Here is a 53,752-nt window from a genome sequence, read left to right as displayed (position 1 = left end):
TCGGCGGCCGAGTCGGCGGCGGAGGGCCCGCCCCTGCGTGCACGCCAGGCGTTACGCAGCATTTCGTGCCACCGCGGACGCTTGCGCGGCGGGACATGGTCCACACCGCCCAGCGACCACGGATTGCACCGCAGGATGCGCCAGGCGGTGAGTGCCGTGCCCTTGATCGCACCGTGCCGGTCGATGGCCTGGTAGCCGTAGTGGGAGCAGGACGGGTAGTACTTGCAGACCGGCCCCAACAGCGGACTGATCGTCCACTGGTACAGCTTGATCAGTGCCAGCAGCGGGTACTTCATCGTGCGCCCCCTCCCAGGAGCCGCTGGAGGGCGGCATCCAGGTCTCGGGCCAGCTGTTCATGATCGGCGTCGCCCGCCTCGGGCAGCGCTCGTACGACTACCAGGCTACCGGGGGGAAACAGAGCGACTCTCTCGCGCATCAGATGGCGAAGCCTGCGCTTCACCTTGTTGCGCACGACCGCGCCACCCACGGCCTTGCTCACGACGAAACCCGCACGCGTCGGGGGAGCGCTCTCCCCAGGCGCGTGCGGGTCCGTGGCACCGCTACGAAGATGGACGACGAGGGACGGGCGCCCGGCCCGGCGCCCTCGTCGTACCGCGGTCGCGAAGTCCTCGCGCCGCCTCAGCCGGTTCTCGGTGGGCAGCACGACGGCATGACCTGACCGGGATCAGGCGGACAGGCTGGCGCGACCCTTGCTGCGGCGGTTCGCCAGAATCGCGCGGCCGGCACGGGTACGCATCCGCAGACGGAAGCCGTGGGTCTTGGCGCGGCGACGGTTGTTCGGCTGGAAGGTGCGCTTGCTCACTCGGGGGCTCCAGAAATCAATCGGTGGTGGCGGGTGCCGTCCTGGCTGTCACCGTGCGCCCACGAGTAGCTCGCAGTTACGCCCGTGTGCACCGCTTCCCGATCACCTGACGCGATCTGTGCCCATCGGAGGCAGGCGGCAGCAGCCATCGACAACTCGACCTGGTTACGGTACGCGCGGCTACGCCATCCGGTCAAACCAGTGGTCACCGGGAGACACTATCCACAGGCTGGGGACAACAACTTGAACCGCACCCGTCGCCCTGACTACCGTGGCTGAACTCCGATTCGTTCCCTTGACCCCTGTGTTTCGGCTCCACCCCATTTGAATCCCGACTCGTCCCACAACCACACGTTCGTGGGACCCGTGAGAGAGCGTGCCCTGTGGCTGACGTACCTGCCGATCTTGCCGCAGTGTGGCCACGCGTACTCGAGCAACTCCTCGGTGAGGGCCGCGTCCAGGGTGTGGAGGCGAAGGACGAGCACTGGATCCGTCGCTGCCAGCCCCTCGCGCTGGTCGCCGACACCGCCCTGCTCGCCGTACCGAACGAATTTGCGAAGGGCGTACTGGAGGGCAGGCTGGCCCCGGCCGTCAGCGAGACGCTGAGCCGCGAGTGCGGCCGCCCGATCCGTATCGCGATCACCGTCGACGACTCCGCGGGCGAGCCCCCCTCGCCGCCCGCACTCCCGGCCCCCCGGTCCCAGCCGCGCTACGAGGAGCCCGAGCTCCCCTCCGGCCAGTACGAGGAGCCGTACGACAACAAGTACGGCAAGCAGTACGACAACCAGTACGAGAGCTACGGCCGCCACCGCGCCGACGACTCCCCCTCGGGCCGCGGCGAGCAGCGCCCCGGGCTCCAGGGCGACCACGCGCCCCGCCCGGACCAGCTCCCGACCCCCCGCCCCGCGTACCCCTCGGAGTACCAGCGCCCCGAACCCGGCGCCTGGCCCCGGCCCGCGCAGGACGAGTACAGCTGGCAGCAGCAGCGGCTCGGCTTCCCGGAGCGCGACCCCTACGCGTCGCCGTCGCAGGAGCCGTACCAGCAGGAGCCGTATCCACAGGAGCCGTACCAGAAAGAGCCGTACCAGAAGGAGTCGTACGCGCAGGACTCCTACGGCGCCCCCTCCCAGGACTACCGTCCCCAGCCGATGGAGCGTCCGTCCTACGACGGCCCGCGCCCCGACTACGACCAGCGGCCGGACTACGACAAGCCCCGCCCCGACTACGACAAGCCGCGCTCGGACTACGACCAGCGAGACGCGCGCCGGGATCTTTCCGAGCCGCCGTCCGCCTCCGGGCATGTGCACCGCGGGGGGCCGGTCGGCTCCAGCCTGCCCACCACCGGCGCCCCCGGTCCGCTCGCCGCGCAGCCCGCGCCGGCGACCGGACCCGGTGAGCCCACCGCGCGGCTGAACCCGAAGTACCTCTTCGACACATTCGTCATCGGCGCCTCCAACCGCTTCGCCCACGCGGCCGCCGTCGCCGTCGCCGAGGCGCCGGCCAAGGCGTACAACCCCCTCTTCATCTACGGGGAGTCCGGCCTCGGCAAGACGCACCTGTTGCACGCGATCGGCCACTACGCGCGCAGCCTGTACCCCGGCACGCGTGTGCGCTACGTGAGCTCGGAGGAGTTCACCAACGAGTTCATCAACTCCATCCGTGACGGCAAGGGCGACAGCTTCCGCAAGCGCTACCGCGAGATGGACATCCTGCTCGTCGACGACATCCAGTTCCTCGCGGACAAGGAGTCGACGCAGGAGGAGTTCTTCCACACCTTCAACACGCTCCACAACGCCAACAAGCAGATCGTGCTCTCCAGCGACCGGCCGCCCAAGCAGCTGGTCACGCTGGAGGACCGGCTGCGGAACCGTTTCGAGTGGGGCCTGATCACCGACGTCCAGCCGCCCGAGCTGGAGACCCGGATCGCGATCCTGCGCAAGAAGGCGGTCCAGGAGCAGCTCAACGCCCCGCCGGAGGTCCTGGAGTTCATCGCCTCCCGCATCTCGCGCAACATCCGCGAGCTGGAGGGCGCGCTGATCCGCGTGACGGCGTTCGCGTCGCTCAACCGGCAGCCGGTGGACCTGGGCCTGACCGAGATCGTGCTGAAGGATCTGATCCCCGGCGGCGAGGACTCGGCCCCGGAGATCACCTCCACGGCGATCATGAGCGCTACGGCCGACTACTTCGGCCTGACCGTCGAGGACCTGTGCGGCACCTCACGCGGCCGCGCGCTCGTCACGGCCCGCCAGATCGCCATGTACCTGTGCCGCGAGCTCACCGACCTCTCGCTGCCCAAGATCGGCGCTCTCTTCGGCGGCCGCGACCACACGACCGTGATGCACGCGGACCGCAAGATCCGCAATCTGATGGCCGAGCGGCGCTCCATCTACAACCAGGTGACCGAGCTGACGAACCGGATCAAGAACGGCTGACAGCAGCAGAGTCACGGCGGTTTCGACGCCGAAGGGCGCCCTGGGGACGAGGTCCCGGGGGCGCCCTTCGGCATTCCCCGGGTCACGACGCCGTAGCCCTGTGTTCGATTGCCCGTCGGGTTACGGCCTCTCTCCACAGATCCGGTGACTTTTTCCCGTCCACATCCTGGGGACCGCCAAGTTGTCCAGATCCCGGTCCACAGGCGCCCTGTTGAAAGACCATCAGCCCAGGTCACCCCCCTGTGGATTCGTGGACGAACGATCTCCACAGACTGTGGACAGCCGGAAGATCCACAGGCTGTGCATCGAGTTGTCCACCGGCAACCCACAGGCCGGGGCCGGTTGTCCCCAGAGATCACCAGCTTCTCCACATGGCTGTCCACTGTTCGGCAACGCGACGCGCCTGATCACCGGGTCGAGTGAAAGGCGTCACACGAAGGTGCCGGGTTGGGCTGTGGGAAACGTGGGTAAAGCTGGGGACGGCGTTGGGGAGAAGTCGCCTCCGGCTGTGCACGGAGTGTGCAGAACTTTCTGTTCTCCACAGAGACGCCTGGTTGTCCACCGGTGTCGCCCACAGGGTCCGTGGACAAAATTTCCCCTCTGAGCTGGGAAAACGGGGTTATCCACGGTATCCACAGCCCCTACTACTACTGACAACTAGAGAGAGCTGGGAATCCGTTTCGAAGGAGGCCCTGTGCACAACTCGCTGCCCGGTGCCCGGCTGCCCCTCGTCACGACTTGACCCCGAGAGGCACCTACTGTCAGTGGGGTGCGTCAGACTGTTCCCCGGTGTCCTTCCCGTCACAGGGGCCGACGACACCGAGACAGACGACGAAGCCAGGCAGGCCTAGCAGCGCCGGCAACAGCAGGAGGCGGCAACAGTGAAGATCCGGGTGGAACGCGACGTACTCGCGGAGGCAGTGGCCTGGGCGGCGCGCAGCCTCCCGGCCCGTCCGCCGGCGCCGGTCCTCGCCGGCCTTCTCCTGAAGGCCGAGGAAGGCCAGCTGAGCCTGTCCAGCTTCGACTACGAGGTCTCCGCGCGGGTCTCGGTGGAGGCGGAGGTCGAGGAGGAGGGCACGGTGCTGGTCTCCGGCCGCCTGCTCGCCGACATCTGCCGCGCCCTGCCCAACCGCCCGGTGGAGATTTCCACAGACGGTGTACGGGCGACCGTGGTGTGCGGCTCCTCGCGCTTCACACTCCACACCCTGCCTGTGGAGGAGTACCCGGCGCTGCCGCAGATGCCGAGTGCGACCGGCACCGTCCCCGGTGAGGTCTTCGCCTCCGCCGCCGCCCAGGTCGCCATCGCCGCCGGCCGTGACGACACGCTGCCCGTGCTGACCGGTGTGCGCATCGAGATCGAGGGCGACACCGTCACCCTGGCGTCCACCGACCGCTACCGCTTCGCGGTCCGTGAGTTCCTGTGGAAGCCGGAGAACCCCGAGGCGTCCGCGGTGGCCCTGGTGCCCGCCAAGACGCTCCTGGACACCGCCAAGGCCCTCACGAGCGGCGACAGCGTCATCCTGGCGCTGTCCGGTTCGGGCGCGGGCGAGGGCCTGATCGGTTTCGAGGGCGCGGGCCGCCGTACGACGACCCGTCTGCTCGAAGGCGACCTGCCGAAGTACCGCACGCTGTTCCCGACGGAGTTCAACTCCGTCGCGGTGATCGAGACCGCCCCCTTCGTGGAGGCCGTCAAGCGTGTGGCCCTGGTCGCCGAGCGCAACACCCCGGTGCGGCTGAGCTTCGAGCAGGGCGTGCTGATCCTGGAGGCCGGCTCCAGCGACGACGCACAGGCTGTGGAAAGGGTCGACGCCCAGCTGGAGGGCGACGACATCTCGATCGCCTTCAACCCGACCTTCCTGCTGGACGGCCTGAGCGCCATCGACTCCCCGGTGGCCCAGCTGTCCTTCACGACGTCCACCAAGCCCGCGCTGCTCAGCGGCAAGCCGGCCCTGGACGCCGAGGCGGACGAGGCCTACAAGTACCTGATCATGCCGGTGCGGCTGAGCGGCTGACCCGTCGGAGAACCCGCAGGTCGGGGCATACGTTTGAGCGCGTATGCCCACAGGTGTGCGTGAGCGTCCGGGTTTAGGCTCGTACGTGGGTACGAAGGTGCCCCACACGTCACAGCTACCTAAGGAACCACTGATGGAGCTCGGTCTCATCGGCCTCGGCAAGATGGGCGGCAACATGCGCGAGCGGATACGCCGCGCGGGCCACACCGTGATCGGATACGACCGCAACCCGGACCTCGCCGATGTCCACAGCCTGAAGGAGCTTGTGGACGCGTTGCAGGGCCCGCGGGTCGTGTGGGTGATGGTCCCGGCCGGTGCGCCGACGCAGGCGACCATCGACGAGCTGGCCGAGCTCCTTCAGCCCGGTGACGTCGTGGTGGACGGCGGCAACTCCCGCTGGACGGACGACGAGAAGCACGCCGAGGAGCTGGCGGCCAGGGGCATCGGCTTCGTCGACTGCGGTGTCTCCGGCGGGGTGTGGGGCCTGGAGAACGGCTATGCGCTGATGTACGGCGGCGACGCCGAGCACGTCGCCCAGGTGCAGCCGGTCTTCGACGCCCTCAAGCCCAAGGGCGACGCCGGGGCGGTGCACGCCGGCAAGGTGGGCGCGGGCCACTTCGCGAAGATGGTCCACAACGGCATCGAGTACGCGATGATGCAGGCCTACGCCGAGGGCTGGGAGCTCCTGGAGAAGGTGGACTCCGTGACCGACGTCCGGGAGGTCTTCCGCTCCTGGCAGGAGGGCACGGTCATCCGTTCCTGGCTCCTCGACCTCGCGGTCGACGCCCTCGACGAGGACGAGCACCTGGACAAGCTGCGCGGTTTCGCACAGGACTCCGGCGAGGGCCGGTGGACCGTGGAGGCCGCCATCGACCACGCGGTGCCGCTGCCGGCGATCACCGCGTCCCTGTTCGCGCGGTTCGCGTCCCGCCAGGACGACTCGCCGCAGATGAAGATGATCTCGGCGCTGCGCAACCAGTTCGGCGGCCACGCGGTCGAGACGAAGTAATCCACAGGGCTGTACGCACAGTCCACAAGCTGGGGGAGGTCGGCGCCCGACCATGCACGTCACGCATCTGTCGCTGGCCGACTTCCGCTCGTACGCCCGGGTCGAGGTTCCGCTCGACCCGGGCGTCACCGCGTTCGTGGGCCCCAACGGACAGGGCAAGACGAACCTGGTCGAGGCGATCGGCTATCTCGCCACCCTCGGCAGCCACCGCGTCGCCTCCGACGCCCCTCTGGTGCGCATGGGCGCCGACCGCGCGATCGTCCGGGCGCAGGTCAGACAGGGCGAGCGGCAGCAGCTGGTCGAGCTGGAGCTGAACCCCGGCAAGGCGAACCGGGCGCGCATCAACAGGTCCTCGCAGGTCAGGCCGCGTGATGTGCTGGGGATCGTGCGGACCGTGCTGTTCGCGCCGGAGGATCTCGCGCTGGTGAAGGGCGACCCCGGTGAGCGGCGCCGCTTCCTCGACGAGCTGATCACCGCGCGCTCCCCGCGCATGGCCGGCGTGCGCTCCGACTACGAGCGCGTCCTCAAGCAGCGCAACACCCTGCTGAAGTCGGCCGCCCTCGCGCGCCGGCACGGCGGCCGCTCGATGGACCTGTCCACCCTCGACGTATGGGACCAGCACCTCGCGCGCGCGGGTGCCGAACTCCTCGCCCAGCGGCTCGATCTGATCGCCGCGCTCCAGCCGCTGGCCGACAAGGCGTACGAGCAGCTGGCCCCCGGCGGTGGGCCGGTCGCGCTGGAGTACAAGCCGTCCGCGCCCGGTGAGGCACACACGCGTGAGGATCTCTACGAGCAGCTGATGGGGGCGCTCGCGGAGGCGCGCAAGCAGGAGATCGAGCGGGGCGTGACCCTCGTGGGGCCGCATCGGGACGATCTGCTGCTCAAGCTCGGTCAGCTGCCCGCCAAGGGGTACGCCTCGCACGGCGAGTCCTGGTCGTACGCGCTGGCGCTGCGTCTCGCGTCGTACGACCTCCTCAGGGCCGAGGGGAACGAACCGGTGCTGATCCTCGACGACGTGTTCGCCGAGCTGGACACCCGGCGCCGGGAGCGGCTGGCCGAACTGGTCGCGCCCGGTGAGCAGGTGCTGGTGACGGCCGCGGTCGACGACGACGTGCCGCATGTGCTGGCGGGGACGCGGTACTCCGTGGCGGACGGGACGGTGGAGCGCGTATGAGCGACGAACGGCCTGCCACCGAGAACGCTGGAGGCGCTGGGAACGCCGGATCCGCCCAGGGCGCCGAGAGCCCCAAGCCGGCCGAGCCCTCCGGCGTCGACCTCGCGCGCGTGGCGCTTCGGGCCGCGCGGGAACAGGCACGCGCGCGTGGGGACGCGGCGCAGCAGAAGCGGCAGGCCCGGCGCGGGGGCGGGCTGCGCTCCGGCGCGCACGCCGACGGGCGCGACCCGATGGCCTTCGGTGCCGCCATCAACCGTCTGATCACCGAGCGGGGCTGGGAGGCTCCCGCCGCGGTGGGCGGTGTGATGGGTCGCTGGCCGCAGATCGTCGGCGAGAAGCTCGCCGACCACTGCACGCCCCAGCGGTACGACGAGGACGAGCGCGTGCTGGTCGTGCAGTGCGATTCGCCGGTGTGGGCGACCGAGGTGCGGCGACTCGCCCCGAGCCTGGTCGCGCGGCTCAACGAGGACCTGGGGCACGGCACGGTGCGGCTGATCAAGGTGCTCGGTCCCGGTGGCCCCGCGCGCAGCTACGGCCCTCTGCGGGCTCCTGGCAGCAGCAGGCCCGGCGATCCCTACAGGTGACTTACGTCACGTATCCCCGGCGTGATCGGTGCCGTCGTAGCACCGCACGCGGATGCGAATTCCGACCTGACTCCCAAGTAGCAAAGGGTTGACAGCCGAAAGCGCTGAGTGCCGCTGTGAGCCTCTTGGAGCCCCGCTCCGTATATGGGGACCCGGAAGACGCCGGTTGAGGGCGGCACATGAGGACTCAGGTACCGGCAAACCCCCATCACTGTCGGCGCTACCGGTAGACTGGAAGCCAATCCCGCCCCAAACGTGGGGACCGCCCGGGAAACGCTGAGCAACGCTGATCAAGGCTTACCAACGCAACATGCCGCAGCCGCTCCGGCAACCCGCCGACGAGCCCGGCTCGTGCTGTGCCAGAAAGGGCGCTTCGTGGCCGATTCCGGCAACCCCAACGAGAACATCCCGTCCACCGACGCCGAGGCGACCTCGTCGAACGGCGAGGTAACCGCCTCGTACGACGCCAGCGCCATCACCGTCCTCGAGGGTCTGGACGCGGTCCGCAAGCGACCCGGTATGTACATCGGCTCGACCGGCGAGCGCGGCCTGCACCACCTGGTGCAGGAGGTCGTCGACAACTCCGTCGACGAGGCGCTGGCGGGCCACGCGGACACCATCGACGTCACGATCCTCCCCGACGGCGGGGTCCGGGTCGTCGACAACGGCCGTGGCATCCCGGTCGGCATCGTCCCCTCCGAGGGCAAGCCGGCCGTCGAGGTCGTGCTCACCGTGCTGCACGCGGGCGGCAAGTTCGGCGGCGGCGGCTACGCGGTCTCCGGCGGTCTGCACGGCGTGGGCGTCTCCGTGGTGAACGCCCTGTCGACCAAGGTGGCCGTCGAGGTCAAGACCGACGGCTACCGCTGGACGCAGGACTACAAGCTCGGCGTCCCGACGGCCCCGCTGGCCAAGCACGAGGCCACCGACGAGCACGGCACCTCGGTGACGTTCTGGGCCGACCCGGACATCTTCGAGACGACCGACTACTCCTTCGAGACGCTCTCGCGGCGCTTCCAGGAGATGGCGTTCCTCAACAAGGGTTTGAGGATCAAACTCACTGACGAGCGGGAGTCGGCCAAGGCGACGTCCGGCGCGGACGAGGCGGGCGCGGACGAGAGCGCCGAGGTCAAGTCGGTCGACTACCACTACGAGGGCGGCATCGTCGACTTCGTGAAGTACCTCAACTCCCGCAAGGGAGACGTGGTGCACCCGACCATCGTCGACCTCGAGGCCGAGGACAAGGACAAGAACCTGTCCGTCGAGCTCGCGATGCAGTGGAACAGCAGTTACACCGAGGGCGTCTACTCCTTCGCCAACATCATCCACACGCACGAGGGCGGCACCCACGAAGAGGGCTTCCGCGCGGCGCTCACCTCGCTGATCAACAAGTACGCGCGCGACAAGAAGCTGCTGCGCGACAAGGACGACAACCTCACGGGTGACGACATCCGCGAGGGTCTGACCGCGATCATCTCGGTGAAGCTGAGCGAGCCGCAGTTCGAGGGCCAGACCAAGACCAAGCTGGGCAACACCGAGGTGAAGACCTTCGTCCAGAAGGTCGTCTACGAACACCTCACCGACTGGCTGGACCGCAACCCGGTCGAGGCCGCGGACATCATCCGCAAGTCCATCCAGGCGGCCACCGCGCGCGTGGCGGCCCGCAAGGCCCGCGACCTGACGCGCCGCAAGGGCCTGCTGGAGACCGCGTCCCTGCCGGGCAAGCTCTCCGACTGCCAGTCGAACGACCCCACCAAGTGCGAGATCTTCATCGTCGAGGGTGACTCCGCCGGCGGCTCCGCCAAGTCCGGCCGGAACCCTGAGTACCAGGCGATCCTCCCGATCCGCGGCAAGATCCTCAACGTCGAGAAGGCCCGGATCGACAAGATCCTCCAGAACCAGGAGATCCAGGCGCTGATCTCGGCCTTCGGCACCGGGGTGCACGAGGACTTCGACATCGAGAAGCTGCGCTATCACAAGATCATCCTGATGGCGGACGCCGACGTCGACGGCCAGCACATCTCCACCCTGCTGCTGACCTTCCTGTTCCGCTTCATGCGGCCGCTGGTCGAGGCCGGGCACGTGTACCTCTCCCGTCCCCCGCTCTACAAGATCAAGTGGGGCCGGGACGACACCGAGTACGCGTACTCCGACCGCGAGCGCGACGCCCTGATCGAGCTGGGCCGCCAGCGCGGCAAGCGCATCCGCGAGGACTCCATCCAGCGCTTCAAGGGCCTCGGCGAGATGAACGCCGAGGAGCTGCGCGTGACGACCATGGACCAGGAGCACCGCGTCCTCGGCCAGGTCACCCTCGACGACGCCGCCCAGGCGGACGACCTGTTCTCCGTCCTGATGGGCGAGGACGTCGAGGCGCGTCGGCAGTTCATCCAGCGCAATGCCAAGGACGTCCGCTTTCTCGACATCTGAGTCGGTCTCAGCTGACCGCACCAGGAAGGATCTTCACCCGCAATGGCCGACGAGAACACTCCTGTCACCCCTGAAGAGGGCGGCGTCATCGCCCAGCGTGTCGAGCCCGTCGGGCTCGAGACGGAGATGCAGCGCTCGTACCTCGACTACGCGATGTCCGTCATCGTGTCCCGTGCGCTGCCCGACGTCCGGGACGGACTCAAGCCCGTCCACCGCCGCGTCCTGTACGCCATGTACGACGGCGGCTACCGCCCCGAGCGCGGCTTCTACAAGTGCGCGCGCGTGGTCGGCGACGTCATGGGCAACTACCACCCGCACGGCGACTCCTCGATCTACGACGCCCTGGTGCGCCTCGCCCAGCCGTGGTCGATGCGGATGCCGCTGGTGGACTCCAACGGCAACTTCGGCTCCCCGGGCAACGACCCGGCGGCGGCGATGCGCTACACCGAGTGCAAGATGGCGCCGCTGTCCATGGAGATGGTCCGTGACATCGACGAGGAGACCGTCGACTTCACGGACAACTACGACGGCCGCTCCCAGGAGCCGACCGTCCTGCCGGCCCGCTTCCCGAACCTGCTGATCAACGGCTCGGCCGGGATCGCGGTCGGCATGGCGACCAACATCCCGCCGCACAACCTGCGCGAGGTCGCGGCCGGCGCCCAGTGGTACCTGGAGAACCCGGAGGCCTCCCACGAGGAGCTCCTGGACGCCCTCATCGAGCGCATCAAGGGCCCCGACTTCCCGACCGGCGCCCTGGTCGTCGGCCGCAAGGGCATCGAGGAGGCGTACCGCACCGGTCGAGGCTCGATCACCATGCGCGCGGTCGTCGAGGTCGAGGAGATCCAGAATCGCCAGTGCCTGGTGGTCACGGAACTGCCGTACCAGACCAACCCCGACAACCTCGCGCAGAAGATCGCCGACCTGGTCAAGGACGGCAAGGTCGGCGGCATCGCGGACGTCCGGGACGAGACGTCGTCGCGCACGGGCCAGCGCCTCGTGATCGTGCTGAAGCGGGACGCGGTCGCCAAGGTCGTGCTGAACAACCTCTACAAGCACACCGACCTCCAGACGAACTTCGGCGCCAACATGCTGGCGCTCGTCGACGGCGTGCCGAGGACCCTCTCCCTGGACGCGTTCATCCGGCACTGGGTGGCGCACCAGATCGAGGTCATCGTCCGCCGTACGCGCTTCCGGCTGCGCAAGGCCGAGGAGCGGGCGCACATCCTGCGCGGCCTGCTGAAGGCCCTGGACGCCATCGACGAGGTCATCGCCCTGATCCGGGCCAGCGACACCGTCGAGATCGCGCGTACGGGCTTGATGGACCTGCTGCAGATCGACGAGATCCAGGCCAACGCCATCCTCGAGATGCAGCTGCGCCGACTCGCCGCCCTGGAGCGCCAGAAGATCATCCAGGAGCACGACGAACTCCAGGCGAAGATCACCGAGTACAACGAGATCCTGGCCTCGCCGGTCCGCCAGCGCGGCATCGTCAGCGCCGAACTCGCCGCGATCGTCGAGAAGTACGGCGACGACCGCAAGACCATGCTGGTGCCCTACGACGGTGACATGTCCATCGAGGACCTCATCGCCGAGGAGGACATCGTCGTCACGGTCTCGCGGGGCGGTTACGTCAAGCGCACCAAGACCGTCGACTACCGCGCCCAGAAGCGCGGCGGCAAGGGCGTGCGCGGGACGAAGCTCAAGGAAGACGACATCGTCGACCACTTCTTCGTCTCCACCACGCACCACTGGCTGCTGTTCTTCACCAACAAGGGCCGCGTGTACCGGGCGAAGGCCTACGAACTGCCGGACGCCGGCCGGGACGCGCGCGGACAGCACGTCGCCAACCTGCTGGCCTTCCAGCCGGACGAGGCGATCGCCGAGATCCTCGCGATCCGCGACTACGACGCGGCGCCCTACCTGGTGCTCGCCACGAAGGCGGGTCTGGTCAAGAAGACGTCACTGAAGGATTACGACTCTCCGCGTTCCGGCGGCGTCATCGCCATCAACCTGCGGGAGCGCGAGGACGGTTCGGACGACGAACTGATCGGAGCCGAACTCGTGTCGGCGGACGACGATCTGCTTCTGATCAGCAAGAAGGCACAGTCGATCAGGTTCACGGCCTCGGACGACACACTGCGTCCCATGGGCCGCGCCACCTCGGGTGTCAAGGGCATGAGCTTCCGCGAGGGAGACGAGCTGCTCTCGATGAATGTTGTTCGACCCGGTACGTTCGTGTTCACTGCTACGGACGGCGGGTATGCGAAGCGGACCGCTGTCGACGAGTACCGCGTCCAGGGTCGCGGCGGCCTCGGCATCAAGGCTGCCAAGATCGTGGAGGACCGCGGATCGCTCGTCGGAGCGCTGGTGGTCGAGGAGACCGACGAGATCCTCGCCATCACGCTCTCCGGCGGTGTGATTCGTACGCGAGTCAACGAGGTCAGGGAGACGGGCCGTGACACCATGGGCGTCCAACTGATCAACCTGGGCAAGCGCGATGCCGTGGTCGGCATCGCTCGTAACGCCGAGGCGGGACGTGAGGCGGAGGAGGTCGACGGCGATGTGGCCGACGACGAGACCGTCGAGGGTGCCGCCGAGACCATCGGCACGGACGAGGGTGAGTCGCCCTCGGCCGAGTAGCACGAGGAGTGAGTCATCGTGAGCGGAGCCACGGGCGCCGGATCGACCGGAACCTCTAGGGGGTCCTCCCCCGGCACGGAGGCGGACGGCGGCGGCCGTGGCTCTGCCGCGCGTGCGGCGGACGCACGGGGCGCGGAGGCGCACGGCACAGACGCGCGTGGCACCGCCCCGCGTCCGACAGAACCGCACACGGTGGATACGCACACGACTCAACTCAAGGCGATCAAGCCGCCCGCGACCCCGTCGCGCTCGCCCGAGACTCATGGATCCCAGGGGGGACCTGTGACGGACACCCAGCCGCCGGCCCAGCCGGCGGCGCCCGCCGCACCGCCCAGGGCGGCGGCCCAGCCGCAGCCCCAGCCCGCGGCACAGCCTTCACCTTCTCCGCTGCCGGGGGAACGGCAGCCGCAGCAGCAGCCCGGCCCGTACCACCCGCCGCAGGCCTACCCGACACAGGCCGGCCCGGCCGGTGCCGTACGGCGCCCGCGGACCGGGGCGCGCACCATGCCCCGTACACGCAAAGCACGTCTGCGGGTGGCCAAGGCCGACCCGTGGTCCGTCATGAAAGTCAGCTTCCTGCTCTCCATCGCACTCGGCATCTGCACGATCGTGGCGGCCGCCGTGCTCTGGATGGTCATGGACGCGATGGGCGTCTTCTCGACGGTCGGCGGGACGATCTCCGAGGCGACCGGTTCGAACGAGTCGAACGGCTTCGACCTCCAGGCATTTCTCTCCCTGCCGAACGTCCTGATGTTCACGTCGATCATCGCGGTCATCGACGTCGTCCTCGCGACGGCTCTCGCGACCCTCGGCGCGTTCATCTACAACCTCTCCGCGGGCTTCGTCGGCGGCGTCGAGCTGACGCTGGCCGAGGACGAGTAACCCGGCTTCAAATCTGTGGGGGCGGTCCTGAAGGAACCGATTTTGGGACTGCCCACGTCGTGCGCTAATCTTCAGGAGTCAGCGCGCGGGACACAGCCCGCAGAGCGCGGCGGGGCTATAGCTCAGTTGGTTAGAGCGCATCCCTGATAAGGATGAGGCCACAGGTTCAAATCCTGTTAGCCCCACAGCGGCAAAGCGCCAGGTAAGAAGCCCGGTAGGTCCCCAGGATCTACCGGGCTTCTACATTTCCCGATCTTGATATCCCGCTACTACCCCGTAACTTCCCTGCGGGCTCGACAGCGTGCCACCCAAAGGGCCAGCCGCAAGCGGGAATTGTGAGACACCTCACGGGGTGCCAGTGCCAGATTCGAAAACGGGGCGATCGGTCTGGTGTCTGTCTGGATCTACACCAAGACCAATAGGGGCAAATGAGCCCAACTAGCCTGCAATTGCCGAGGAAAACCCGTGTAGAACAGGCGCTACAGCCTGTAGATCGGCCGCGTCAGTGGGTAAGGTGCACAGTGGGGAGGCGGACGTGACCATTCCGTCCTGCCTGACGCATAACCCCGGGCCAGGCCCGGCCGGAATGCTCGGGAGGCTTCCGGCCGGCGACGCCCCCCTGTCGCTTCGGCTGCGACAGGGGGGCGTCTGGGAACAGTAAACCGCCCCGCCCTCCATACGGAGAACGGGGCGGCCGTGCTCAGCCACAAAGGCGAGCACTGGCGGGTGACGGACGCATATCACGCCACCCACCCCAGCGACGCGCCACAAGGGCGACCGCCGGTCCAGTACGGGACTACTCGGTCCACCGGGTGCCGCTGACCGCGGCGAGGCTCGGCCGGCCGTTGTAGTAGTCCACGTGGTCACGGTCGGAGTGCGGCGGCCTGGTGCAGGACGCGCTGCCATCAGGGTGGACGAGGCCGCAGTAGCCGGCGGCGCGCGCCCCGGCGCGGATGCGGGTCGCCTGGCTCTGCGACTCGGCGGGCCGGGCCGTCACCGCGTGGCCATCCGCTCGTAGTGTCCGCACAGGGTCTTGAGCGACCAAGCCAGGCGGACAGCGACGGCACCGCGGACACGATCGTTGTCGCCATTCCCCAGGGACAGCCGATTCCGTGCCTCGACGATGGCGGCCAGTGCGGCGGTGCGGTCGGCGGACCTCTGCGGGAGCACGTAGGCGCGGGCTCGGACGGCGGGGATGAGCGTCTCGATGTGCTCGCGGAAGGTCTCCTGGAGCCGCTCCAGCTCGGCGGCCTTGTAGAGCTTCTCGGGCTCATTCTCGGCGAGGAGGAGCCGTGTACTCGCGCGCATCTCCTGGGTGTTGGGAGGCAGGTAAGCCGCCTCTGCCGTACTGAGGTCCGAAGCTGTAGCGTGCGGCATGTCGACTCCTCGTAGTCGGCCATGCCCCGGGAGGCTCCGCCGCCTCGCCGGGGTTTCGTCGTATCCACCGACGCTAGGAGCGCAATGTGCACCACAGCCAGTAATGTGCAGATCTTTGCAGGAAGGGTTTTCTGTCAGCTGTTTTGACCAGTTCGACCCCTTGACCAGCGAGCCTCTCCGGAGCGACGGTGACGCAAAGAACTGCACATCGCGAGGACGGAGACGGACGTGCCGCTACGGTTTATCGGGATCGACCCGGACACGAAGACCGCGGACTCACCCACCGTGTGGGTCGACCAGGAGAAGAAGGAACTCGTCTTCCAGGGCTGGAAGCCGGGCCCCGAACTGGAGGCGGAGTGCGCGCGGTTCGAGGTACCGGGGCATGCGGTCGGGATCCCGGACGACGAGGCCGTCATCCGGATCCCCGCCAGGATGGCGCAGATGATCAGGGAGGCGTGCGATGCCGTCGAGCGAACCGACGACCGCTGACCTCCTGGCCGCCTGCACCCGCAGCGCGGTCCACCTCGAGATGCGGGACCAATACGGAGTCGCCGCCGAAGCCGACGACTTCCGGGCCTGGCTGGAGACCGGACAGCTCGACCTCGACCCCACCTCACCGGACTGGGCCCCCTGGGTCGACCTCGTCTCCCAGGCCCGGCAGCGCGGTGTCGCCGTGCGGCGGGCCCGCATCATCTCCGAGCCCGTCTCCGACTACATCCGCTACGAGCACGCCTCCACAGTCGTCAACGTGCTGGCGGGCGAGGACGTCCGCTGGCTGCCCCGCCGCCGCGCCTCGGACATCGCCCTGCCCGGCAACGACTTCTGGCTCTTCGACGACCAGGTGATCCGCTGGGGCTACTTCTCCGGCAACGGCGCCATGGTCGGCCACCAGGTCGACGACAACCCGGCCGCGGTGAAGCTGTGCTCCGAGGCGTTCGACGCCGTGTGGGCCCGCGCCATCCCTCACGCTCAATACGAGATCCACTGACCAGAAAGCACCGGCCGCCAGCTCATGCCCGCCTCGCCGTCCTCCTCCGCTCAGGCCGCGCGTGAAGCCGTCGCCCACCGGCTACGCGACCTCCGCAGGGAAGCCGGCCTGACGGTCGTGCAGCTGGCCGCCGCGTGCGGCTGGCACTACTCCAAGACCTCCCGCATCGAGAACGCCCTGACCGGGCCATCGGCCAACGACATCCGCGCCTGGTGCCACGCCACCCACGCCGACGACCAGGCGCAGGATCTCGTCGTGCAGTCCATCAGCGCAGAGTCGATGTACCGGCAGTGGCGAGACCAGGTCCGCGCCGGCCTGCGCCACATCCAGGAAAGCCGGGTTCAGGCCTTCCGCGAGACGGAGTCCCACCGCATGTACTCCGCCGGGCTCGTCCCCGGCCTGCTTCAGACCGAGGGCTACGCCCTCGCCGTCCTCCAGATCGCCGCCAGCGTTCACGGCCTGGATGTCGACGACAGCGCCGCAGCTGCCCGGGCCCGCGTCGAGCGGTCCCGCATCGTCCACGAGCAGGGCCACCGCTTCGTCGTGGTTATCGAAGAGACCGTGCTCCATTGCCAGATCGCCGACCCAGACGCTATGGCCGCGCAGCTCGGCTACCTCCTTACCGCCGGCGCCCTGCCCGCGGTGTCCCTCGGCATCATCCCCATGAGCGCCCGGCGCACGCACTGGCCGGAGGAGACCTTCCACGTCTTCGACGACCGCCTCGTCTCCGTCGAGCTGGTGTCCGCCGAGGTGAACGTGACCCAACCCAGCGAGATCACCCAGTACCTGGAGACGTTCGACCGTCTGCGAGCCATGGCCGTGTACGGCGCCGACGCCCGGGCGCTGATCCTTCGGGCGATCGAAGCCTTGGCCTGACCCCGGACGTGACGAAAGCCCCCTCCCGCCCGAAGGCGGAAGGGGGCCAGATCATCGTGCGAGAAGGGCGATCACGCCTGTAGCAGCACCTGCAACGCCCGCCAGCGCCCCGATCGTTGGTAGCGGCCACCGGGCACGTTCCAGGGTCCTGATACGCGTCTCGTGGTCGGACACATCCTTCCCGAGCTCCGTGAGTCCCTGGGCGATGCCGTCCAACTTCGTCTCGACCCGGGTCACACCATCACTCAGGCCTCTCAGCTCGGTGTACATCTGCGCTGAGCTGATGTAGACGCCCGGGTCCGGGACAGGACCAGTCACCGGTCAGGCGCCCGTCCGGTTCGGGACCGCGTAGACGATCCCCCATGCCCCGAGCACGGCGAGCACGATGGTCACGCCCTCCCCGGTAGTGAGGACACCGTCCTGGACGGCCGTCACCGCAGCGGTGGCGCCAGCGGCCACGCCACCGACGATGCTCTTGGCGATGCTGGAGATTCTCATGGTGTGCCTGCCTTTCAGGAAAGGAGGAGCCGCCAGGTGAGCGGCCCCGGGTAGCCGTCCGCGTCCCCGGCGAGGGAGGCCACGGAGCGCTGGAAGTCGGCGACGTTCCGCCGGGTGTTCTCGCTGAACAGCGGGCCTGGCGCGTACACCCGGCCTGCGTGGTGGCGGGTGAAGCCGCGCCGGACCAGGCCCCCATCCAGGGTCGTGACCGCGGGGTTGGACTTGCCGAGGACAAAGGCGGACCGACCCGGGTACGGCGGCACGCTCGACGTCGGCTTGCCGGGCAGCGTGCCGAGCAGCTGCTGAAGGCTCACGGGCCCGGGCACCCCGTCCGCGTCCTCGTGCGGCGCCGTGCCCCTGTAGCCGAGCGACAGCTGGAAGGCCTGCATCGCCCTGGTGTCGGAGTCCGTCCACTCCGGCCCAGGACCGACCGCGTAGAACCGCCCGTAGCCCTTCGCGACCAAGGCCTTGCCGACGGTCGTGACGTGCGCACCAGACGCCCCGTAGCCGTACCGCAGCCCGTTGATCGTGACCTGGTAGCGCGCCAGCCCCGTCCCGCCCGTGGTCTCGCCGCCCGTCCCGCCCTGCGAGCTCTCGCCGTCCGGCCGGTGCGCGCCGGCCCGCACCCAGGCATACAGCGGATCGCCCGGGCAGGAAGTCGCGTAGCCGTCGCGGTGTCCGGCGACCTCGGTTCCGGCGCTTCCGCCGTTGCGGAGCCATTGGATCGCGTCCACCAGGCCGTCGAGCATGGCGTCCGTCGGCTGCACCAGGCCGGAGTTCCCGAGCATCGCGCACACCGCGTAGTGCCGCAGGTTGAGCGTCGCGGTGCCGTTGGCGCCGGTCCGACGGTGAAGCCCGCGGCCCTCGTACACGTAGCCGTGCGGGCAGACGAGCGCGTTGTACGCGATGTCGCTGTAGTCCTCGCGGGTGTTCGCGAGGTGCGAGACCTGGATGTCTTGCATCCTCCCAGCACAGGCGCTGTGCGCATCCGCGGCCGCGCGGCTCTTGGCGACGTAGCTGCCCTCGTAGTGGACCTTCACGCCCAGTGTCGATCCGATGTAGGCCAGTGCGTACTTCGACGGCCTCGCGCCCCACTGAGCGCGCGTGACCAGCCTCATCACGACCGCCCCGGCCAGGTCCACACCGCGGGTGTCCCCTCGATGCCGTCGAAGGTGTCGCGGTAGACGACGGACGTACGCCAGACCACGGCGTCGCCGTCGAGCAGCACGCGGACATTGACTGTGGTCGCCGACCAGACCCGGGTGACGACGGCGGGAGCCTCCGTAGAGCCGTTGTTCCCAGCCGCGTCGACCGGGACCAGGACAACGTCGCCGACCACCGGGCTCCTCGGCGCGGGCGGAGCTCCCTCGAGGGCCGCTGTGCTCGCGGCCAGAACCGCCCAGTTCTTCGCCTTCCACAGGTCGTCGAGGGCCTTCGTCACCTCCGGCCCGGTCAGCGTCTCCGCGAGCTGGTGCGCCAGGTCGTGGAACGGCCGGCTTACCGCCTGGAGGTGTTCAGGCAGGTGGTCGAAGCGGAAGTTCCGCAGCATCGCGGCCGTCGCGGGATGGATCTCTACAGCCATGAGCGCCTCCAGGGCGTGAAGAAGCCCCGCACCGCACGGCGCAGGGCTGAAGAGGGGTCAGAAAGTCCCGATGTTGGGATAGTCCGAAGCGGGTCCGACGTCCTCAATGACGAGCAGTGCCGGAGTGCCGGAGGTGGCAGCGAACGTGAACGTCGCGCTGCTGCTGGAGTCCCAGGCCGCAGTGAGGATGACCGTGTCCGTGATGGTGGCGGCCGGGGTGGCGAGCACGGATTCGTCGACGGCGATGTTGCGGTTGGCGGTGCCCCGGTTGGCGACGAGAACGGAGCGGATGTCGCGGATCGAGCCGTTGTTGCTGCCCCGACGCAGTCGCAGATAGACCAGGTCGACGAGCGACGCGGTGTTGTGCTGGACCAGGCCGAAGAACCAGAACCTGTACGCCCTGCCCGCGGTGAGCGTGGCGCTGGACGTGGTGACGATGGTGACCTCGGTCGAGCTACCGATCGTCGGAGAGTTGCTGGTCAAGCTCCCGGAAGCGACTACGTACGGCGACCGGTAGGTGAGCAGATTGCTGGTGATTCTGCTGCCCGGAGGCACAACATCAGGCACAGGTCGGCCTCCTTACAGGGCGACGATGGCGGGATGGGCAAGCCGGACATCCTCACCGGCAACCTGTGCTTTCACGATGCCGTTGCGGGACCGATCGACGGACAGGGCCTGAGGATTGATCAGGTTGAGGTTGTCGTAGCGGAGCTGCGGGTTCGTGTTCGTATTGCCGGCCACGGAGACCGAGCGCATACCGATGGACCCGGCCGCGGTGAGGGAGCTATCGGTGACCTGGAGGTGCCAGGCGGGTGGCTCCAGAGCTGACGCCAGCCACGCCTTGGCACGCAACGTGGTGCCGGTGCCTTGGAACCGCACGCGGACGAAGGTCCCGGCGACGTGGGTGAGGCCGGTCGTGTACGTCCCCAGGACGGTCTCCGAAGACGCCACCCTCTTGCGGATCGTTAGCACGACGCCGTTCGAGGTGTTGAAGTCCAGCTGCGCCATGTACAGGTTGGCGTCGCTGGTCCAGCGGGTCACCACGGAGCCGTACAGCGAGGCGCCAGTGGCCAGGGCACTGGTGGTGATGTCGCAGTACACGTCCCAGTCCGGGTGGACCACGGCGACCGTCGACGTCCTCGGCGAGCTCGTCGCGGGCAGCGTGTGCGACCCGTACCCGGAGGTGACATCGAAGTCCGCCGCCGTGCCGGTGTTCGTCCAGGCTTGCCCCGACTCGGCGTTGCCCCAGGAGTCGGTCAGAGTCCGGCCGAACGCATCGTGCAACCAACCCGCCTTGGCCTGGGTAATGCGGACCGCCCACGCGAACCACGTCTGTCCTGCCCCTGGTGTGCCCGCATGACGCGCGCGCACATTCGCCCGGGACGCCGTCGCCGGTGCCACGAACGTCTGCTCTAGGTACGTCCACCGTCCGGCCGGGACAGCGAATCCTGCGCTGAACCCGGTGCTGATGTAAGTGCCAGCCGACGTCGCCCAGTCCACAGCGGGCTGGAGGTTGGACCAGCCGCCCGGGCTGTAGGCCCACATGCTCACGACGTAGGAGGCGCCAGGGATGATGCTGCCGACCGGGGTGAGTGCGCAGATGGCGCCGCCCTCGGAGGAACTGCCGTTGGGGGTGATGAAGATCGAGCCGGCGGCCTGCGGGTGGAGGACCGCGGTGCTCCGGCTGATGCTGCCGTTCTGAGCCGACCAGCTGGTGATGTTGGTGTCGAAAAAGGGGTTGGCATTGACGAGTTTGCCGCCCGCAGCGACACGTACCTCCTCCCCGCCCACCTGCCAGTCGTACGGTGTCTCGGACGAAGCGGTGTTCCAGGGCACGCTCGCGGTGGAGAGGACGTCCAGCGTCGTCTGAGTGCTGGTTGCTGCCGAGGCGAGCTCGCTGCCGTCGGTGTCCACCCAGGCGAGCGGGATGTCCGCCACCTCGGCGACCGTCCACGGGCGCCCCGGAGTGCAGTTGAAGACGATGTCCCAGCTGTGCTCGTCGAACGTCTCCTCGTAGCCCTGCACGATCAGCTCGACGTCCCCCGGGGCAAGCCACGGCGGAGGGTTCGTGATGACCATCTTGTCCCCGACATCCACAGCCAGGATCTGGTCCACCACGGCAGCCGGCGCCTTGTGCACCATCACCCGGACCTGCGGATAGCGGCGGCCCTCGTAGGTGCCTAGCCACATCAGCCAGTTCGCGATCGGTTCGGCCTGGTCGTCCGAAGCCAGGTTCAGTGTCACCGACGCCGGGTACGGGCCCACCCCGTTCGGTGGGGCCTGGACGGACATCGCCCCTGCCTCGAGGAATGCCCGCGCTGACGAGCCGTTGGCCCGGGTCACGGTGACGTCGTTCTTCGTCGCGTCGTCGTCCCCGGTGGGCTCCAGCGGGGGCGCCAGGCCGGGGGCGGTGTAGTCGAGGACGAGGGCCGGGGTCTGGTTGTACATGCCGGCCCGGTCCCGGTACCGCAGCTTGGGCTGCTCTCGGTCTTCGTACAGGATCCCGCCGTCAGCGTCTGCGGCCTCCTCCAGCAGGCTGAGAATGGCGTCGGGCCGTTGCGGCCCCACCTCCTCCTGCTCGGACACCACACCGCAGACGGTGACTGGCAGGGACTCCTCCGTGGCGAGACGCTGCATGCGCGTGCCAGCGGTCTCGCCTGCGAACCCGAGGTCGGCGTTGTTGTAGATGGTGGTGTTGGCCGTGGTGAACACGCTGATGTGACCGAGGAGGAGGCCGTCCAGTTCGCTTGCCCAGCCGGTGTCGGGAGACTGGACTCCGGTGATCCTGCCGACGGTGCCGCTGTAGCTGCCGGTGACCTGACCGCCCACGCCGCCGATGGGGACCCATCGGATCGTGTAGTTGACGGTGCCGCCGCTCTGCGTTGCGTACAGCTGCCAGCGGGTCCACGCGCCGAATACGCCGATTCCCAGGAGGTTGGTGATCTGGGAGGTGACGGTGTTGCCGTCGCCGTCGTAGCCGAAGATCTGTGCGCCGCCGGAGTCGAGCATCAGCCGCCACGACTGCACGGTGCCGGTGCTGGAGAAGTACAGGACGGTGCGCAGGGCGGAGGGCGCGTCCGTACGGAAGATGAACTCGCAGTGCCACGAGGTCGCCGCGACCGCTGGAGCGGGGACCGTCCCGAACATCGTGGCCAGGCTGCGGACGGAGGCCAGCGCAGACGAGCCCGCCAACGAGTCGTCGGAGGCCGGTGACATGCCTTTCATCCGCAGTGGTCGCACGCCTCGGATCGGGCTGTAGAACTGGGTGCCGGCAGAGCCGTCCTCCATCGGCCAGTAGGCGAGCGGGCTCCCGGAGGGGATGCGCCTGCGCAGAGTGCTGTCCAGCGGTGTGCTGGCTCGCCTGAGCCGGCGGAGGATGCCCGCGGTCTGGGCTTCCACCCATACGTGTTTGCCGGAGGGGTGCCAACGGACCGGCTGTGCGGCCAGCTCGTGGGACAGCCTGGTGCGGCGATTCGTGATGGAGGCGGCCCCGGCGACGGTCCACGTCCGGCCGGCGCCGTCCACGAAGCTGGTCGCGCCCTCGGCCTGGATGGTGAAATCCGGGTTCGCGACCACTGTGCCGCCGATCCCGTTGCGGATCTCCGCCTTGTGGATGCGTCCCACGGCATCGGTGAAGGTGAAGTCGCTCGCGTCGCCCACCGCGACGCGAGTGGACGTGTTCGCGATGGATGTGGTGCCCGCCTGCACGACCGGCGCGCCCAGCTGGGTCCAAGGGCCGGCCAGGGTCGGTGCGGTGAAGAAGGTGATCGTGCGGCCGGAGGCGCCGTTGTCTACATCCAGCGTGGCCCGGATCGCGAGGCGGCCGCCGGCGGGGATCGGCAGAGGAACCGTCGAGTTGGCCTGGAGGACGTTGGTGCCGTCCTGCGACCAGCGGAAGAACAGGAGGCTGTCCACTGTGCCGAGCAGCCACGACCGGCCGCCGGAGCTGTACTTCCCGAACAGGTCGAAGACGCCGAGGGTGTTCGCGTCGGGAGCCAGCCAGTTGAGCAGGGTGAGGTCGACGCGTACGTCGATGTCCCCGGTGACGTCGAGGACGGCTGTGTCGGGAGTCGACGCGTCCCCGCCGTTCTCGGGGATCTCCAGAGCCGGGGATCCAGCCCGCAGGGAAAGGCGGAAGGGAGTGTTGCGCCCGAACGAGCCGTAGTACGGCGACATCGGGTTGTCGTAGCTGAACTGCCCGTTGGTGTTGTTCAGCATCGGGCGGCACGTGGAGGGGTCCACGCGGTCGCCCTGGTCCTGGCGGCCGCGGGTGTGGGTGAGCGCCTGACGCTTGAGCATGTTGCCCGTGGCGTCCACCCACACACCGCCGATCTGGAGTTCACCCCGCAGATCGAGTTCCACCTGTCCACCTCCTCATCCGGTCTCAGCTACTGCCGTACGCGGCCTGGACACTGCCGCCTCCGGCGACCTTGACGTGATTACGGATCATGTAGGTCAAGACGGTCTCGAAGCGGCCCATGCCACCGTCCTCCACCTTGAGCACGAGCGGCCGGTCCGACTGCTCCGCGACGGTCGCCGCCCCCATCGGATTCGGTGCGCTGATGGCGTCCGAGGCGAAGGCAGGGACTTCCATGGCGGGCAGACTCGGCAGGAGCCGCAATTGCTCTTCCAGAGAAGGAAGCTGGTCGCGGATTCCGTCCTGGAAGCCCTGAATGAGGGCACGGCCGGAGTATGAGGTGTAGCCGCGGCCGGAGAACGGTCCTTCCTTGGCGGGGCTGAAGGGGAAGTAGTCGCGTGCTGCGGAGACGACGTTGCTGGCCGCGTTCCGGACGCTCCCGATCATGGACTTGATGCCGTCGATGAAGCCCTGGATCAGGCTGCGTCCGGAGGGCCTCAGGAAGCTGCCGAGGCTGCCGAGTGCGCTTCGGGCCCGCCCGGGCAGGCCCCTGACCCAGGAGACGGCTGTGCTGAGTCCGGACCGGATCGACGACACCATGGAGCTCAGGGCGTTGGAAGCTGCCCCCACGATCCTCGGACCCAGGTTGATGAGCGCCGTCGCGGCCCGTCCCGGGAGGCCTGCGAACACGGCGACGATCGCCTTGATCATGTCGGGGACGATGCTGTGCCCCACGAGCACGTCCGACAGCCACTCAAAGAGTCGGATGGTGTTGTCGACGAGCCACTTCACAGCGTCGATGCCGGGCTGGAACGCCTGCTGCATGCCAGCCAGGAACTTGATCACCAGACCGAGGGCGGGGATCACGGCCTTGGTCAGGACTTCGGTCGCCAACCGAACGAACAAGATCGTCAACTGGATCAGCGGCGGGATCAACGGGATCAGCGCAGGCAGCAGCTGCGTAGCCACGGTCTGACTGAGCATGACCAACGACGGCAGCAGCGGCGTCAGCGACGTGAGGATCTCAGCTGCTGAGCGGGCCAACTCCAACAGCAGCGGAGTCAGCTTCGGGATCTCCGGCAGCAGCAACAGAACCAAGTTGAGGAACTGCGTACCGGCCTGAGTAACCAGCTCGGTCAGAGCCTCGCTCAAGGCTGTGACCACCGGCTCCAGGGCGCCGCTGCCGAGCAGGTCCGCGACCTGCTGGACCACCGGAGTCAGGCCCACGAAGATGTCCGTCGCCCCCTTGAGCAGGGGCGTCAGCAGCGGCAGCAGGTCGGCGACGAGCTGGCCGATCACGGGCAGCAAGGGCGACGCGGCGACCACGAGCGCACCCACGGCATCGGCCGCCTGGACCAAGACCGGGGACAGCGCTTCGATGATCGGCTGGAGGGCCTCCCCGAGCGCCTGGATCAGGACCTCGGCGGGCGGCCCCAGCTCCGCCAGAACGGAGCCGATCACGCTCAGGGCCTCGCCGAGGAGCGGCGCCGCGGTCCGGGCGAGCGTCGCCATGGTCTCGAAGAGGGCTTGCAGCCCGGCCTGCACCGGCGGCGACGCGAACGCCTCCGCCAGTGCCCCGGTGATCTCCTTGAGGGTGTTGATGAAGCCCCCGCCGGAGACCTGAGCCGCCGAGAAGATCGAGCCGAGGATGCTCCCGACGTTCGCGCCGACGTCGACGAGGTCACCGATCAGGCTGACCGCCGTCTCGATGGCGTCCTCGAGCCGGCCGGACTCGAACGCGGCGCCGAGCCGGTCACCGATGTCTGCCGCAGCCGTTCCGGCCGCTGCCGTCAGACGGTCGAAGGAGGGCCCGGCCGCTGCCGCGAGCTGCCCGAAGGCAGTCACGACGATGCCCGGGATCCCCGACAGGTTGTGCAGACCGGCGTTCGCCGAGGCCATGGCCCGGCCGAGGGTCCCGGAGGTCGCCAGCTCCTTCGCCGACGCCAGCGCTCCCCGCGCCATCGCGTTGAGAGCGTCCGCCGAACCCACCAGTCCCGTCCGCAGGACGGGCAGCACGCTTCGGGCCGTTGTGGTCAGGTCCTGCGCCAGCCCCTGGAAAAGGTGCTGCTGCACGTCCAGGCGCAGCGCATCCCAGGCAGGCTTCAGCGCGATCACCGCGTACACGAACTCGCGGGCGGCCGGGGCCAGCTTGGCCATGGCCTCGGCGAACGGATCGATCCCGCCGCCTCCGCCACCCCCGCCCCCGGCCATCGCCTGGTTCAGGGCCTCCTGAGCCCGGCGGACCTGCTCGATCCCGTCCGCCGCGGTCTTCGCCTGCTCCCGGCGGGCGTCCGCCAGGTCCCGCTCACGGTCGCCGACCTCGCGCTGGGTGTCCGCGATCCGTGCGTGCGCATCCCGGACCGCGTCAGTGCCCTCGACGCCGGCCTTGTTGGCCTTCTCCGTGTCCTCGCGCAGCCGGTCCGTCTCGGTGCGCTGCTCCTTGAGGCGCTGGACGGCGCGGTCGTACGCCAGTTGCGCGCGCTCGATCTCCTCGGCAGTGCTGTCGCCCTTGCGGGCCTCATCGAGGGCCTTCTGGGCGTCCTCGACGTCGTTGATCGCGTCCTTCTGGTCCAGCTCGGCGGTCGCGAGCTGGTTGTTGAGGTCCTCCAGGTCCCGGGCACCCTGCTTGCGGGCGTCGTTGAGGGCGAGCTGAGCAGCCCGCGCCTCCTTCTGCGCGTCCGAGAGGCTCCGCTCGGCGTCCTTGACCCGGCGCGCGGCCTGCGCGTTGGCCTCAGCCGCCTGCTTGACCGCGTCCTTGAGGGCCTGCTGTGCCGCCGCGGCACCGTTCGCACCGGAAGCTGCCCCGCCGGCCGCCGCACCGGCGCCCTTGAAGGCGGCGCCGATCGCCGACCCGATACCGGAGGTGCCGATCTTGAAGGCGGCCGTGGCCTGAGCGAGCGCCAAGACCGCCGTCGCCCCGACCGCAGCCGCCGGCGCAATGTTCGCGAGGGCCGCCGCAGCCCCCGCAGCCGCGGGAACGATCGCGCCCACCCGCAGGGCCATGAGCCCGGCCTGGGCGACGACCGACCCCAGCGTCCCGGCCATGCTGCCGATCCGGCCGATGGACAGGCTGAGACGACGGCCCTCACGGTCGGCACGGCCGAACCCGAGCGCGGCCGCCTCACCCGCGCTCGCGAATCGGCCGTTGAGCCGCCGCAGCCGCCCCTCGGCGTCCCGCTGGAAGCCCCGCATGCGCAACTCGGCGTCGTCGAGGCCGCGGCGCATGCCGGAGTCGTCCGCGCGGATGTACCCGACGAGCTCGCCGATCGTGAGGGCCACGTGAAGCACCCCCCATCGCTGTTCAGTTGTCGTGGATCAGGAGTGCAGGGCGGCGCGGACCTGGTCGGAGTCGTCGATGATCGTGATCTCGTCGCCTGCGAGGCGGCGCCACATCGACTCCGGGGACAGGCCGGCGATCAGCGCGTAGAAGCGGCGCCGGGTCAGGCCCGCGATTTCTTCCGGGCTGAGGCGGTACTCGCGCGCGAAGTCGGCTTCGAGCGCCCACCACCAGCGGCGGATTGCGACCGACGTGCGGCTCGGTTCGGCGTCGGTGCTTTTCCCCCGCCCGCTCCCTCGCCCTTCTGAACGAGGTCGTACGCCTCGGCGAAGGTCAGTTTGCGTCCGCCAGCGTGCGCGAGGCCCCAGGTGAGGACGGTCTGGAACTCCTTGAGGCCCATGCCGTTCTCTCGCCACTGCTCCATGCAGTCGGTGCCGAACACGAGCTTCACGAGCTCCTCGACGTCCTCCTGCCGGGAGGAGTCCTGGAGTTCCTCGACGCGCCGCTCGACGATCAGCGGCATGTCGGTGGGCACCCGGACCTCGACACCGCGGATGACCTCGGTATCGCCCTTCGAGACCTCGGACCAGAAGTCGTCCCAGGACTGCCCGGCGGAGGCCTGGCGGGCCGTCACGGCTTGGCCGCCGTGGTCTCGGCACCGGACCGGGTGAAGGTGGCCTCCCAGCTCACCTTGTCGTTGTTGCCGCCACCCTGATCCCCGAGGCTGACCCGCGCGGTCCACACGGTCCACGTGGTGTCGTTCTTGTGCGAGAAGCGGATCCGGCCGAGGGACTCCTCGCCGAGCCGCTCGTTCAGCCCCTCCACCTTCGCCTGCCCCGGGTCTCCGGCCCCGGTGATGCTGTCGCGCAGCCGCTTCCCCTGGAGACCCAAGGTCTTGCCGATCTGCATCTTCTGGGACTCCTCCTGCCCCTGGGATGCGAAGGTCGTGGTGTCGGTGGTCTCCTCGCTGTGGCCCTTGGTGAAGGTGTCGAGACCGCCGATCGCGATCCACGTGCCAGGCGAGGCGAAGTCCTCGACCTGGAACTCGACGTCGCGGGCGTTGTACTTCTGAAGTGCCATGACTCCTCCGGGCATGACGAAATGCCCGAAGCGGTCGTCGCTCGGGCTGGACTGGGGTGAGGGTCAGACGCGGTGCTCGGTCACCGCGCGGTGCTCCATGCGGAAATTCGCGACGTGCTCGTGCCTGCCGAGTTCGTCCGCGCCGAGAGAGGCTGCCGCGTTCTGGAGCGCGACGGACAGGATCAGTTCGGTCCCGTCCGGGAGCGTCACCGGGCCGAGCCCGTGCAGCTCGCTGCGGATGGCCTGGCACATCTGCCGGGAGACCCGCGGGTCCTGGGTGCCACGCACGCGGACCTGGACGCGTGGCTCGTCGTAGCCGAGCAGGCTGTCTGATTCACGGCCGTCGTCGTAGATCGTCAAGACGATCGCTACGTCGGGGCTGGGCGGCATGTTCTCCAGGAAGCAGTCGCCGTCGGCCGATGTCGGCTTGTAGGACACCAGGCTCTTGGCCTGGAGGTGGCGGGCGAGGCCGTCCAGGAGGTCAGCCACGCAGCCACCTCCGTAGCGGCGTGGCCATGAGCTGGAGGACGACGTCCCGCTCCCGGTTCATCGGGATCTCCAAGTACTTCGCGGTCCGGCCAGGCAGGTGCTTCCAGGTCAGTTCCTCGTGCTGGCGGCGGGCGTAGACCGTGTCGTACGACACGGCGCCATCCAGGCCGTCGACATCGACGCGGCCGGAGCGTTCGAGGGTCCCCTCCTCCAGGGGCACGATCTTTCGGGACTCGGCGAGGACATGCTCCAGGCCGCGCCGCAGGCCCTCGGACTGAAGGCGCCGGCCACGCGACGTCCACGCACGGCGGCCCTCAAAGCGGAAGCTGGTGTATTGCACGGTGGCCTCCTAGACGAGCTGGACTTCGAGGTGATCCGGGGTGGGGAGACCGCCGCCGTCGTGCCGGGCCTGGTCGATCACCGTGGTCTGGCGTCCGCCGGGCAGGCTCACGCGGGACTCAGGCAGTGCATCGACGGCGTCGAGGCGGCAGTAGAACGTCGACGAGGAGACAACCTCGCGGCCGTCCGGCGCGCGCACGCGCCGCGTCTTCTCCTCAAGAAAGCACCGCACCGTGACCGGGGCGCCGTACAGCGGGCCGACTGCGGAGTCGCCTTCGTAGGGCTCCACGGTCACCTCGTGGCGGAGCAGTGATGCCGGGAGGTTCACGAGCCGATCACCCCCATCACGAACTTGTCCGGGGTGAGCTCCGGGTCCCTCAGCTCGTCCCACACCCCTGGGGCGATCTGCTGAGCAGGCGAGTCGGCCCCGGACACGGAGGTCACGGAGCGGGACAGCTGCACCGAACCGATCTTCACGGTTCCCCAACCCGCGCTGTCCGCCCCGGACGTCGAGCCGCCGAGCTCGTCCCACCATCGCGCCTGCGCACACACGGCGCGCGCGAACGCAGCGGCCACCACGCTGTCCGTCGGCAGTCCCTCGGCGTCGACGTCGTACACGCAGTAGCGCAAGACCCGCGAGTCCAACAGGACCGTGGCCTCCGCAAGGAGCTTGTCGGCGTTCAACGGGGGCGCTGCCCGCAGGTAGTTCGCCAGGTCGGTGCTCGTCGCGTACGAGCGGTCCAAGGCGGCATCCGGGGCCGGAGCCACCGCGACCTGCTGACCCTCCACACCCGCCCCGGTCCCTGTGACGGTCCACTTCAGCCGCCAGACACCGGCCAGGGTGTACAGCACTGGAGCCGTCCAGGTCGCCCCGCCGCCCGAGCCGGTGACGACCGGTGAGGTTGTCGTGCCGTCCGGCCGCGTCACCAGCAGGCTCGCCGCGGTGCTCCCGTCGTACGGGTCCACGGTCAGGGTTGCCGTGACGAGGTCCCCCACGTCGGGCATGTCAGCCTCCGTTCCTAGCCGTCAGCCGCGGCCCACTGCCGGACGTCGTCAGGGCCGGCCCCAACGTGCTCGCCGTGAGCACGGGACCAGACGTATGCGGATCGAGCCGGTCTGCCGGCCGCTGGCGACTCCCCGTGAGAGCGAGCGCCTGGCCGCGCTCGACCGTCGGCGTGAGCCGCACCCGCGGGCCGATGAGGGCCCGCGACATCTCGCCCGCCGGGACGAGGGCGCGCGCCTTCGTCCCCCGGAGGGGCTGCGCGGCGTCGGCGGCGACCGCCACCGCCAGGACGCGCGCCCGGCGACGGCCCATGGTCTGCGCGTCTGCTACCTCGACGGCGCGTCCGAGCAGAAGCAGGGACTGCGTGCCGACCTGAAGGGCGGCGCCGGCCTCCACTGCCGTGCCGAGCACCCGGGACTTCGCGGCGGTCAGCGGTAGTGCCGCGATGGCCTCCGCGGCCGCGACGAGGGCGCCTGGACTGAGGAGCCGCTGCGCCTCCGCGAGTTCGGCAGCGGCTGTGAGGCTGGCCCGCTTCCCGCCCGAGAGGGGACGCGCGGTCGCGGTCTCCACCACGTTGGTGAGCGCCCGGGACTTGCGGCCCGTGAACGACTGCGCAGCCCCTACCTCGCTGACGGTCGGCAGCGGCTGCGTCTTACGGCCGGTCATGGGCCGAACCGTGTCCGTCTCCTCGACGGTCGCCAGGGCGCCAGCCGAGATGGGGATCAGGCCGACCGCCTGGTCCTGCTCGCTCGCCGGAGGCAGTGCGCGGGCCCGTGTCCGGCCGAGGAACTGCGCCGACCACAGCTCCACGGCCGGTGCCAAGGCCCGGATCCGACCTCCCGCCAGAGGCCGGACAGTGGCTGACTCGACCGCCGGACCGAGTGCCAGGGCCTTGGCCCGGCCGAGCGGCCGGACCTCTTCCGTCCCGCCCGCCCGGGGCAGCGCACGGGTCTTCAAGCGGTCCAGGACGCGCGCTGTGCTGCTCTCCTCCGCCGCGACCAGGCTGGACGCCGGAGCGAGCAGCAGGGCCGCCGCCGTCTCCCCCGAAGGCCCGAGCGCGAGCGTCTTCCGGCGCACGACAGACTGCGTCGCGGCCGACTCGCCCGCCACACCGAGCACCACGCTCTTACGGCCGGTCAGCACCCGACCCGACTCGGCCATGGCGGCCGTGCCGAGTGCTGCGGCCTTCGCCTGCCCGAGCGGGCGCGCGGACGTGGTCTCCCCTGCCGGGGCGAGCGCGCGGGCCCGGACGCGGCCGGGCGTCTGCGCAGCAGACGACTCGCTCGCAGTGCCGAGCGCCACCCGCTTGACCTTCGCGAGCGGCTGCGCGGCCGCGGCCTCGGAGGCCAGGACCAGCGGCGCCGTCGTGCCGGGCGACATCAGCGGCTGCCCCGCAGACGTCTCTGCGGCGACCCCGAGCGTAAGCCTCTTCGTCTTCGCCAGGGTCTGGCTGGTAGCGGACTCTGCCGAGGTCGTGAGGACGCGGGTTTTGCGCCGGGACAGTGCCTGCGCACCGTCGGTCTCCGCTGAAGTCCCGAGGGCTCTGGTCTTGGCCCGGGTCAGGCTCTGCCCGGCATCGGTCTCCGATGCGGTGCTCAGGCTCTGGTTGTTGGACACCGTGGCGGCGACGAGGACCTGGTACAGGTTCGCCACCGTGCCGAAGGCCGCGGCCTGGCGGATCGTCGCTGCGCCAGGGCTGATGGTGCCGGACTGAGCAAGCCGGTACGAGACGCTGGTGGAGACCTGCCGGAGACCGCTGGTGGCACCAACCGCAGTGGAGGTGTCGCCGCCACTGGGCTCGGTCCAGTTGGTCGGCGGCGTCGTGGTGATGGCCGTGGTGCTGGAGAAGTTGGCGCGGGACGCGGCCAGGACCACGCTCGCCACCGAGCCTGCGACGGCCGTCGCGGAGTTCGGGGTGTGGGTCTCCGAGTTGGTGGTGTCGATCTTCGGGGTGGCGGTCGCGTCGACTGCGATCGCCTCGCCGGCCCCCGGCGACAGGGCGATGGCGGTCCACGCCCACTTGCCTGCCGACCCTGCGGTGAAGGTCGGGTTGGTGTCCCCGGACTGCATGACCCGGGCGAAGACCGCACCGGTGTGCGTTGAGCTGCCGCTGTTGGCGTCGTCGTGCAGCTCGGTCCAGCCGGAAGCCGTGGTGAAGCTGGTGCTGGCGCCGACGCAGACGACGACCAGGACGAGGTCCCCGGCCGCCCATGAGGTCCCGGAGAGGGTGGGCGTGATGGCCGTGGCTGTAGCTGCGTCGCCGTTGGCTGAGGCTGCGCCGCGCAGGCTGACGGCCACGACTCACCACCCCCAGAGTGCGGCCGTCAGGCCGCTGAGCTGGCCCGCGCGAAGTCCGAGATGGTCAGCGTGAAGTCCGACCCGTCCGGCGTCATCGTCACGTCGTGCTTCGTGAGCGGGATGAGGTCCGCGTCGGTGCCGCCGGTGGTGTCGGGGTCGTAGCAGATGACCACCGCGCTGATCGCGTTCCCGGTGGCGGCGGTCCAAGTCACGTCCGCGCAGTCCAGGTTGACCCTGTCGTTGGTGTCGTCGACCGTGGCCGTCACCGAGGACAAAGTCTTCCTGCCCATGGTCGTCTGCTCGTTGGACGCCCCGGCGAGCAGGGCATTGAGGTCGTCGTAGTCGCGCATGGTGGCGTCGGAGACGATCCCGGACGTCTCGATCGGCACCATGATCAGTGCGTCGTTCGTGGCGGGCAGTGACGTGTAGTACGCCAACCGGCCCAGGGCGATGTTGAAGACGATGTTCGCCATCGCGGCGTTCTCCTCCTGGACATGCGAAAGGGAGGCCCGTAGGCCTCCCTCGTCGCGGTATGGCTCGACTACGCGCTCGTGCCGAGCAGGTACACGTCGTAGGTCACCGGTGTGCCGCCGGCCGAGTTGGTGACCGTGATCAGGTCCCCGGTGCTCGGAGTCACCGTCACACCTGCCCCCGGGGCAACCCACAGGAAGATCCCGCCCGGCTGCACCGGAACGCCGTCCCCGGCCGCCAGGAACAGCGGGACACCGTTGGTTGCCTCGCGGATGACGTTGACGTTGTTGGTGTTCCCCGAGTCCGCGATGATCAGGATCGCCTTGAGCTTGACGAACGTGAGCGTCGCGTTGAACGCGTCGAGGAGCACCGCCGCCAGGTCCAGGTTCTCCGTGGCGGACGCGGCCAGCGTGCGGCGGTCAGTGAACAGCCGGTCGGCCTGACCCGAGCTGGTCCCCGAGCCGAGGACGATCTCCTTCAAGAGATCCACCGTCGCCTGTCCCGTGACCAGGTCCAGCGCGCTCGTCTGCATCGTGTCGAAGGACACGGACAGCTTCGTGCCGTTGAGCGGCATGGCTCAGACCTCCGATCAGGTCGCGATGACGAGCGGAACCTGGCGCTTGAAGGCCGGGGTCGCGATCGTCGCCGGAGCGGTGCCGGTCAGCGCGCTGCCCGACGTCTGCGCGAGGTTCGTCTCCCCGGCGAGGACAGGCTTCGCGCCCACCGTGCCGACGAGGCTCGGCGGGGTCGTCGCGGTGACGTTGATGCCCGCCTTGTACTTCCCCGACCGGGTGATCCGCTGAGCCGTCGCCAGCGCGAGCGTCTTCGCCGTGTCGGCCGCCCACGCCGCGGTCAGCTGGTCCGCGGACTGCGCCAGCAGCGCACCCGACGGGTCGTACAGCGCGAACCAGTAGTTCGTAGGGGTGCCGGCCGCCGTGGCCGCCGAGATGAACGTGAGGTTGGTGACGAGGTCGCCCTCGTTCAGCCACAGGTCCACCGACGTCATCACACCGGTGGCGAGCGCGGCGACGTCGTCGAGGCCGACCCTGGGGAGGTTGGCCCGGTGGAAGACGTCGGGGCGGCCAGCTGAGTTGAGGTATGCGAGGTCGTCGCGGGGGACCCCGCGGTATGCGCCGTGCACCGTCATGCCGCCGCCTCCTTCTCCTTGTCGGTGATCGTCTTGCGCGCCTTGCCACCGAGCTCGGCGACGATGACGCGGACGAACTCGTCGTTGCCCTTCTCGGTGCCCCTGTCGAGGCTGTCGAGGTAGGCAATGACCTCGTCCGCGTTGTGCTTGGACGGGTCGAACGGCTCGTCGCCGTCCTGTTCGTCGGGCGTCTCCTGCTCGGCGCCCTCGACCGTGAGGGTGTAGCCGCGGCGACGGAAGTACTCGATCGCCGCCCGGCCCGGCTTGTCCGCGTCGGTGACGCGGCCGACGCCGTCCTTGAAGACGACGCCGGCGCTCTCGCCGCTGAAGCCCGCCTCAGGGGCGGTCACGATGAACTCGTTCATGGGTCAGGCCACCTTCACGTTGCGGAGGACCGCGCACGCCTTCGTGTTCCGGAGAACACCGGCGACCGGGCCCATCTCGATCTCGCCGCTCTTGACCGCGCCCGACTGCGAGAAGTCCGGCATCCACGTCTCGACCAAGGGCTTGCCCGCCACCGATGCGCCGTGCAGCGCGTCCAGGCCGAACGAGGCGGCGTACAGGTCGGTCAGGTTGGTGATGTTGCCGCCGCCGCCTGCCCCGTCCGCGTCGCGGGTCTCGATCGGGACGATCGGGCCCGAGCCCGTGGCGTTGTCACCCAGGTCTTGCAGGACCCACGGGCCGTAGTACTCGATCTGGCGGCCGAGGTCGTCCTTGGTCTGGGTGTAGATCCCGGCCCACCGGGCGAGCGCCCGCATGCGGGTGATGCTCTTGGTGTTGCCGAGGATGGCCTTCACCCCGGGCGGGAGCGCGCCGGGCACGCCCTGGTCGCCACCGCCCGTGTGGGAGGGGACGACGCGGGACAGCCAGTCGTCGACGATGTCGAGCTGGGCCATGGCCTCGGCCTGGGTGTCGATCGTGCCGCGCGTCCAGTCGAGGTATCCGACGGTGACGCCCTCGTTGACCGGGAGGTATTCGGTGGTGGTTCCGGTGAGGGCCTTGTCGAGGCCGTCGAAGCCGTTCGCGTCGACGGCGACGTCGCCGTTGATGAGCTCGTCCTGGAACCGCGTACGGACCGCGGTGAGGAGCTGCTGCATCTGGAAGGTGACCTCGTTGGTCTGCGCCTGACCGAGGTTGGCGAGGACGCGGTCCACGGTGAACGCGCCGCCGAGCGGCTTGAGGTCGACCGAGGTGCGCCCGCGGGTCGCCTGCGAGGTCGTGTACTCGTTGTTTAGCTCGCGGAATGCGGCCGCGCGGGCGGCGGTGAGCCGGGTGAACGAGTAGGTGAGCGTCCCGCCGCCGGTGCCGGGGGTGACCGTGTCGTCGAAGACGATCTGGTCCAGCAGCCAGGAGTAGCGGCGGAGGTTGTCGATGACGGCGTAATCCACGTCCGCCTGGGTGTTGAGCTGCGCCTGCGCAAGCGTCACGGGCACGGGGTCCTCCTCTGAGGTCAGGTCTGGTAGTGCGCGCCGACCGCCCCGGAGAGGGAGGTGCTGCGCTTCTTGGCGGCGCCTTCGCCGGTGCCGCCGGACAGGTCGCCGCCGCTCTTACCGGCGGGCGCCGTGGCGGCGAAGCTGGGGTTTTCCTTGACGGCCGCCTTGATCGCGTCGTCGAGGGCAGTGGTGAAGCCCTTCTCGGCGGGGTCAAGGGCAGAGATCGCGGAGAGGAAGCCGCGCGAGTCCAGGAGCGCGCCGGCCTTGGCGGAGAGCTTCTCCGCCCGGCCCCACACAGCGAGTTCGACGTTCAGTCCCCGGATCGTCGAGTCCCGCTCGGCGATCGTGGTGTCCTTCGCGGTGATGGCCTCGGCGAGCGCCTTCGGGTCCGGCGGGGTCTCGTCCTTGACGAACCCGAGCGCCTTCCCGAGCTGCTGCGTCAGCGCCTTCACCGCGTCGTCCGCGGCCTGCCTCTTCGCGTCGTTCCGAGACTTCCCAGCCTCTCGGCGCGCGTCGGCGAGTTCCTTCTCCAGCCGCTTGACCTTGGCCGAGTCGTCCTCGCCCTCCTTGCCCTGCCCGCCGTCCTTCGCGGCGCCCCCGCCGCCCTGGCCGCCGTCTCCTGCACCGGAGTTGCCTCCGTCGCCGGATCCGCCGTCGCCTCCCGAGCCGGAGTCGCCGCCCTCACCGGTCCCGCCGGTGTCGCCGCTGCCGGATCCGGAGCCGCCGCCGTCCCCTCCGTCCGCGTACAGGAACGGGGAGAAAGGGCCGTGGCCGTACGGATGCGCCCACCCGCCTCCAGCGAGACGGTGTCGGGGCAGGGTGTTCCTCTGCATGCGCCCTCCAAGGGCAGTGATCGCCCGCACCCGGCGGGCACCAAGGGATCGGGCCGCACCCGGCGGTCCCGAAGGGATGTGCTCGCGTTCCGCACCTGGCGGAACGCTTCAGAGATGACCCGCGCCTGGCGGATCGGTGATGCTCGCCCCGCCAGCTGGCAGGCCGAAGTCTGATCAGCGAGCGGAGTTGATCTGCTCGCGCTGGGGCTTCCTGCGCAGGTGCTCGTGCGCGGCCACGTGCTCACGCATCGCCGCCTGCCACTGCCGCACCTTCGCGTTCGCCTTCCGACGCGCGTCGTCGTCCATGGCGGCGGCCGCGGTGCGCTTCCAGCGGCGGATGTGCCGCTCGATCTCCCGCTGCCGCTGCGTGTCCGCGTACGTCGTCCCCGGCGTCGCATGGTGCGGCGGCCGCGTACTCACGCCCGGCAGATACGCAGACAGGGAGTGCCGGCAGTTCGGATGGAACAGCCCAGCCGCCCGGGCCTCAAGGAGGCTTCCCGCAACGTGCACGGCCACCGTGGGCGCCGGCCCCCGCCTGCGCAGCAGCCCCCTCCGCGGCTGCTCAGGCGGCGCCACATGCTCCGCACGCACCGTGTGCGGGCCGGACTGCCCCGACAGCGTGAGGACCTCGCCCTCCCACTTCGCGCACAGCGGGCACTCCAGCGGGGCATCCGACACCATGACCAGGCCCACGCCGATCTCCCCAAGGGCGTCGACGTGGCCCTCGATCGCGGCCCGGGCCGTCACGCTCCGGACAGCCATCTCGGCGTACGACGCCATGTCCCAGCTACGCCCGGACCGGTCAACGAACCCAGTGACGCCCCGTGCGGCGAACTGGTCCAGCGCCCGCTGGCTGGCCTGGCGCCGCGTCACGGTGCCCAGCAGCACGTTCCCCGACGCCCGGCCCGTGATCCGCTGGTACACGTCCATCACGACCCGCGTGATCCGCGCGTACACCGGGCGGGTGTCCCGGGCCAGGCTCGCCGCGAGGCGGTCGACGGCCGGCGCGTTCGGCACGGTTTGCCGGGCCACCAGCTCGCGGCCGATGTCGAGCGCGCCGAGCTCGGCGACGGCTGCCTGCCGGCCACGGTTGTACGCCTCGACGAGCGCGCGCCGTACGGCCCCGTCCGTGTCCCGCTGGAGCGCGTCGGCAACGCTTTCGACCGCCGTGCGGAGGTTGCCGATCGCGGCCAACTTGAGCTCTGCCCACCGGGGCGACTCGATGTCCGCCTCCAGGGCGGCCGCCAGGCGCTCCAGGAGGGCCGCCTCGGCGTCCTGGTAGAGCAGGCCTACCTCACGCGCCAGATCCTCCGCCATCGCTGGGGAAACCGGCATCAGCGTCCCCCTCCGCTCCGGTCAGGGCCGGGTCGGCGACCGCGCGGCCGGACTCCTTGAGGATCCGGTCGACCTCTTCCTGCCGCTCCGTGTCGCCCAGGCCGGGTTGAGTGATCGCGACGAGGGTCTCGGTGGACGCAGCCTCCGCACGCCGCAACAGCTCCGCGGTCTCCGCGAGAGTCTTGATGTCGTCCTGCACGGAGTCCTGGAACTGCACGTCGGGGCGTTCCACCTCGACGCGGCCGACGCCGGGGAACAGGCCAGAGGCTTCCAGGATGAGGAGCGTCTCGACGATGTCCGCGATCCCGACGGCGAAGAATTCGGCCTTCCGGGCCCGGGTGCTCATGCTGCGCGCGCTGCGGGCCTTGATCTCGGTCGCGGTGACCGCCGCTCCGTCGGAGTCGTCGCCGAAGGTCCCGCCGGAGTAGCCCGCGTTCCTGATGACCTTCCCGACCAACTCTTCGATCGTGGAGCGGTGTTCAGCGTGCCGGATCGCGAACTGGTTGAGCTTGATCTCCGCGTTCTCTGTGGGCGGGATGTTCATACCCACCATGACCTCGCGGTCCTCCCACAGAGCCCCGCGGCCAGGGCCGTTGGACTGGAGGTAGCCGTCCGGCACCAGGATCCGGCTCTTGGCCAGGCGGACGTCCCGCATCCAGGACGTGTACGCCTCGTCGATCGACGAGAGGAACGTCTCCGCGCCCTGGTAGTCCGAGGTTCCGAGGCCGGCCGCGCCGGGGATGTCCAGCCAGTCCGGGGCGATCATGGTGTTCGGGATGTACGAGACAGCCAGCCGCCGCTCCATCCCCGCCGGAAGGACTCGGACCGGCAGGAGCTTCGCGGTCTGAGGGAACGCGGTCAGGTCCACCTGCTTGCCGAGGTTCTCGGGGGTTCCCTCGTAGACGCCGTGCAGGATCAGGCCCGGCTCGTGCCGCTCCAGGTGTCGGATGACCTTTTGCCCGTCGGACGCGAGCACGGTCCAGAAGGTGACGGTCTTGAGGATGTCGCCGTGGACGAACTCGGGCGCGGCTCCGTCGGCGTGGACCAGCGAGACCCATGGGCCAGGCCGGAGGTCGGTGTCCCACACGATCCGCAGGTAGGAACCACCCAGCGCGGACCCCGTCTCCCCGGCCGCGATGAGGGTGCGCTTCATGCCGACGTCCATGAGCGCTTCGAGGCGCTCCTGGGTCTTCTTGTTCTCGACCTTGAGGGTGGGGGGCTCGGAGAACAGGAGGTCGCTGCTGGTGCGGGCGATGTCCCTCGCCAGGGGCATGTGGAGGTTGGCGCGCTTCTCGCCGAGCGGGGTGGGCTGGCCCCAGAACCAGCGGGCGACGGTTCCGACGATGCCACCGCGGTACTGCGAGGGCCTGTTCTGGATCGGTCCGCGGATGCCGTTGGCGTACGACCGGACGCCCCGGTTCTGGTACCGGTACGCGAGCCTGTCCGGGTTGGCGGAGAACCAGGCGGACCAGTCCTCCATGTCGCAGCGGATGGCGGGGTGGATCGGCGGCCACGGTGTGTTCTTCTCAGGGAGCGGCACCAAGAACTCCCTTCCTGCGTGCGCGCCAACGGGCCCAGGCCCGGGCGCGCTTGGTCACCTTCACCTCGACGGTCGTCACGAGCGCCCCGTCACGGACGCTGGTCGGGCCCGTCATGACGGCCTTGACGCCCGTCCAGCGTGGAAAGCCCGGTACCGGGCCGAGGTGGGCCGTCACGCCTGCTCCTTCTCCGAGCGCCAGACGCGGAAGTTCCGCGCGTACACCCAGCCGTAGGCGCCCGCCGACACCAGGAATCCGTACTGCTTCGTCGTCAGTGCGTAGCCGATCCAGAGGACTTGAGCGCCGAGCCCGATGGCCCAGCCGAGAGCGCGCCGTCGGCCGGCGAAGTACAACCCGGTCACTCCGACGGCGGTGAGGACCCACGACCACCAGGCGACCATTAGGCACGCTCCTTCTCCATCAGCAGCTGCCCTAGCCGGATCCAGGAGTCTGCGAGGGCGTCGAGCTGGCTCATCAGCGGGAGGTTGGTCAGCTCGATTTCGGCTCGGTCCAGGAGACGAGCGGCGTTCTCCAGGGCCTGCTCCGTGGTGACAATCACGCTGCCACCTCCAGGTCTGCGCGGATCAGAGCGCGCCACTCGTGGGCGGTGGAGTGGAGGCCGTACCGGAGGGCGTCCACCGAGTGGTCGTCGACCTTCAGCGGCTTGTCGTCGCCGGCGGCCGCCGCCTTCTCGTCCCAGGCGTACGACGGGAGCTCGGTGAGCAAGCCGGAGCAGGACCGGTGGATGTAGAGGAGGTCCGCCCCGAGGGCTACGCCCACGCTGCGGATGCCGTCCTTCACCTCGTTGTTCGCCTTGGCGATGCCGGGGACGCCGTCGCTCCAGAGCTGGGTCATGAAGCTGGCGGCGCTCGGGTCGACGAAGATCCACTGTGGCTGTACGCCGACCTGACCACCGTGCTCGTACTCGGCCAGCCACTGCCGCATGGCCTTGCTGTACTGGGCATCCGTCAGCTGGCGCCGTTCGACCCGGGAGTCGTGACGGTACTCCGAGGCGACGTACAACTTGTCGTCCACTCCGACGCCCAGGAGCAACGCCGAGAACGGGTTGATGGTGCCGTAGTCGAGCCCGACGCACATCCAGTGCCGGACCTCGGGCAGTGTGTCGACGACGTGCTTGGTGTCGTCGAACATGTCGTAGACGATGCCTTCGGCCAGGCACCACTCGCCGAGGACGAACCGCCGGTAGAAGAGGCCCTGGTACTCCAGCTTGAGGTTGGCGACGTAGGCCGGCGGGAGGTACGGGTTGTCGTCCAGGCTGAAGCTGAACCGGTGGAGGTCGAGGGCCTTCGGGTCCGTGGACTCGACGACCGTGCCGTCCCGGCGCAGGTGCAGCTTCGCGCGGTCGAGGAACTTCTTCTTCAGCCAGTGGTTCGGGCCCTCGGGGTTCGTGGTGCCGAACCACTGCGCGCCCTCGACGGACAGGCGGGTGCCGAGCATCGAGAAGAACGACTCGGGAAAGGTCGTGACCTCGTCGCAGTACGCGCCCGCGAGGGTCATGCCCTTGATCTTGTCGGCGGCTCGCTCGTCGTTCGCGCCGGCCACGTAGATGGTACGGCCGAAGATGACGACCTCGCCCGCCCCGGCCTTGTACTTGCAGCGCTTCACGCCGACCATCTCGATGATCGGGTCGATGATGTTGCGCTTGAGCGTCCTCTCCGTCTTCCCGACCATCAGCAGGGCGCCGGCCGGTCCGGTGCGGACGTACTTGAGCCAGACCAGGATCGACGAGACGGTCTTCGAGGACCGGACGGCGCCTTCCCAGAGGTTGCCGCGGGCGGTAGCCAGGGTGGTGGCGCGCAGTTGCTTGCCGATGAGGGGCTGGACCACGACAACCCCCTCAGGCGCCGCCCATCATCCCCTTCAGCCAGGCGTCGACGGCGGCCAGGCCCTCGGCGTCCTGCTCGGCCGGGGACAACTTCAGCGAGCGGTCGATCGCGGTGGCGACGACGCCCATGAGGGCGCGCTTGTCCGCAGGGGTGGGCTCGGGGGCGTCGTAGGTGTCGAAGTCGTGGTCCTTGCCGCCCCAGTCCCAGTAGGTGTGCGGGGCGTTGACCTTCTCCAGCTCCCGCTCAGCGACGTCCTGGAGGCGTTGGGCGAGGGCAGCGCGGCGGTCGGCGAGGTCCGCCTGCCGGACCTCCGTGGCTTGCCGGACCTCGGCGGCGCGGGAGAAGGAGAGGCCGAGGCCCTTGGCGATCTCGCTGATCGTCCGTCCGGAGCGCCCCAGCTCGGTGGCAATCTCGTTGCGGCCCTTGCCCTCGGCGTGCAGCTGGCGGACGCGCTCGCGCTCCTGGTCGGTGACGGGGTTCGCGCTGCCCATGGGCGTCACCCCCCTGGACATGGCGAAGGCCCGACCTCGCACGGGCGGGGCCGGGCCAGTCATCGGGTGTGGGTCAGCAGGACTCCTCGAACTTCACGGCCGTCAGCGTCACCGGTTGGCCGTCGAGCTTGGTGCCAGCGGAGGGGGTCTGGGAGCAGACCTTCCAGTTGGACTCCACGAGCACCAGGCGGTCCTGCCCCGAGGCGTCCTTCACGGTGATGCTGGTGGACGGGTCGAGGGCCTGGCGGGCGACCTTGACGGCCTTGCCCTTGAAGTTGGGCATCGTGGTGCCCGCGGTCTCCTGCTCCCCTGCGTCCTTGCTGGGGCAGTCCTCTTCGAGTTTGACCGCCCCGAAGTCGATCTTGGTATTCTTCGGATGTTCTCCAGCCGCGGGCTGCTGTGAGCAGACCTTCCAGTCGCGGTCGAGGATCTGGTTACGGCCCCGGCCGAGAGCATCGTGCGAGTCGAGGTAGTAGAACCCGGCTTCCTGGGCCTGGTCCTGCGCGGACTGAAGGCCCTTGCCCCGCATGTCGGCCAGTTGGCCCGTGGGGGCGGTGCCGGCGTCCGTCTGCTTGCTCGTGGTCGCGGTTGTGGTCGGCTTGTCAGCCGTGCTGTCGCTGGAGGTCGTGACGTCTTTGCATCCGACGAGCGTGAGGAGGCTTGCGGCGATCAGGGTGACGCCGACGGTACGAGTGCGCATGATTCCCCCCGGGTAAGGCAGCTGAGGGAGCATCATGCGGGGCGGGGAGGCCTAAGGGAGGCGGAGTGACGTCCTCGTGACACAAATGAGTGCTGTGATGGACGTTTCCTGCTGTGTCCGGGCACGCCGGACTTGCGCCCAGGATGGATCATGTGCTCGGCGGATGCAACTACGTCACGTGGTTCGGAACCTTCAGGAGTCTCCGAGCTTGAATTCGTGACCTAGGGGTCGCGTGCGCTCGATAAGCCTCGTCACCACAACGTCAATACCCTCATAGGGTCCTCGATCTATTCGCACGATCTGGCCGCTATGACGGTCCGTCATGAGCCGCTGATCTGCGACTTTACTTCCTGGGCATGTTGCTGTCAGTACGCCCGGTAATATCGAAGTAGAGACCGAACAGCTCCTCTTTCGTGCCGCGTTGGGGGTGCGGCCTCCTGCTCCGGCCTGCACAGGGCGGGTCGGCGAGGAAGGGAGGTCTCCCCGATGTGCAACCCGTCCGAGGACTCTGAGGATCACTCCGAGGAGCTTGAGGAGCGTTCGGAAGAGTCTGAGGAGTACGACGACTCGAACGATCCTGGTCGCTGGACGAGCTACCAGAAGTGGTCGCTTGGGCTGGCGGCGTCGGGGGTGGTGATACCCACCATCATCGGCGCGGCGCAGTTCCTCGCCGCTCGATAAGAGTGTGACGAGTCTTCGGTCGTGGGCCGGCAGCTGGCAGCAGCGAGCCCGGTCGAGATCTGGACGACCGGGCTCGTGAACTGCGTAGGAGGGCCTGGTCTCGGGTGATGGCCGGGGCCGGGCTCTCCGCCGTGTATACGGTTTGTGTACACGTATTGGAATAGTACACCGAGGTAAATCTCCTGCCAGGTCGCCGATGGCTTCACGGCGGTAAACCCGCAGCTCCCAGCTCTGTGCGACCGTGACGCTCAGCTGGACTGATTGACCAGGACTGACTATTCGACGCTGACGGACGTCAGGCCCGTCATGACGGGCCTGACAGGCGTGACCGATCAACAAGGCGTGGATCGGCCCCTCGCCGACCTAGCATCCCTCCATGGCGACGCTGCTCATATCCCTTGCTGCTCTCGCAGTCAGCATCATCTCTCTCGTCTGGCAGTTCATCACTTGGCTGCGGAACGGCCCGGTCATCCGTGTGAAGACCTACTACTCGATTCCTGTCGTGGCCGGACAAGTGGGGAACTCTCAGTACCTCTCGGTGTCCGCTACGAACAGGGGACGCGCGCCCGCCACGATCACGTCGTGGGGGCTGCTGCTGCCCGATGACCGGGCGGTGGTTACAAACAGTGCTCCGCTGCCGGGAGTTGAGCCGCTTCCCTTTCGGCTCGACCCGTACGCGGAGAGCAGTTGGTACATCGCGGCCGAAGCCGTGGACCAGATCTGCACCGAAGGCGGCTTCACCCACAGCCAGATACGCCCCTACGTGATCGTGGCTGGGCAGGGAAGACGAGTCGGTAAGCGGCTTCACTGAGACCTCAGTCATCCTCGTCGCTGAGCGCGACCTCAACTGTCTTGATCTTGCCGCTGGTCGAGAGCTCGGCGCGGACGTGGCGGTCGCCGGGGACGCCGGCTTTCCGTGCGTCCTTCACGAACCGAGTGAGCTCGTCGAGGGTCATGTCCTTGTCGTCCCCGTGGGCCCGGATGGAGGTCGGCATGGGGTCAGGATGACGTACGGAGGCCCCGCCGCGGGTGGGGTTCCGCGACAGGGCTCGGCGGGTCATGAGGCGGGTGATCCGGGCGGCTTGTGCTGGGCTCGCGTGAGCTCGTCGATGAAGCGCGCGATGACGTCGCGTTCTGCGCCCGCCGGGCCAGTGCCAACTCGGTGGCTGAGGTCGTGGATCGTGAAGCCGGTGTCCGTGCGCTCTACACGGAACCCCTCCCCGCTCCCCTCGCTGCCGTCGTTGTTGCTGTTGCCGTTGTCGCCTGACCTGCAACAACAACCCTCCCCGTGGGCGTGGCCAGTGACGGGAGAGGGGGCGGCCGGAATGGCCTCCCGGCGTACAGACGGCCCGTTCCCCTCTCGCGTGCGCCCGGACTTCCAGGGGATGTTCTCGGCCTTGAGGAGCGCCTTCACGGCCTTGGTGTCGGGGAGCTGGAGGTCGTCGCGGAGGACGGTGAGGAGGACGCCCTTGTCGTCGCCGACGAGCCGGCGGAGCGCCGCGGCGACGTCCGGCGGCGCGGTCTCCTCCTGCTCCTGGTCCTCGTCGCCCTCGACCCGCGCGGCCCGCCACGCCATGACCTTCTGCACGCCGATGGTGCCGAGGCTGCCCACGACGATGTAGGCCGCCTCGGGGAACACGGTGACGGTCCGCCAGGCACCGACGATGCCGATCGCGGACAGCACCACGATCGGCATGCGGCCGGCCGACTCCTCGTCTTCCTCCCCCGCCGTCTCGTCGTCGATCTCGGGCTCGGAGCCTTCCTCACGGGCGCTCACAGGATGCCCACCACCCAGTCGCCCAACCAGGACACCGAGGGCGCGACAGCCCAGCCGACGAAGCCCGCGATCGAGGAGGCGAGGCCAAGGCTGATCCCGGCCAGGATCTGGCGGACGAAGTCCCAGCGGAAGCCCTTCTTCGAGCAGACCGCGAGGATCACCACAGTGATCACGATCACGGCCGCATGCCCGCCGGGGGTGAGGGCAAGGTGGCTGGCCCGGGTCACGGCCGGAGTGGTCGAGCCGAAGCCGTAGACCAGGACGATGTCGCCGACGGTGTTGGTGCCCCAGAGGGACCAGTCGGCAGCGCCGCCGATGATCCCTCCGACGCACAGGATGAGGAGCGCGCCGTACGACAGGCACAGCAGCTGCGGGGCCAGCGTCTGGAGCGCCTTCGAGGAGAGCTTCTTCTTGTGGCCGGTCCACCAGCGGGTGAAGTCCCAGGCGAACAGGCTGAGTCCGGTGGTGACGCCTCCGAGAGAGACGACTCCGTAGACCGGGATGTTGAGGGGAGGCAGGGCCAGATCCATTGCTGGGTCCTCAGTGCAGGAGGGCCGCGGCGAGGGCGGCGAGGGCGAGGATGAAGGCGCCGGTGCCCGTGACCGGGAGGACGGCGTGCGGGGCCTGGTGGGCCAGACCGAGGAGCGCACCGCAGGCGGCGGCCGCGCAGAAGACGCCGAACAGGGTGGTCACGGGCGGACTCCTAGGCGCTCATGCCGAACGGCGCTGACGGCAGGTTCTTAAGGTGGGGCTCGTGGGTCTCGACCTCGGCGCGGAGGGTGCCGCGGATCCATCCGTCGGAGGCGTCGTCCAGGCCGGCGCGGATGATCGCGGCGCGCATGGCCGCTGTGCCCGGCCGGGTCGGTGGGACGGTGTCGTACAGGGCGCGGATCACGGCACAGCGCGGGTCGCTGTACTGGATCGGCCCCGGGGTGGCCGGGGCCTGGGCGGACGCGGAGGCCTTCGGGGCCGGGACGAACCCGTGGCACGTGACGGGCAGGAGCCGCGCCCCGGTCGGGATGACGGGCGGGCGCGGAGTCGGCCGGCGCGCGGGCGGGGGCGGCGGAGGGGTGGGCGCGCTGGGCAGCGCGGGCGGCGCCGGACGGGCCTTCACCGGGGGTGTGACGGGCGTCGTGACGGGGGTGTCATCGGTCCTGTTGACGCTGGTGACGGCCGTCATAGGGGCGGCGGAGTCGAGGGTGTCGAGGCGGTGCCGGACGGCGCTGCGCAAGGTGGTCCAGGCGTCGCGGGGGAACATGAGCCAGGCGAGGACCGGGATGTGGGGCATGCGCTCGGCGACCAGGCCGCGGGCGGCGCGCTGTTCGTCGCGGACGTCGCGGCGGTGGAGCTCGAAGAGCAGCTCGACGGCGAGGCTGATGGAGGCGAGGCCGATGCCGCCGACGAGTCCGCCGACCTCGCGGCCGTGGCTCCAGTTGAGGACGCCGGAGACCGTGACGAAGGCGAGGACGGCGAGGCGCGGGAGGCCGGCGGGGGTGCCGCGCTCGATGGCTCGCTTCGCGTACTGGGCGCAGAGTAGGCCGGCGAGGTCGAACATCAGGGACAGGGCGTAGGCGGGCCTCTCGCCCATGCCCCAGCCCATGAGCTTGCTGCTGATGGACCAGGCGGCGGCGACAAGCATCATCGCGAGGACGATGAACCAGGCGATGCCGACACCGGTGCCGAGGCGGCGGCCGGTGCCGGCGGGTGAGGTCTTCAAGAGGGCTCCTGGTGACGAGGAGGGGCCGCCCTCGCTGGGGGTGGCGGGGGCGGCCGGTGTGGTTGGGACTCAGTCCCAGTCGGTGACGCAGTCCTTGCCGAGCTGCTCGCGGTCCCGCTTGCGGTCCTCCTCCTCCCACGCCTGGCCTTCCTGGTCGGCGGCCGCGGCGTGGCGGTGGTGGTTGGCGCGGCGGGTGCGGGCAGCACTGGCCGAGGCGGACTCCTGGTCCGAGTACTTCGTCTTCGCGAGTTCGCCGTCGTTGCGGTTGAAGAGCCAGCCCATCAGCGGCCTCCGATGGTGATGGCGAGACCGGTGAGGGTGAGCGCGAGGGCGAGGAGGGCGAGGAGGCGGACGGCGCGGTGGCCGGGCGGGCGGCTCACGCGTCGGCTCCCTCGGTGAGGATGCTTCCGGCGGACTTGTAGTCGCCCCACGCGCTGGCCGCTTCGCGCCCGAGGGCGGTGTGCTCCTCGGGCGTGGTGGCGGTCTCGGTACGGGCGTTGATGTCGTCGATGCGGGCGCGGGCGTCGACGCGGAGTCGGGCCGCGGCAGCGATCTCCTCGGGCGTGTAGCCGCTCACGCGTTCACCGCCTGGCGCGGGAGCGGGTTCGCGGCGAGATGGCGGGTGAGCGCGCGGCCGGCGGGGGCCTGAGCCGGGTGCCGGAGGATGCCGCACAGCGCGCAGCCGCGGGACGTGTGGGGGCTGTGCTCGGGGTTGTGCTGATCGGTACGGTTGGCCATCAGGGCCTGCCTTTTCGTGATGGTTGAGGTGGGCCTGGCCCTGTCCCGGAGCGCCAACTCAGCGGGACAGGGCCGTTGTGCATCGGCAGCGCGTGCTGCTTGCTGACGACTGTAGGGGTCCCCTACAGTCCATGCAAGCGGCCCGCCGGATGAAGGGCCAGGCGTTGAGCGAAGAGGAGGTGCGCCGCGTGTCGGACGCCCTGGATGCGGTCGATCAGATCGCCGATCGCGTTGAGCGGGTGCGAGCGCAGAGCCGGATCATGGCTGATCAGGTCGTCCGGAATCGGACGTGGTCGGCCGAGCGCACCGCACTGATCCGCGAGCTATGGGCCGACGGTGAGGGCATGTCGTACCGGCAGATCGCGGACCATCTGGGGATCAAGCTGTCCACGGTCCAGGACGTCTTTCGCGGCTACAAGGGGTCCGGTACGGCGCGCCCAAAGAAGCCAGACACGGAGTAGGTGAAAGTCGAGCCGCCCCGGGGTGAGGGCGGCGACGCCGTCAGGAGTTGTCGCGTGAGGCGCGGCGGCTGGCGAGTGCCGCGAGGACCACTTGTGCGATGCCACTCAGGGTGCCGATTGCGGCCAAGATCAGGCCGATGCGATCCCCGTCGGCCCCTCCGAGACCGGTGACCAGGAAGACGATCCCGAGAACGATCAGGGCGAAGGTCACTACGAGCACACCGCACCCAAGCAGGATGGAGGATGGCAGCCCTACGGTTTCACTGGCCCTGTTTCCCCTGTACGCAAAGTGAATGCCGTCGACAGGCGGATTTCGTGGTGGCGGAGTGGACGGGTCGGGTGTGGGGTCGTCGGCCATCGGCAGCTCCAGGTTTAGCGCGGCAGGGGCACAAGGATGTCGGTAGGGCTGGAAGCCGTAAAGACCGGGCTTAATATCGAACACATGAGCGAGGAACTGCCTCCGGACCCCCCGCGCCTCCGCGCGATCCTGGCGCACCTCGACGCCCAGCTCGCCCAGAACGAGACCGTCGGGATCTACCTGAGACTCCAGCGCGAGGCCGTGCAGACCGCGCTCGCCCACGCCGAGGCGCCAGCACCAGCCCGACGGCGCCCGGGCCACCTCCCCAAGGGGGCCCTCCCGCTCCGCTCAATGGAAATGGCCCACGTCCAGCGCCGGCCCGAGTTCGTGGTCCAGCGGAACCGGACTCCGCGTGGCCTCCAGCCCTCGATCATCCACCTCGGCGACTGCTCGATGATCGAGGGCAGTGCGCACCCGGTCACCGAGCACGACGCCAGGGTGTCCTTGACGGACCCGTCGATCGAGCCGTGCCAGTTCTGTCGACCGGACACCGAGCTCGGCATCGACGTTGCGTAACGAGAGCGGACGGCTGATTTCGGGCGGGCCGTAAAAAAACTTTCTACCCACACCCTGTAGACCGTAATTACGCAGGTCATGGGGCTTTCAGGGTGTAGATGGTTACTCTATGCACAGGCTTCTGCACAGCTTTATCCACAGAAAATCTCGTGTTTTCAACAGAAGTTACGACTGTTATGCACAGGGGCTGTGGATAAGCACATTGGTTGACGGGCCGTCACGTGCCACGATCGTTACGCGATGTACACGAGTCGCCGTTCCGCGTACGACGGCAGAGGTGCAGAGCTGTCGAGTCGACGCATCGAACGGAGGTACCGGTAGATGGCCACGGTCGCTGTCAATACAGGGCAGGCGCCAGCGGGACGCAAGCTCCACGCCTTCATCGACGAAGCTGGCGTGCGCTCACGGTCAAAAGCGTCCAGCGACCACTTCGTCATGACGGCCGTCATCCTGGATGACCAAGACCTTCCGGCAGCTGCGCAGTTCCTCGCGCAGCTGCGCCTGGACCTCGGGCGCGGGCCCTCAGATGAGTTGCACTGGGTCAACCTGAAGCAACATGACCAGCGCGTACACGCGGCCAAGTCGCTGGGTGGCCAGAGCTGGGCGACCATCTCCAACGTCGTCGCGTGCAAGCGACACTTGAGTACCAAGATCACTGATGGCCAGTTCTACCTGTACACCTTTCGGTATCTGCTGGAGCGCCTGTCTTGGTACGCGCGCGACGCACAGGCGACACTGCACTACACGCTCGCCCACATCACGCGACCGCAGATGACGATCGGGGACCTGCGGCAGTATGAGGCTGCACTCCGGGCGATGCAGACGAGCATCGTCTGGACGGCCCTTGATCCGGCGGGCGGCAAGATCAATCAACCGGCCAAGGTTGAGATGCTCCAGTGTGCCGACCTGGCGGCATCGGCCACCTATCGGGCCTTCGAACTGGATCGGTTCGGAAACACCGAGGATCGGTACCTCCGAGAGCTGTCCCCTCGGATCTACCGTCGCGGCGGAGGTGCGATCACCTCGTACGGCATGAAAGTCCACCCGTGGGACAGCAACACGAAGGCCGCTTACCCGTGGGTAGCGGCCCTGTGATGCACGTCGGCCGGCTGTTGAACCGCCTATAGCGGGTGCCGACGTTTCCGACCGGCAGACGACCGTCCGTGCTCTTCAACCGTAACGCATAAGTCATGGCGGTCAACGGGCATACTGGGGCAAATTGTCAGACTTTACCTTCAGATTAGAACTTGTGTCCGAAGGTGCTGATGGGGTCTATGGGGCGGCTTCGCGGCCCACCCCCGTTATCCACAGGCCCCAACGCGGCCACCGCGATCGTCGTACCGTGCTGCCTCCAATGATCACGAACACGGGGGTGCCCGATGTCGTACAGGGTGGAACTCTGGCTCCAGGCCGAGGAAGTGCTGGCTGGCCTCTCGGAGGAGGGGCGCCGCGAGGTGATGGAGCTCATCGCGACCGTCCTCGTCGAGCGGGGGACGTGGCCGGCGCCCGGCGGCTGGGAGACCGCCGAGCGCTTCGGGTCCCACTCGTGGATCACATTCGCCGCGTACCGCGACGGCATCGACGTTGTACGCGTCGGCTGGGCCGGCTGACATGCTGCGCCACCTGGATCCTCCACGTCAGAGATGTGAGAGGAACCAGGGCGCTCGTCAGTGAGGCTGCGCAGGGCTCGCGATGAAGGCATAAGCCTCGGACAGGTTCTTCAGCGCCTCCGCTGCGTTACCCGGGTTCAACTTGGTCGTCGCCTCAGCATTCCGGACGATCATGTCCAAGAGTGTCTCCCTCGCGACGTCCTGAGGGTCCCGCTTCGGCTCCTCGGTGTTGCTCACGATTCCTCCGTGATTGCAGTGAACTTGTCCAAAGGGACGAACGGGCTGGGTGTGCAGTTCCCGAGTTCAAACTGCCGCGTGACTGGTCCAAGTTCGTCCGCATCCGCGGCACTTCACCTTCGGGTCCTGGCCGTCGCCGCCCTCGATGCGCAGCACTCCTCGGCAGTGTGGGCAGGACCGCTCCAGGACCTGCGTACGGCGGGCCATCTCGAGCGCCTGGTCGACCTGCCCGGCCGCCCATCGGGCGGCTGAGGCGATCTGGTCCTGGCGGACGCCGGTGAGCTTTGCGCACGGCCCGGGCGCCCCGTCATGACGGGCCAGGAGCCACGCGGCGGCGAACGGGGCCGTACGACGTCGGGGGTCGGTGAAGGACCAGCGGCGGTCGTCGGCCTCGTCCTTGAGGATCAGCGTGCGCAGCTGGAGGGCGATGTCGTCGCCGGGGCCGGCCACGCGGATCGGGACTTGGGTGACGGGGAGCCGCTGGACTGCGCCGGCGATTCCGTCGGCGGTGTCGACGAGGCGGTGGTCGATCGTGGCCATGGTGTCGAGGATCTCCACGCGGAGGGGCGCGACGCTGGCGCCTACCTGGTCAGGGGAGCGCTCCAGGGCGCGCAGCTCTGTGGCCTCGTCGGTGGCCTTCAGGTGGTCGTGGAGTCGGGCGATGCCCATGACGGGGGGCCAGGTGTCGGCCTGGTTGGTGGCGAGGGCGGTCTGGAGGTCGATCCAGTGGTTGATGACGTGGTGGAGGTGGTCGGCGGTGGTCATCGTGACTCCTGGGGCTTGCGGGTTACGGTGATCACTGCCGGGGGCGCGCTATGTCTGGGGAGACGAGGGAAGCGCGCCCCTTCCGCATGCTCAGCTGCGACGGGGCGGGGGCCCGAAGCGACGGACGTCGCGGACGGCGTCGGCGATGTGGGGAGGGTCCGGATGGATATGGACCTGCACGTGCGGCTTTGTCGCCGGGGTGAGTAGCTCGGCGAGGGCCTGGTCCCAGTCGGTGAACTTCACGGCGCGGTCGTCGAGGTAGGCGGTCGCGGGGAGCTTCCGGTTCGTTACGAGGATTCGGTCCCTGTCGTTCCAGAACTCGCAGATGACCTCGCCGGGCGGCTCCCACGTGATGTTGAACTCGCCCCGCTCGAAGAGCCAGTCGGCGACCTGCTCTGGATGACGGCTGGTGAAGACGAACACGGCGTCGCGCTCCATGAGGGCGTGGAGGCCGTCGAGGGCGCCGGGCAGAGGGGGGTCGTAGATCGTCCCGTCTGCCCAGCCGCGGCTGTAGGCGTGGATCACGCCGTCGAAGTCCACAGCGATCGTCACTGGTCCTCCCAGGTGATGCCGTTGTTGGCGAAGGCGCGGACGATCGCCGGGTCGTCGAGGAAGAGCTGAAGGGAGTCCAGTTCGGTGTCCCAGTCCTCGTCCTGGAGGTCGGCGATCAGCTTGGTGAGGGTCTTCTCCTTCACCTCGTCGGAGGCTCCGGCCTCGATGAGGCTGCGGGCGACGGGGTTGAAGAACGTGAGTCCTGCGCTGCCGAATCCCATGGTCAGCGCCTCCCAGGCTGGTAGGCGAAGTGGTTGGCCCACTGGGGCCGGTACGAGCCCGTGCGTAGCTGTTCGCCGAGCCGAGCCAGCGCCTCGGTGGCGCTGCGGGCGAGCGCGGCGAAGGCGTCGAGGGTCTGGCGGACGAACAGAGTGATGCGCGCCAGGTGCTCGCTGGCAGCGCGTGCCTGCTGAGGGGTGAGTCGGACGATCCGCATGGTCACTCCTGGGTCTGTTCGGTGGGGGCCTCGCTGATGACGGCCTGGCGGAGTTCGAGGAGACGCTGGTCCCACCAGCGGGAGATCAACGTGCCGAGCGGAGGCGGGCCGGCCTTCACCCACCTCTCGTAGAGAGCACGCACTCGCTCGGCATCACCGAGCAGCTCGTCGACGCGCGCGATCGCGGCCCTGTGCCGGGCCGCGTTCTCCTCGGCGATCAAGTCGTGGGTCTCAGGGGCGGACAGGTCCCGGGTGCCGTGCGACCACCAGGGCGCGTCGGGGATGCCGTCCGGGGGGCGAACCGTGTGTGCGTCCAGAGCAGGCTTGCCGGGGATGGGCCGGTGCACCCAGTGGCCGGGGTCACCGGTCAGCTCGATGGGGTGGCCGCAGACGCAGCGCGGGCCGTCAGCGGGCGTCATGACGGCCTCGGCGACCTCGACGGGCGGGGACTCCGCCGTGCCAGCGACTGGCGGCTGGGGCGGGAGCTTGCCGTTGAGGTACGCCTGCCCGACCGCGGCCGACATCTTCTGGACGATCGTCTCCATCGAGCCCTCGGCCGTGCCACCGTTGACGATCTCCAGAGCGGCGGCGAGACCGGAGAGCATGCCGCCGAAGAACATCTGCGCCGGCGCCGGCGCGGGGGCGCTGGCGGTCTGGTGCTTGGCCTCGTCGATGAGGGCCTTGATGTGGGCCCGGGCGCGGTCGTCGACCGCTCGGCCCCGGTTCGGGTGGCTCACTGGCTGCTCCTGGGGTGTTCGGCGGCGAGGTCGGCGGTGAGCCGGTGGAAGAGGTCCGTGCACTTCCGCCGGTCATGGGCGGCGCCTCCGCTGTGGTCGGCGAGTGCGCAGCACGGGTTCAACGGAGCAGGCGCCTGACCGAGTACGTACGCCTGCTCCCACTTGGCCTCGGCGAGGGCGCGGCGGTGGGCTGCGTAGGACCGGTTCGAGCACCAGGCGAGGAACGCGGCGACGTACAGGCCGGGGACGCACAGCCAGAGGTTGAAGGTGGCCAGGTGGATGCCGGCCGCCGTTGAGGCGAGGGCGGCCGCGGCGAGCAGGCGGGCCGTACGACGGTGCGCGCTCACTGGAGGCTCCGGTGCAGCGTGTGGACGGCGCGGGAGGCGGCGAGGGCCGCAGCTACGGCCTCGCTTGCGGCCCAGGCCAGCCGCCAGACCGCTGCGGTGCCCGCGCACAGGGCGAGCGCCGCGACAGCGATCCACGCGGCCATCGCCCCGAGGAAGATGGCTACGGCGTCGACGGGGCTGGTGACGGCCGTCATGACGGGTCCGGGTCGTGGAGTCGTGCCTCCGCGGCGAGCCACTCCGGCCACCCGGCGAGGTCGCCGGTGAAGTGCCGCCCGACCGCCTCAGCGTGGACGCGCGCACCTTTCTGCATCCACCAGCCCTTGACGTACGCGTGGACGCGGCCGAGCTGGCTGTCCGGTGCGGCCCGGTAGGTGAGGGTGATCTCGGTTGGGGCGATGGTGCGGGTCTCGTTGTACTCGTCCGGCACCTCGGGGGCGCCACGGACGATGTAGACGATGGAGCGGGCGCGCGGGATGCGGCTGATCGTGACGGCTGAGGTCTTGGGCTTGGTCGTCTGCTCGCTGGGGTGGTCGGGTCGGGCCAGGCGGCGGAGCGCGTTCGATGCGTCAATGGTGCCGAGGTCCCAGGCGTGCTCGAAGCTGACGAAATCTGTCTTGTCACGGCGGAGTTGGGTGAAGTCGAGGGTGAGTGCGACGTCGGCGGCTTCGTGGAGGGTGGCGGATCGGATCTCGGCGCGCTCCTGGGCCTTGCGCTCGCGGACCTTGGCCTCGATCGGGGCCATGAGGGCGGCGGCGCGGGCGGTGGAGTCCGGCTCCAGGTCGGCGAGCTGCGTGGCTGGGGAGGCGATGGGGGTGGGCTGGTCGTCGGTCGACATGCTGCTCCTGGTGCGGTGAGGTCGGCCGCCCGGGGCGTGTCCGGGC

Annotated in this window: 67 protein-coding genes and 1 tRNA gene (1 of these 68 cut by a window edge); 18 read left to right on the top strand and 50 right to left on the bottom strand. The window is 69.2% G+C overall.

Going from position 1 to position 53,752, the window contains the following annotated elements:
• The 3 genes in view from yidD to rpmH are tightly spaced (at most 21 nt apart) and all read right to left on the bottom strand, a layout consistent with a single transcriptional unit that may run on beyond the window.
• A protein-coding gene (gene yidD, locus ACFULQ_RS27170; protein ID WP_383548379.1) for a membrane protein insertion efficiency factor YidD crosses the window boundary here: on the bottom strand, positions 1 to 296 show its 5' portion. The gene continues 58 nt to the left of window position 1, outside the view; the window shows 296 of its 354 coding nt (coding positions 1–296); it begins with the start codon at positions 294 to 296; its stop codon lies off the left edge, out of view.
• On the bottom strand, positions 293 to 664 hold the full coding sequence (gene rnpA, locus ACFULQ_RS27165) for a ribonuclease P protein component (RefSeq protein ID WP_383548376.1): 372 nt from the start codon (positions 662 to 664) through the stop codon (positions 293 to 295). Before rnpA ends, yidD begins: the two co-directional genes overlap by 4 nt.
• 21 nt (positions 665 to 685) lie before the next feature.
• Positions 686 to 823, bottom strand: coding sequence for a 50S ribosomal protein L34 (rpmH, locus tag ACFULQ_RS27160; RefSeq protein ID WP_005482975.1), 138 nt, complete (start codon positions 821 to 823; stop codon positions 686 to 688).
• Positions 824 to 1,206: 383 nt separating this feature from the next.
• On the opposite strand from rpmH, the gene dnaA reads away from it, so the two are divergent.
• The 9 genes from dnaA to ACFULQ_RS27115 all read left to right on the top strand — a co-directional run bounded on the left by dnaA (position 1,207) and on the right by ACFULQ_RS27115 (position 14,165).
• On the top strand, positions 1,207 to 3,255 hold the full coding sequence (dnaA, locus tag ACFULQ_RS27155) for a chromosomal replication initiator protein DnaA (protein ID WP_383548373.1): 2,049 nt from the start codon (positions 1,207 to 1,209) through the stop codon (positions 3,253 to 3,255).
• Positions 3,256 to 4,136: 881 nt separating this feature from the next.
• Positions 4,137 to 5,267: a DNA polymerase III subunit beta gene (gene dnaN / locus ACFULQ_RS27150; RefSeq protein WP_053847949.1), complete on the top strand. Its 1,131-nt coding sequence runs from the start codon at positions 4,137 to 4,139 to the stop codon at positions 5,265 to 5,267.
• A gap of 133 nt (positions 5,268 to 5,400) precedes the next feature.
• Positions 5,401 to 6,276: a phosphogluconate dehydrogenase (NAD(+)-dependent, decarboxylating) gene (gene gnd / locus ACFULQ_RS27145; protein ID WP_383548369.1), complete on the top strand. Its 876-nt coding sequence runs from the start codon at positions 5,401 to 5,403 to the stop codon at positions 6,274 to 6,276.
• Between the two features lie 52 nt (positions 6,277 to 6,328).
• On the top strand, positions 6,329 to 7,450 hold the full coding sequence (gene recF / locus ACFULQ_RS27140) for a DNA replication/repair protein RecF (protein ID WP_383548367.1): 1,122 nt from the start codon (positions 6,329 to 6,331) through the stop codon (positions 7,448 to 7,450).
• Positions 7,447 to 8,034 (top strand): DUF721 domain-containing protein, encoded by a 588-nt coding sequence (locus ACFULQ_RS27135; RefSeq protein WP_383548364.1) that lies wholly within the window; start codon positions 7,447 to 7,449, stop codon positions 8,032 to 8,034. Before recF ends, ACFULQ_RS27135 begins: the two co-directional genes overlap by 4 nt.
• Before the next feature lie 351 nt (positions 8,035 to 8,385).
• On the top strand, positions 8,386 to 10,458 hold the full coding sequence (gene gyrB, locus ACFULQ_RS27130; protein ID WP_383548362.1) for a DNA topoisomerase (ATP-hydrolyzing) subunit B: 2,073 nt from the start codon (positions 8,386 to 8,388) through the stop codon (positions 10,456 to 10,458).
• Positions 10,459 to 10,500: 42 nt separating this feature from the next.
• The gene (gyrA, locus tag ACFULQ_RS27125; protein ID WP_383548359.1) at positions 10,501 to 13,098 is read left to right on the top strand and encodes a DNA gyrase subunit A; all 2,598 of its coding nucleotides are present in this window, start codon (positions 10,501 to 10,503) and stop codon (positions 13,096 to 13,098) included.
• Positions 13,099 to 13,116: 18 nt separating this feature from the next.
• Entirely contained in the window at positions 13,117 to 13,980 is an 864-nt protein-coding gene (locus ACFULQ_RS27120; protein WP_383548356.1) for a DUF3566 domain-containing protein, read from the top strand.
• Positions 13,981 to 14,091: 111 nt separating this feature from the next.
• A tRNA-Ile gene (locus ACFULQ_RS27115) sits at positions 14,092 to 14,165 on the top strand.
• Positions 14,166 to 14,776: 611 nt separating this feature from the next.
• On the opposite strand, the gene ACFULQ_RS27110 is transcribed toward ACFULQ_RS27115, so the two are convergent.
• Together ACFULQ_RS27110 and ACFULQ_RS27105 are read right to left on the bottom strand one after the other, a co-directional pair.
• Positions 14,777 to 14,977, bottom strand: a complete 201-nt coding sequence (locus ACFULQ_RS27110) for a hypothetical protein (protein ID WP_383548354.1) — start codon at positions 14,975 to 14,977, stop codon at positions 14,777 to 14,779.
• Complete coding sequence (locus ACFULQ_RS27105) at positions 14,974 to 15,357, bottom strand: DUF6415 family natural product biosynthesis protein (RefSeq protein WP_383548351.1); 384 nt, start codon at positions 15,355 to 15,357, stop codon at positions 14,974 to 14,976. Before ACFULQ_RS27105 ends, ACFULQ_RS27110 begins: the two co-directional genes overlap by 4 nt.
• A 228-nt stretch (positions 15,358 to 15,585) precedes the next feature.
• Here ACFULQ_RS27105 and ACFULQ_RS27100 point away from each other — a divergent pair, with 228 nt between their 5' ends.
• From ACFULQ_RS27100 to ACFULQ_RS27090, 3 genes are read left to right on the top strand one after another with little or no spacing between them, the layout of a single operon-like run.
• Entirely contained in the window at positions 15,586 to 15,846 is a 261-nt protein-coding gene (locus ACFULQ_RS27100; protein WP_383548348.1) for a hypothetical protein, read from the top strand.
• On the top strand, positions 15,818 to 16,345 hold the full coding sequence (locus ACFULQ_RS27095) for a DUF6879 family protein (RefSeq protein WP_383548345.1): 528 nt from the start codon (positions 15,818 to 15,820) through the stop codon (positions 16,343 to 16,345). The genes ACFULQ_RS27100 and ACFULQ_RS27095 overlap by 29 nt, the downstream gene beginning before the upstream one ends.
• Before the next feature lie 24 nt (positions 16,346 to 16,369).
• The gene (locus ACFULQ_RS27090; RefSeq protein ID WP_383548343.1) at positions 16,370 to 17,221 is read left to right on the top strand and encodes a helix-turn-helix domain-containing protein; all 852 of its coding nucleotides are present in this window, start codon (positions 16,370 to 16,372) and stop codon (positions 17,219 to 17,221) included.
• A 321-nt stretch (positions 17,222 to 17,542) separates the two neighbouring features.
• On the opposite strand, the gene ACFULQ_RS27085 is transcribed toward ACFULQ_RS27090, so the two are convergent.
• From ACFULQ_RS27085 to ACFULQ_RS26955, 27 genes are all read right to left on the bottom strand, one after another.
• Positions 17,543 to 17,719 (bottom strand): hypothetical protein, encoded by a 177-nt coding sequence (locus ACFULQ_RS27085; protein WP_383548341.1) that lies wholly within the window; start codon positions 17,717 to 17,719, stop codon positions 17,543 to 17,545.
• Between the two features lie 14 nt (positions 17,720 to 17,733).
• Positions 17,734 to 18,837, bottom strand: a complete 1,104-nt coding sequence (locus tag ACFULQ_RS27080) for a peptidoglycan-binding protein (protein ID WP_383548338.1) — start codon at positions 18,835 to 18,837, stop codon at positions 17,734 to 17,736.
• On the bottom strand, positions 18,837 to 19,301 hold the full coding sequence (locus tag ACFULQ_RS27075; RefSeq protein WP_383548336.1) for a hypothetical protein: 465 nt from the start codon (positions 19,299 to 19,301) through the stop codon (positions 18,837 to 18,839). Before ACFULQ_RS27075 ends, ACFULQ_RS27080 begins: the two co-directional genes overlap by 1 nt.
• A 57-nt stretch (positions 19,302 to 19,358) precedes the next feature.
• Positions 19,359 to 19,784, bottom strand: coding sequence for a hypothetical protein (locus ACFULQ_RS27070; RefSeq protein WP_383548334.1), 426 nt, complete (start codon positions 19,782 to 19,784; stop codon positions 19,359 to 19,361).
• 96 nt (positions 19,785 to 19,880) lie between these two features.
• Positions 19,881 to 23,663 carry a carbohydrate binding domain-containing protein gene (locus ACFULQ_RS27065; protein WP_383548331.1) on the bottom strand — a complete coding sequence of 1,261 codons (3,783 nt, stop codon included), beginning with the start codon at positions 23,661 to 23,663 and terminating at the stop codon, positions 19,881 to 19,883.
• A gap of 22 nt (positions 23,664 to 23,685) precedes the next feature.
• Positions 23,686 to 26,937 (bottom strand): hypothetical protein, encoded by a 3,252-nt coding sequence (locus ACFULQ_RS27060; RefSeq protein WP_383548328.1) that lies wholly within the window; start codon positions 26,935 to 26,937, stop codon positions 23,686 to 23,688.
• Between the two features lie 161 nt (positions 26,938 to 27,098).
• The gene (locus ACFULQ_RS27055; protein ID WP_383548326.1) at positions 27,099 to 27,569 is read right to left on the bottom strand and encodes a hypothetical protein; all 471 of its coding nucleotides are present in this window, start codon (positions 27,567 to 27,569) and stop codon (positions 27,099 to 27,101) included.
• A complete protein-coding gene (locus ACFULQ_RS27050) occupies positions 27,566 to 28,015 on the bottom strand; it encodes a phage tail tube protein (RefSeq protein ID WP_383548323.1) in 450 nt (149 codons plus the stop codon). The genes ACFULQ_RS27055 and ACFULQ_RS27050 overlap by 4 nt, the downstream gene beginning before the upstream one ends.
• 63 nt (positions 28,016 to 28,078) lie before the next feature.
• Entirely contained in the window at positions 28,079 to 28,504 is a 426-nt protein-coding gene (locus tag ACFULQ_RS27045) for a minor capsid protein (protein ID WP_383548320.1), read from the bottom strand.
• Complete coding sequence (locus ACFULQ_RS27040) at positions 28,497 to 28,844, bottom strand: minor capsid protein (RefSeq protein ID WP_383548319.1); 348 nt, start codon at positions 28,842 to 28,844, stop codon at positions 28,497 to 28,499. The genes ACFULQ_RS27045 and ACFULQ_RS27040 overlap by 8 nt, the downstream gene beginning before the upstream one ends.
• Positions 28,845 to 28,853: 9 nt before the next feature.
• Positions 28,854 to 29,171 (bottom strand): hypothetical protein, encoded by a 318-nt coding sequence (locus tag ACFULQ_RS27035; RefSeq protein ID WP_383548317.1) that lies wholly within the window; start codon positions 29,169 to 29,171, stop codon positions 28,854 to 28,856.
• Entirely contained in the window at positions 29,168 to 29,848 is a 681-nt protein-coding gene (locus tag ACFULQ_RS27030) for a hypothetical protein (RefSeq protein ID WP_383548314.1), read from the bottom strand. The genes ACFULQ_RS27035 and ACFULQ_RS27030 overlap by 4 nt, the downstream gene beginning before the upstream one ends.
• A gap of 1 nt (position 29,849) precedes the next feature.
• Entirely contained in the window at positions 29,850 to 32,144 is a 2,295-nt protein-coding gene (locus tag ACFULQ_RS27025; RefSeq protein ID WP_383548311.1) for a hypothetical protein, read from the bottom strand.
• A gap of 26 nt (positions 32,145 to 32,170) precedes the next feature.
• The gene (locus ACFULQ_RS27020; protein ID WP_383548309.1) at positions 32,171 to 32,617 is read right to left on the bottom strand and encodes a hypothetical protein; all 447 of its coding nucleotides are present in this window, start codon (positions 32,615 to 32,617) and stop codon (positions 32,171 to 32,173) included.
• A gap of 68 nt (positions 32,618 to 32,685) precedes the next feature.
• Complete coding sequence (locus tag ACFULQ_RS27015; protein ID WP_383548307.1) at positions 32,686 to 33,189, bottom strand: hypothetical protein; 504 nt, start codon at positions 33,187 to 33,189, stop codon at positions 32,686 to 32,688.
• 15 nt (positions 33,190 to 33,204) lie between these two features.
• Positions 33,205 to 33,762, bottom strand: coding sequence for a hypothetical protein (locus ACFULQ_RS27010; RefSeq protein ID WP_383548304.1), 558 nt, complete (start codon positions 33,760 to 33,762; stop codon positions 33,205 to 33,207).
• Positions 33,759 to 34,127 carry a hypothetical protein gene (locus ACFULQ_RS27005; RefSeq protein WP_383548301.1) on the bottom strand — a complete coding sequence of 123 codons (369 nt, stop codon included), beginning with the start codon at positions 34,125 to 34,127 and terminating at the stop codon, positions 33,759 to 33,761. The genes ACFULQ_RS27010 and ACFULQ_RS27005 overlap by 4 nt, the downstream gene beginning before the upstream one ends.
• 3 nt (positions 34,128 to 34,130) lie before the next feature.
• A complete protein-coding gene (locus tag ACFULQ_RS27000; protein ID WP_383548298.1) occupies positions 34,131 to 35,195 on the bottom strand; it encodes a major capsid protein in 1,065 nt (354 codons plus the stop codon).
• 17 nt (positions 35,196 to 35,212) lie between these two features.
• Positions 35,213 to 36,028 (bottom strand): hypothetical protein, encoded by an 816-nt coding sequence (locus ACFULQ_RS26995; protein WP_383548295.1) that lies wholly within the window; start codon positions 36,026 to 36,028, stop codon positions 35,213 to 35,215.
• A 174-nt stretch (positions 36,029 to 36,202) separates the two neighbouring features.
• On the bottom strand, positions 36,203 to 37,363 hold the full coding sequence (locus tag ACFULQ_RS26990) for a phage minor capsid protein (RefSeq protein WP_383548292.1): 1,161 nt from the start codon (positions 37,361 to 37,363) through the stop codon (positions 36,203 to 36,205).
• The gene (locus tag ACFULQ_RS26985; RefSeq protein ID WP_383548289.1) at positions 37,323 to 38,903 is read right to left on the bottom strand and encodes a capsid protein; all 1,581 of its coding nucleotides are present in this window, start codon (positions 38,901 to 38,903) and stop codon (positions 37,323 to 37,325) included. Before ACFULQ_RS26985 ends, ACFULQ_RS26990 begins: the two co-directional genes overlap by 41 nt.
• The gene (locus ACFULQ_RS26980; protein WP_383548286.1) at positions 38,890 to 39,078 is read right to left on the bottom strand and encodes a hypothetical protein; all 189 of its coding nucleotides are present in this window, start codon (positions 39,076 to 39,078) and stop codon (positions 38,890 to 38,892) included. The genes ACFULQ_RS26985 and ACFULQ_RS26980 overlap by 14 nt, the downstream gene beginning before the upstream one ends.
• Entirely contained in the window at positions 39,075 to 39,302 is a 228-nt protein-coding gene (locus ACFULQ_RS26975; protein ID WP_383548284.1) for a hypothetical protein, read from the bottom strand. Before ACFULQ_RS26975 ends, ACFULQ_RS26980 begins: the two co-directional genes overlap by 4 nt.
• Positions 39,302 to 39,460 (bottom strand): hypothetical protein, encoded by a 159-nt coding sequence (locus ACFULQ_RS26970; protein WP_383548281.1) that lies wholly within the window; start codon positions 39,458 to 39,460, stop codon positions 39,302 to 39,304. Before ACFULQ_RS26970 ends, ACFULQ_RS26975 begins: the two co-directional genes overlap by 1 nt.
• A complete protein-coding gene (locus ACFULQ_RS26965; RefSeq protein ID WP_383548278.1) occupies positions 39,457 to 40,749 on the bottom strand; it encodes a PBSX family phage terminase large subunit in 1,293 nt (430 codons plus the stop codon). The genes ACFULQ_RS26970 and ACFULQ_RS26965 overlap by 4 nt, the downstream gene beginning before the upstream one ends.
• A 10-nt stretch (positions 40,750 to 40,759) precedes the next feature.
• Positions 40,760 to 41,239, bottom strand: coding sequence for a helix-turn-helix domain-containing protein (locus ACFULQ_RS26960; RefSeq protein WP_383548275.1), 480 nt, complete (start codon positions 41,237 to 41,239; stop codon positions 40,760 to 40,762).
• A gap of 73 nt (positions 41,240 to 41,312) precedes the next feature.
• On the bottom strand, positions 41,313 to 41,939 hold the full coding sequence (locus tag ACFULQ_RS26955; RefSeq protein WP_383548272.1) for a hypothetical protein: 627 nt from the start codon (positions 41,937 to 41,939) through the stop codon (positions 41,313 to 41,315).
• A 486-nt stretch (positions 41,940 to 42,425) separates the two neighbouring features.
• On the opposite strand from ACFULQ_RS26955, the gene ACFULQ_RS26950 reads away from it, so the two are divergent.
• Together ACFULQ_RS26950 and ACFULQ_RS26945 are read left to right on the top strand one after the other, a co-directional pair.
• Entirely contained in the window at positions 42,426 to 42,620 is a 195-nt protein-coding gene (locus tag ACFULQ_RS26950; RefSeq protein ID WP_383548269.1) for a hypothetical protein, read from the top strand.
• Positions 42,621 to 42,996: 376 nt separating this feature from the next.
• Complete coding sequence (locus ACFULQ_RS26945) at positions 42,997 to 43,431, top strand: hypothetical protein (RefSeq protein ID WP_383548266.1); 435 nt, start codon at positions 42,997 to 42,999, stop codon at positions 43,429 to 43,431.
• A 4-nt stretch (positions 43,432 to 43,435) separates the two neighbouring features.
• On the opposite strand, the gene ACFULQ_RS26940 is transcribed toward ACFULQ_RS26945, so the two are convergent.
• The 8 genes from ACFULQ_RS26940 to ACFULQ_RS26905 all read right to left on the bottom strand — a co-directional run bounded on the left by ACFULQ_RS26940 (position 43,436) and on the right by ACFULQ_RS26905 (position 46,852).
• Positions 43,436 to 43,615 carry a hypothetical protein gene (locus tag ACFULQ_RS26940; RefSeq protein WP_383548264.1) on the bottom strand — a complete coding sequence of 60 codons (180 nt, stop codon included), beginning with the start codon at positions 43,613 to 43,615 and terminating at the stop codon, positions 43,436 to 43,438.
• Positions 43,616 to 43,677: 62 nt separating this feature from the next.
• Complete coding sequence (locus ACFULQ_RS26935) at positions 43,678 to 44,397, bottom strand: hypothetical protein (RefSeq protein ID WP_383548262.1); 720 nt, start codon at positions 44,395 to 44,397, stop codon at positions 43,678 to 43,680.
• Positions 44,394 to 44,927, bottom strand: a complete 534-nt coding sequence (locus ACFULQ_RS26930; RefSeq protein WP_383548259.1) for a hypothetical protein — start codon at positions 44,925 to 44,927, stop codon at positions 44,394 to 44,396. Before ACFULQ_RS26930 ends, ACFULQ_RS26935 begins: the two co-directional genes overlap by 4 nt.
• Positions 44,928 to 44,937: 10 nt before the next feature.
• A complete protein-coding gene (locus ACFULQ_RS26925; protein ID WP_383548257.1) occupies positions 44,938 to 45,090 on the bottom strand; it encodes a hypothetical protein in 153 nt (50 codons plus the stop codon).
• A gap of 10 nt (positions 45,091 to 45,100) precedes the next feature.
• Positions 45,101 to 46,114 (bottom strand): DUF2637 domain-containing protein, encoded by a 1,014-nt coding sequence (locus ACFULQ_RS26920; protein WP_383548254.1) that lies wholly within the window; start codon positions 46,112 to 46,114, stop codon positions 45,101 to 45,103.
• Between the two features lie 69 nt (positions 46,115 to 46,183).
• A complete protein-coding gene (locus tag ACFULQ_RS26915) occupies positions 46,184 to 46,396 on the bottom strand; it encodes a hypothetical protein (RefSeq protein ID WP_383548251.1) in 213 nt (70 codons plus the stop codon).
• A 94-nt stretch (positions 46,397 to 46,490) separates the two neighbouring features.
• Positions 46,491 to 46,691, bottom strand: a complete 201-nt coding sequence (locus ACFULQ_RS26910; RefSeq protein WP_383548248.1) for a hypothetical protein — start codon at positions 46,689 to 46,691, stop codon at positions 46,491 to 46,493.
• On the bottom strand, positions 46,688 to 46,852 hold the full coding sequence (locus ACFULQ_RS26905; RefSeq protein ID WP_383548246.1) for a hypothetical protein: 165 nt from the start codon (positions 46,850 to 46,852) through the stop codon (positions 46,688 to 46,690). The genes ACFULQ_RS26910 and ACFULQ_RS26905 overlap by 4 nt, the downstream gene beginning before the upstream one ends.
• A gap of 131 nt (positions 46,853 to 46,983) precedes the next feature.
• Here ACFULQ_RS26905 and ACFULQ_RS26900 point away from each other — a divergent pair, with 131 nt between their 5' ends.
• Positions 46,984 to 47,313, top strand: coding sequence for a helix-turn-helix domain-containing protein (locus ACFULQ_RS26900; RefSeq protein ID WP_383548243.1), 330 nt, complete (start codon positions 46,984 to 46,986; stop codon positions 47,311 to 47,313).
• A gap of 40 nt (positions 47,314 to 47,353) precedes the next feature.
• Here ACFULQ_RS26900 and ACFULQ_RS26895 read toward each other — a convergent pair whose 3' ends face one another.
• Positions 47,354 to 47,671, bottom strand: coding sequence for a hypothetical protein (locus ACFULQ_RS26895; protein ID WP_383548240.1), 318 nt, complete (start codon positions 47,669 to 47,671; stop codon positions 47,354 to 47,356).
• A gap of 84 nt (positions 47,672 to 47,755) precedes the next feature.
• On the opposite strand from ACFULQ_RS26895, the gene ACFULQ_RS26890 reads away from it, so the two are divergent.
• The 3 genes from ACFULQ_RS26890 (at position 47,756) to ACFULQ_RS26880 (ending at position 49,797) form a co-directional block, all read left to right on the top strand.
• On the top strand, positions 47,756 to 48,187 hold the full coding sequence (locus tag ACFULQ_RS26890; protein ID WP_383548237.1) for a DUF6233 domain-containing protein: 432 nt from the start codon (positions 47,756 to 47,758) through the stop codon (positions 48,185 to 48,187).
• A gap of 321 nt (positions 48,188 to 48,508) precedes the next feature.
• Positions 48,509 to 49,282, top strand: coding sequence for a DUF3800 domain-containing protein (locus tag ACFULQ_RS26885; protein WP_383548234.1), 774 nt, complete (start codon positions 48,509 to 48,511; stop codon positions 49,280 to 49,282).
• A gap of 284 nt (positions 49,283 to 49,566) precedes the next feature.
• Positions 49,567 to 49,797, top strand: coding sequence for a hypothetical protein (locus ACFULQ_RS26880; RefSeq protein ID WP_383548229.1), 231 nt, complete (start codon positions 49,567 to 49,569; stop codon positions 49,795 to 49,797).
• A 57-nt stretch (positions 49,798 to 49,854) separates the two neighbouring features.
• Here ACFULQ_RS26880 and ACFULQ_RS26875 read toward each other — a convergent pair whose 3' ends face one another.
• The 9 genes from ACFULQ_RS26875 to ACFULQ_RS26835 form a co-directional block, all read right to left on the bottom strand.
• On the bottom strand, positions 49,855 to 50,034 hold the full coding sequence (locus ACFULQ_RS26875) for a hypothetical protein (protein WP_383548226.1): 180 nt from the start codon (positions 50,032 to 50,034) through the stop codon (positions 49,855 to 49,857).
• A 66-nt stretch (positions 50,035 to 50,100) separates the two neighbouring features.
• Positions 50,101 to 50,799, bottom strand: a complete 699-nt coding sequence (locus ACFULQ_RS26870; RefSeq protein ID WP_383548223.1) for a hypothetical protein — start codon at positions 50,797 to 50,799, stop codon at positions 50,101 to 50,103.
• A 90-nt stretch (positions 50,800 to 50,889) separates the two neighbouring features.
• A complete protein-coding gene (locus ACFULQ_RS26865) occupies positions 50,890 to 51,351 on the bottom strand; it encodes a hypothetical protein (protein ID WP_383548220.1) in 462 nt (153 codons plus the stop codon).
• Complete coding sequence (locus tag ACFULQ_RS26860) at positions 51,348 to 51,572, bottom strand: hypothetical protein (protein ID WP_383548217.1); 225 nt, start codon at positions 51,570 to 51,572, stop codon at positions 51,348 to 51,350. Before ACFULQ_RS26860 ends, ACFULQ_RS26865 begins: the two co-directional genes overlap by 4 nt.
• A 2-nt stretch (positions 51,573 to 51,574) precedes the next feature.
• Complete coding sequence (locus tag ACFULQ_RS26855) at positions 51,575 to 51,787, bottom strand: hypothetical protein (protein WP_383548214.1); 213 nt, start codon at positions 51,785 to 51,787, stop codon at positions 51,575 to 51,577.
• A gap of 2 nt (positions 51,788 to 51,789) precedes the next feature.
• A complete protein-coding gene (locus tag ACFULQ_RS26850) occupies positions 51,790 to 52,524 on the bottom strand; it encodes a hypothetical protein (protein ID WP_383548211.1) in 735 nt (244 codons plus the stop codon).
• Positions 52,521 to 52,871 (bottom strand): hypothetical protein, encoded by a 351-nt coding sequence (locus tag ACFULQ_RS26845; protein WP_383548208.1) that lies wholly within the window; start codon positions 52,869 to 52,871, stop codon positions 52,521 to 52,523. Before ACFULQ_RS26845 ends, ACFULQ_RS26850 begins: the two co-directional genes overlap by 4 nt.
• On the bottom strand, positions 52,868 to 53,065 hold the full coding sequence (locus tag ACFULQ_RS26840) for a hypothetical protein (protein WP_383548205.1): 198 nt from the start codon (positions 53,063 to 53,065) through the stop codon (positions 52,868 to 52,870). Before ACFULQ_RS26840 ends, ACFULQ_RS26845 begins: the two co-directional genes overlap by 4 nt.
• Complete coding sequence (locus tag ACFULQ_RS26835; protein WP_383548202.1) at positions 53,062 to 53,706, bottom strand: hypothetical protein; 645 nt, start codon at positions 53,704 to 53,706, stop codon at positions 53,062 to 53,064. The genes ACFULQ_RS26840 and ACFULQ_RS26835 overlap by 4 nt, the downstream gene beginning before the upstream one ends.
• Positions 53,707 to 53,752 lie beyond the last annotated feature (46 nt).

It is taken from the genome of Streptomyces sp. NPDC057253 (assembly GCF_042669125.1).
GTDB lineage: Bacteria > Actinomycetota > Actinomycetes > Streptomycetales > Streptomycetaceae > Streptomyces.
The sequence above is the reverse complement of the archived record's forward strand: the minus strand, read 5'-3'. Positions and strand labels throughout refer to the sequence as shown.

What these genes read in the sequence shown, in the direction of transcription:
- ACFULQ_RS26890 (WP_383548237.1), top strand. Translation starts at nt 47,756, where the DNA reads ATGAGCGAGGAACTGCCTCCGGACCCCCCGCGCCTCCGCGCGATCCTG.
- ACFULQ_RS26915 (WP_383548251.1), bottom strand. Translation starts at nt 46,396, where the DNA reads ATGGGCTGGCTCTTCAACCGCAACGACGGCGAACTCGCGAAGACGAAG.
- ACFULQ_RS26870 (WP_383548223.1), bottom strand. Translation starts at nt 50,799, where the DNA reads ATGACCACCGCCGACCACCTCCACCACGTCATCAACCACTGGATCGAC.
- ACFULQ_RS26930 (WP_383548259.1), bottom strand. Translation starts at nt 44,927, where the DNA reads ATGGATCTGGCCCTGCCTCCCCTCAACATCCCGGTCTACGGAGTCGTC.
- ACFULQ_RS26990 (WP_383548292.1), bottom strand. Translation starts at nt 37,363, where the DNA reads ATGCCGGTTTCCCCAGCGATGGCGGAGGATCTGGCGCGTGAGGTAGGC.
- ACFULQ_RS26840 (WP_383548205.1), bottom strand. Translation starts at nt 53,065, where the DNA reads ATGACGGCCGTCACCAGCCCCGTCGACGCCGTAGCCATCTTCCTCGGG.
- ACFULQ_RS26945 (WP_383548266.1), top strand. Translation starts at nt 42,997, where the DNA reads ATGGCGACGCTGCTCATATCCCTTGCTGCTCTCGCAGTCAGCATCATC.
- ACFULQ_RS26860 (WP_383548217.1), bottom strand. Translation starts at nt 51,572, where the DNA reads ATGGGATTCGGCAGCGCAGGACTCACGTTCTTCAACCCCGTCGCCCGC.
- ACFULQ_RS26955 (WP_383548272.1), bottom strand. Translation starts at nt 41,939, where the DNA reads ATGCGCACTCGTACCGTCGGCGTCACCCTGATCGCCGCAAGCCTCCTC.
- ACFULQ_RS27080 (WP_383548338.1), bottom strand. Translation starts at nt 18,837, where the DNA reads ATGAGGCTGGTCACGCGCGCTCAGTGGGGCGCGAGGCCGTCGAAGTAC.
- ACFULQ_RS26895 (WP_383548240.1), bottom strand. Translation starts at nt 47,671, where the DNA reads ATGGCCGACGACCCCACACCCGACCCGTCCACTCCGCCACCACGAAAT.
- ACFULQ_RS26960 (WP_383548275.1), bottom strand. Translation starts at nt 41,239, where the DNA reads ATGGGCAGCGCGAACCCCGTCACCGACCAGGAGCGCGAGCGCGTCCGC.
- gyrA (WP_383548359.1), top strand. Translation starts at nt 10,501, where the DNA reads ATGGCCGACGAGAACACTCCTGTCACCCCTGAAGAGGGCGGCGTCATC.
- ACFULQ_RS26885 (WP_383548234.1), top strand. Translation starts at nt 48,509, where the DNA reads ATGGCCACGGTCGCTGTCAATACAGGGCAGGCGCCAGCGGGACGCAAG.
- ACFULQ_RS27085 (WP_383548341.1), bottom strand. Translation starts at nt 17,719, where the DNA reads ATGAGAATCTCCAGCATCGCCAAGAGCATCGTCGGTGGCGTGGCCGCT.
- ACFULQ_RS26975 (WP_383548284.1), bottom strand. Translation starts at nt 39,302, where the DNA reads ATGGTCGCCTGGTGGTCGTGGGTCCTCACCGCCGTCGGAGTGACCGGG.
- recF (WP_383548367.1), top strand. Translation starts at nt 6,329, where the DNA reads ATGCACGTCACGCATCTGTCGCTGGCCGACTTCCGCTCGTACGCCCGG.
- ACFULQ_RS27020 (WP_383548309.1), bottom strand. Translation starts at nt 32,617, where the DNA reads ATGGCGAACATCGTCTTCAACATCGCCCTGGGCCGGTTGGCGTACTAC.
- ACFULQ_RS27090 (WP_383548343.1), top strand. Translation starts at nt 16,370, where the DNA reads ATGCCCGCCTCGCCGTCCTCCTCCGCTCAGGCCGCGCGTGAAGCCGTC.
- ACFULQ_RS26880 (WP_383548229.1), top strand. Translation starts at nt 49,567, where the DNA reads ATGTCGTACAGGGTGGAACTCTGGCTCCAGGCCGAGGAAGTGCTGGCT.
- ACFULQ_RS27105 (WP_383548351.1), bottom strand. Translation starts at nt 15,357, where the DNA reads ATGCCGCACGCTACAGCTTCGGACCTCAGTACGGCAGAGGCGGCTTAC.
- ACFULQ_RS27005 (WP_383548301.1), bottom strand. Translation starts at nt 34,127, where the DNA reads ATGAACGAGTTCATCGTGACCGCCCCTGAGGCGGGCTTCAGCGGCGAG.
- ACFULQ_RS27050 (WP_383548323.1), bottom strand. Translation starts at nt 28,015, where the DNA reads ATGGCACTTCAGAAGTACAACGCCCGCGACGTCGAGTTCCAGGTCGAG.
- ACFULQ_RS26905 (WP_383548246.1), bottom strand. Translation starts at nt 46,852, where the DNA reads ATGGCCAACCGTACCGATCAGCACAACCCCGAGCACAGCCCCCACACG.
- ACFULQ_RS27015 (WP_383548307.1), bottom strand. Translation starts at nt 33,189, where the DNA reads ATGCCGCTCAACGGCACGAAGCTGTCCGTGTCCTTCGACACGATGCAG.
- ACFULQ_RS26995 (WP_383548295.1), bottom strand. Translation starts at nt 36,028, where the DNA reads ATGCAGAGGAACACCCTGCCCCGACACCGTCTCGCTGGAGGCGGGTGG.
- ACFULQ_RS26835 (WP_383548202.1), bottom strand. Translation starts at nt 53,706, where the DNA reads ATGTCGACCGACGACCAGCCCACCCCCATCGCCTCCCCAGCCACGCAG.
- ACFULQ_RS27135 (WP_383548364.1), top strand. Translation starts at nt 7,447, where the DNA reads ATGAGCGACGAACGGCCTGCCACCGAGAACGCTGGAGGCGCTGGGAAC.
- ACFULQ_RS27030 (WP_383548314.1), bottom strand. Translation starts at nt 29,848, where the DNA reads ATGCCCGACGTGGGGGACCTCGTCACGGCAACCCTGACCGTGGACCCG.
- ACFULQ_RS27010 (WP_383548304.1), bottom strand. Translation starts at nt 33,762, where the DNA reads ATGACGGTGCACGGCGCATACCGCGGGGTCCCCCGCGACGACCTCGCA.
- ACFULQ_RS26855 (WP_383548214.1), bottom strand. Translation starts at nt 51,787, where the DNA reads ATGCGGATCGTCCGACTCACCCCTCAGCAGGCACGCGCTGCCAGCGAG.
- gnd (WP_383548369.1), top strand. Translation starts at nt 5,401, where the DNA reads ATGGAGCTCGGTCTCATCGGCCTCGGCAAGATGGGCGGCAACATGCGC.
- ACFULQ_RS27095 (WP_383548345.1), top strand. Translation starts at nt 15,818, where the DNA reads ATGCCGTCGAGCGAACCGACGACCGCTGACCTCCTGGCCGCCTGCACC.
- ACFULQ_RS26900 (WP_383548243.1), top strand. Translation starts at nt 46,984, where the DNA reads ATGCAAGCGGCCCGCCGGATGAAGGGCCAGGCGTTGAGCGAAGAGGAG.
- ACFULQ_RS26950 (WP_383548269.1), top strand. Translation starts at nt 42,426, where the DNA reads ATGTGCAACCCGTCCGAGGACTCTGAGGATCACTCCGAGGAGCTTGAG.
- ACFULQ_RS26940 (WP_383548264.1), bottom strand. Translation starts at nt 43,615, where the DNA reads ATGCCGACCTCCATCCGGGCCCACGGGGACGACAAGGACATGACCCTC.
- ACFULQ_RS27075 (WP_383548336.1), bottom strand. Translation starts at nt 19,301, where the DNA reads ATGGCTGTAGAGATCCATCCCGCGACGGCCGCGATGCTGCGGAACTTC.